The organism is Streptomyces sp. NPDC086777 (assembly GCF_040702065.1).
In the GTDB taxonomy this organism is placed as follows: Bacteria; Actinomycetota; Actinomycetes; order Streptomycetales; family Streptomycetaceae; genus Streptomyces.
The window spans coordinates 206,187-261,445 of the sequence record NZ_JBFBJI010000002.1 but is presented as its reverse complement, the minus strand read 5'-3'; the positions used below and the strand labels follow the sequence as shown (position 1 = coordinate 261,445).

The 55,259-nt window shown below is 72.9% G+C and carries 53 protein-coding genes and 1 pseudogene (2 of these 54 cut by a window edge); 20 read left to right on the top strand and 34 right to left on the bottom strand.

Going from position 1 to position 55,259, the window contains the following annotated elements; genetic code table 11:
• Together AB0472_RS03765 and AB0472_RS03760 are read left to right on the top strand one after the other, a co-directional pair.
• Positions 1-200: the end of a LysR family transcriptional regulator gene (locus tag AB0472_RS03765; RefSeq protein ID WP_366353091.1), read on the top strand. 706 nt of this gene lie to the left of the window's left edge; 200 of the gene's 906 nt are visible here — the last part of the coding sequence; its start codon lies beyond the left edge, outside the window; it ends in the stop codon at positions 198-200.
• Between the two features lie 98 nt (positions 201-298).
• Complete coding sequence (locus AB0472_RS03760) at positions 299-733, top strand: carboxymuconolactone decarboxylase family protein (RefSeq protein ID WP_366353090.1); 435 nt, start codon at positions 299-301, stop codon at positions 731-733.
• Here AB0472_RS03760 and AB0472_RS03755 read toward each other — a convergent pair.
• Positions 723-1,043, bottom strand: a pseudogene (locus AB0472_RS03755) (alpha-L-arabinofuranosidase C-terminal domain-containing protein); the annotation flags it as partial. The gene AB0472_RS03760 and the pseudogene AB0472_RS03755 sit on opposite strands and share 11 nt — an antisense overlap.
• 56 nt (positions 1,044-1,099) lie before the next feature.
• On the opposite strand from AB0472_RS03755, the gene AB0472_RS03750 reads away from it, so the two are divergent.
• Positions 1,100-1,540, top strand: a complete 441-nt coding sequence (locus AB0472_RS03750; protein ID WP_366353088.1) for a DUF6314 family protein — start codon at positions 1,100-1,102, stop codon at positions 1,538-1,540.
• A gap of 258 nt (positions 1,541-1,798) precedes the next feature.
• Here AB0472_RS03750 and AB0472_RS03745 read toward each other — a convergent pair whose 3' ends face one another.
• From AB0472_RS03745 to AB0472_RS03735, 3 genes are all read right to left on the bottom strand, one after another.
• Entirely contained in the window at positions 1,799-2,392 is a 594-nt protein-coding gene (locus AB0472_RS03745; protein WP_366353087.1) for a histidine phosphatase family protein, read from the bottom strand.
• Between the two features lie 116 nt (positions 2,393-2,508).
• Positions 2,509-2,955, bottom strand: coding sequence for a GNAT family N-acetyltransferase (locus AB0472_RS03740; RefSeq protein WP_366353086.1), 447 nt, complete (start codon positions 2,953-2,955; stop codon positions 2,509-2,511).
• A gap of 43 nt (positions 2,956-2,998) precedes the next feature.
• Positions 2,999-4,444 carry a PLP-dependent aminotransferase family protein gene (locus AB0472_RS03735; RefSeq protein ID WP_366353084.1) on the bottom strand — a complete coding sequence of 482 codons (1,446 nt, stop codon included), beginning with the start codon at positions 4,442-4,444 and terminating at the stop codon, positions 2,999-3,001.
• Here AB0472_RS03735 and AB0472_RS03730 point away from each other — a divergent pair.
• Together AB0472_RS03730 and AB0472_RS03725 are read left to right on the top strand one after the other, a co-directional pair.
• Positions 4,443-5,393 carry a DMT family transporter gene (locus AB0472_RS03730; RefSeq protein ID WP_366353082.1) on the top strand — a complete coding sequence of 317 codons (951 nt, stop codon included), beginning with the start codon at positions 4,443-4,445 and terminating at the stop codon, positions 5,391-5,393. The genes AB0472_RS03735 and AB0472_RS03730 overlap by 2 nt on opposite strands.
• Before the next feature lie 13 nt (positions 5,394-5,406).
• Positions 5,407-5,607 carry a DUF1918 domain-containing protein gene (locus tag AB0472_RS03725; RefSeq protein ID WP_366353081.1) on the top strand — a complete coding sequence of 67 codons (201 nt, stop codon included), beginning with the start codon at positions 5,407-5,409 and terminating at the stop codon, positions 5,605-5,607.
• 98 nt (positions 5,608-5,705) lie between these two features.
• On the opposite strand, the gene AB0472_RS03720 is transcribed toward AB0472_RS03725, so the two are convergent.
• Positions 5,706-6,986 (bottom strand): family 10 glycosylhydrolase, encoded by a 1,281-nt coding sequence (locus AB0472_RS03720; RefSeq protein WP_366353079.1) that lies wholly within the window; start codon positions 6,984-6,986, stop codon positions 5,706-5,708.
• A 171-nt stretch (positions 6,987-7,157) separates the two neighbouring features.
• On the opposite strand from AB0472_RS03720, the gene AB0472_RS03715 reads away from it, so the two are divergent.
• Positions 7,158-8,018 carry a 3-hydroxybutyryl-CoA dehydrogenase gene (locus AB0472_RS03715; protein ID WP_366353077.1) on the top strand — a complete coding sequence of 287 codons (861 nt, stop codon included), beginning with the start codon at positions 7,158-7,160 and terminating at the stop codon, positions 8,016-8,018.
• 220 nt (positions 8,019-8,238) lie between these two features.
• Complete coding sequence (locus tag AB0472_RS03710; RefSeq protein WP_366353076.1) at positions 8,239-8,496, top strand: hypothetical protein; 258 nt, start codon at positions 8,239-8,241, stop codon at positions 8,494-8,496.
• An 11-nt stretch (positions 8,497-8,507) separates the two neighbouring features.
• Here the strand turns inward: AB0472_RS03710 and AB0472_RS03705 are convergent, their stop codons facing one another.
• From AB0472_RS03705 to infC, 10 genes are all read right to left on the bottom strand, one after another.
• Positions 8,508-9,044, bottom strand: a complete 537-nt coding sequence (locus AB0472_RS03705; protein WP_366353074.1) for an NUDIX hydrolase — start codon at positions 9,042-9,044, stop codon at positions 8,508-8,510.
• A gap of 56 nt (positions 9,045-9,100) precedes the next feature.
• Positions 9,101-10,450 carry a transcriptional regulator gene (locus tag AB0472_RS03700; RefSeq protein ID WP_366353073.1) on the bottom strand — a complete coding sequence of 450 codons (1,350 nt, stop codon included), beginning with the start codon at positions 10,448-10,450 and terminating at the stop codon, positions 9,101-9,103.
• A gap of 221 nt (positions 10,451-10,671) precedes the next feature.
• Positions 10,672-11,742 carry a PP2C family protein-serine/threonine phosphatase gene (locus tag AB0472_RS03695; protein WP_366353071.1) on the bottom strand — a complete coding sequence of 357 codons (1,071 nt, stop codon included), beginning with the start codon at positions 11,740-11,742 and terminating at the stop codon, positions 10,672-10,674.
• Between the two features lie 294 nt (positions 11,743-12,036).
• On the bottom strand, positions 12,037-14,550 hold the full coding sequence (gene pheT / locus AB0472_RS03690; RefSeq protein ID WP_366353069.1) for a phenylalanine--tRNA ligase subunit beta: 2,514 nt from the start codon (positions 14,548-14,550) through the stop codon (positions 12,037-12,039).
• A complete protein-coding gene (pheS, locus tag AB0472_RS03685) occupies positions 14,550-15,671 on the bottom strand; it encodes a phenylalanine--tRNA ligase subunit alpha (protein WP_366353067.1) in 1,122 nt (373 codons plus the stop codon). The genes pheT and pheS overlap by 1 nt, the downstream gene beginning before the upstream one ends.
• Before the next feature lie 125 nt (positions 15,672-15,796).
• Positions 15,797-16,942 carry an ATP-binding protein gene (locus AB0472_RS03680; RefSeq protein WP_366353065.1) on the bottom strand — a complete coding sequence of 382 codons (1,146 nt, stop codon included), beginning with the start codon at positions 16,940-16,942 and terminating at the stop codon, positions 15,797-15,799.
• Positions 16,943-16,996: 54 nt separating this feature from the next.
• Entirely contained in the window at positions 16,997-17,851 is an 855-nt protein-coding gene (locus AB0472_RS03675) for an RNA methyltransferase (protein WP_366353063.1), read from the bottom strand.
• Positions 17,852-18,272: 421 nt separating this feature from the next.
• Complete coding sequence (rplT, locus tag AB0472_RS03670) at positions 18,273-18,656, bottom strand: 50S ribosomal protein L20 (RefSeq protein ID WP_020938960.1); 384 nt, start codon at positions 18,654-18,656, stop codon at positions 18,273-18,275.
• A 100-nt stretch (positions 18,657-18,756) separates the two neighbouring features.
• Positions 18,757-18,951 carry a 50S ribosomal protein L35 gene (rpmI, locus tag AB0472_RS03665; protein ID WP_046726698.1) on the bottom strand — a complete coding sequence of 65 codons (195 nt, stop codon included), beginning with the start codon at positions 18,949-18,951 and terminating at the stop codon, positions 18,757-18,759.
• 135 nt (positions 18,952-19,086) lie between these two features.
• The gene (gene infC, locus AB0472_RS03660) at positions 19,087-19,752 is read right to left on the bottom strand and encodes a translation initiation factor IF-3 (RefSeq protein ID WP_366353457.1); all 666 of its coding nucleotides are present in this window, start codon (positions 19,750-19,752) and stop codon (positions 19,087-19,089) included.
• Between the two features lie 401 nt (positions 19,753-20,153).
• On the opposite strand from infC, the gene AB0472_RS03655 reads away from it, so the two are divergent.
• Positions 20,154-20,528, top strand: coding sequence for a DUF1844 domain-containing protein (locus AB0472_RS03655; RefSeq protein WP_352366393.1), 375 nt, complete (start codon positions 20,154-20,156; stop codon positions 20,526-20,528).
• Positions 20,529-20,535: 7 nt separating this feature from the next.
• Here the strand turns inward: AB0472_RS03655 and AB0472_RS03650 are convergent, their stop codons facing one another.
• Positions 20,536-21,318, bottom strand: coding sequence for an SseB family protein (locus AB0472_RS03650; RefSeq protein ID WP_366353060.1), 783 nt, complete (start codon positions 21,316-21,318; stop codon positions 20,536-20,538).
• Between the two features lie 150 nt (positions 21,319-21,468).
• Between AB0472_RS03650 and AB0472_RS03645 the strand changes: the two genes are divergently transcribed.
• Positions 21,469-22,485, top strand: a complete 1,017-nt coding sequence (locus AB0472_RS03645; RefSeq protein WP_366353058.1) for a serine hydrolase — start codon at positions 21,469-21,471, stop codon at positions 22,483-22,485.
• 51 nt (positions 22,486-22,536) lie between these two features.
• On the opposite strand, the gene mycP is transcribed toward AB0472_RS03645, so the two are convergent.
• Positions 22,537-23,700, bottom strand: a complete 1,164-nt coding sequence (mycP, locus tag AB0472_RS03640) for a type VII secretion-associated serine protease mycosin (protein WP_366353057.1) — start codon at positions 23,698-23,700, stop codon at positions 22,537-22,539.
• Positions 23,697-24,800 carry a hypothetical protein gene (locus AB0472_RS03635; RefSeq protein ID WP_366353055.1) on the bottom strand — a complete coding sequence of 368 codons (1,104 nt, stop codon included), beginning with the start codon at positions 24,798-24,800 and terminating at the stop codon, positions 23,697-23,699. Before AB0472_RS03635 ends, mycP begins: the two co-directional genes overlap by 4 nt.
• A 1,732-nt stretch (positions 24,801-26,532) precedes the next feature.
• Here AB0472_RS03635 and AB0472_RS03630 point away from each other — a divergent pair.
• Positions 26,533-27,735: an amino acid deaminase/aldolase gene (locus AB0472_RS03630; RefSeq protein WP_366353054.1), complete on the top strand. Its 1,203-nt coding sequence runs from the start codon at positions 26,533-26,535 to the stop codon at positions 27,733-27,735.
• 33 nt (positions 27,736-27,768) lie between these two features.
• Here the strand turns inward: AB0472_RS03630 and AB0472_RS03625 are convergent, their stop codons facing one another.
• The 4 genes from AB0472_RS03625 to AB0472_RS03610 are packed head-to-tail and all read right to left on the bottom strand — an operon-like array spanning position 27,769 to position 32,221.
• Positions 27,769-28,602: a DUF2510 domain-containing protein gene (locus tag AB0472_RS03625; protein ID WP_366353455.1), complete on the bottom strand. Its 834-nt coding sequence runs from the start codon at positions 28,600-28,602 to the stop codon at positions 27,769-27,771.
• A gap of 48 nt (positions 28,603-28,650) precedes the next feature.
• Positions 28,651-29,442, bottom strand: a complete 792-nt coding sequence (locus tag AB0472_RS03620; RefSeq protein ID WP_366353052.1) for a 3-oxoacyl-ACP reductase — start codon at positions 29,440-29,442, stop codon at positions 28,651-28,653.
• Positions 29,439-30,848, bottom strand: coding sequence for an aldehyde dehydrogenase family protein (locus AB0472_RS03615; protein WP_366353050.1), 1,410 nt, complete (start codon positions 30,846-30,848; stop codon positions 29,439-29,441). The genes AB0472_RS03620 and AB0472_RS03615 overlap by 4 nt, the downstream gene beginning before the upstream one ends.
• 8 nt (positions 30,849-30,856) lie before the next feature.
• Positions 30,857-32,221, bottom strand: a complete 1,365-nt coding sequence (locus tag AB0472_RS03610; RefSeq protein ID WP_366353048.1) for a glutamine synthetase family protein — start codon at positions 32,219-32,221, stop codon at positions 30,857-30,859.
• A gap of 94 nt (positions 32,222-32,315) precedes the next feature.
• Between AB0472_RS03610 and AB0472_RS03605 the strand changes: the two genes are divergently transcribed.
• Positions 32,316-33,050 (top strand): FCD domain-containing protein, encoded by a 735-nt coding sequence (locus AB0472_RS03605; RefSeq protein WP_366353046.1) that lies wholly within the window; start codon positions 32,316-32,318, stop codon positions 33,048-33,050.
• Positions 33,051-33,109: 59 nt separating this feature from the next.
• On the top strand, positions 33,110-33,802 hold the full coding sequence (locus AB0472_RS03600; RefSeq protein ID WP_366353044.1) for a gamma-glutamyl-gamma-aminobutyrate hydrolase family protein: 693 nt from the start codon (positions 33,110-33,112) through the stop codon (positions 33,800-33,802).
• Between the two features lie 27 nt (positions 33,803-33,829).
• On the opposite strand, the gene AB0472_RS03595 is transcribed toward AB0472_RS03600, so the two are convergent.
• Complete coding sequence (locus tag AB0472_RS03595; protein ID WP_366353042.1) at positions 33,830-34,750, bottom strand: LysR family transcriptional regulator; 921 nt, start codon at positions 34,748-34,750, stop codon at positions 33,830-33,832.
• A 70-nt stretch (positions 34,751-34,820) separates the two neighbouring features.
• Here AB0472_RS03595 and AB0472_RS03590 point away from each other — a divergent pair, with 70 nt between their 5' ends.
• A complete protein-coding gene (locus AB0472_RS03590) occupies positions 34,821-35,939 on the top strand; it encodes a TDT family transporter (RefSeq protein WP_366353040.1) in 1,119 nt (372 codons plus the stop codon).
• Here the strand turns inward: AB0472_RS03590 and AB0472_RS03585 are convergent.
• Both AB0472_RS03585 and AB0472_RS03580 read right to left on the bottom strand, forming a co-directional pair.
• Positions 35,851-36,621: a helical backbone metal receptor gene (locus AB0472_RS03585; protein WP_366353038.1), complete on the bottom strand. Its 771-nt coding sequence runs from the start codon at positions 36,619-36,621 to the stop codon at positions 35,851-35,853. The two genes, AB0472_RS03590 and AB0472_RS03585, sit on opposite strands and share 89 nt — an antisense overlap.
• 34 nt (positions 36,622-36,655) lie before the next feature.
• Complete coding sequence (locus AB0472_RS03580) at positions 36,656-37,228, bottom strand: XRE family transcriptional regulator (RefSeq protein ID WP_366353037.1); 573 nt, start codon at positions 37,226-37,228, stop codon at positions 36,656-36,658.
• A gap of 673 nt (positions 37,229-37,901) precedes the next feature.
• Between AB0472_RS03580 and AB0472_RS03575 the strand changes: the two genes are divergently transcribed.
• Together AB0472_RS03575 and AB0472_RS03570 are read left to right on the top strand one after the other, a co-directional pair.
• Positions 37,902-38,831, top strand: a complete 930-nt coding sequence (locus AB0472_RS03575; RefSeq protein WP_366353453.1) for a 5'-3' exonuclease — start codon at positions 37,902-37,904, stop codon at positions 38,829-38,831.
• A gap of 137 nt (positions 38,832-38,968) precedes the next feature.
• Complete coding sequence (locus AB0472_RS03570; RefSeq protein ID WP_366353035.1) at positions 38,969-39,814, top strand: siderophore-interacting protein; 846 nt, start codon at positions 38,969-38,971, stop codon at positions 39,812-39,814.
• Positions 39,815-40,007: 193 nt separating this feature from the next.
• On the opposite strand, the gene AB0472_RS03565 is transcribed toward AB0472_RS03570, so the two are convergent.
• The 3 genes from AB0472_RS03565 to AB0472_RS03555 all read right to left on the bottom strand — a co-directional run bounded on the left by AB0472_RS03565 (position 40,008) and on the right by AB0472_RS03555 (position 42,595).
• Positions 40,008-40,784 (bottom strand): ABC transporter permease, encoded by a 777-nt coding sequence (locus AB0472_RS03565; RefSeq protein ID WP_351958891.1) that lies wholly within the window; start codon positions 40,782-40,784, stop codon positions 40,008-40,010.
• A complete protein-coding gene (locus AB0472_RS03560; RefSeq protein WP_366353033.1) occupies positions 40,781-41,794 on the bottom strand; it encodes an ATP-binding cassette domain-containing protein in 1,014 nt (337 codons plus the stop codon). The genes AB0472_RS03565 and AB0472_RS03560 overlap by 4 nt, the downstream gene beginning before the upstream one ends.
• Before the next feature lie 168 nt (positions 41,795-41,962).
• Positions 41,963-42,595: a PadR family transcriptional regulator gene (locus tag AB0472_RS03555; protein WP_366353031.1), complete on the bottom strand. Its 633-nt coding sequence runs from the start codon at positions 42,593-42,595 to the stop codon at positions 41,963-41,965.
• Positions 42,596-42,804: 209 nt separating this feature from the next.
• On the opposite strand from AB0472_RS03555, the gene AB0472_RS03550 reads away from it, so the two are divergent.
• Together AB0472_RS03550 and AB0472_RS03545 are read left to right on the top strand one after the other, a co-directional pair.
• Positions 42,805-44,334 carry an amino acid permease gene (locus AB0472_RS03550; protein ID WP_366353030.1) on the top strand — a complete coding sequence of 510 codons (1,530 nt, stop codon included), beginning with the start codon at positions 42,805-42,807 and terminating at the stop codon, positions 44,332-44,334.
• Positions 44,335-44,440: 106 nt separating this feature from the next.
• On the top strand, positions 44,441-45,397 hold the full coding sequence (locus tag AB0472_RS03545) for an RluA family pseudouridine synthase (RefSeq protein WP_366353028.1): 957 nt from the start codon (positions 44,441-44,443) through the stop codon (positions 45,395-45,397).
• On the opposite strand, the gene AB0472_RS03540 is transcribed toward AB0472_RS03545, so the two are convergent.
• The 6 genes from AB0472_RS03540 to AB0472_RS03515 form a co-directional block, all read right to left on the bottom strand.
• A complete protein-coding gene (locus AB0472_RS03540) occupies positions 45,394-46,881 on the bottom strand; it encodes a cytochrome P450 (protein WP_366353026.1) in 1,488 nt (495 codons plus the stop codon). The two genes, AB0472_RS03545 and AB0472_RS03540, sit on opposite strands and share 4 nt — an antisense overlap.
• Before the next feature lie 61 nt (positions 46,882-46,942).
• Positions 46,943-47,563 (bottom strand): ATP/GTP-binding protein, encoded by a 621-nt coding sequence (locus AB0472_RS03535; RefSeq protein WP_366353024.1) that lies wholly within the window; start codon positions 47,561-47,563, stop codon positions 46,943-46,945.
• Positions 47,544-47,972 carry a DUF742 domain-containing protein gene (locus AB0472_RS03530; protein ID WP_366353023.1) on the bottom strand — a complete coding sequence of 143 codons (429 nt, stop codon included), beginning with the start codon at positions 47,970-47,972 and terminating at the stop codon, positions 47,544-47,546. Before AB0472_RS03530 ends, AB0472_RS03535 begins: the two co-directional genes overlap by 20 nt.
• On the bottom strand, positions 47,969-48,376 hold the full coding sequence (locus tag AB0472_RS03525) for a roadblock/LC7 domain-containing protein (RefSeq protein WP_366353021.1): 408 nt from the start codon (positions 48,374-48,376) through the stop codon (positions 47,969-47,971). The genes AB0472_RS03530 and AB0472_RS03525 overlap by 4 nt, the downstream gene beginning before the upstream one ends.
• Positions 48,373-49,986, bottom strand: coding sequence for an ATP-binding protein (locus tag AB0472_RS03520; RefSeq protein ID WP_366353020.1), 1,614 nt, complete (start codon positions 49,984-49,986; stop codon positions 48,373-48,375). Before AB0472_RS03520 ends, AB0472_RS03525 begins: the two co-directional genes overlap by 4 nt.
• A gap of 334 nt (positions 49,987-50,320) precedes the next feature.
• Positions 50,321-50,947, bottom strand: a complete 627-nt coding sequence (locus AB0472_RS03515; RefSeq protein ID WP_366353018.1) for a TetR/AcrR family transcriptional regulator — start codon at positions 50,945-50,947, stop codon at positions 50,321-50,323.
• Between the two features lie 186 nt (positions 50,948-51,133).
• Between AB0472_RS03515 and AB0472_RS03510 the strand changes: the two genes are divergently transcribed.
• The 3 genes in view from AB0472_RS03510 to AB0472_RS03500 are tightly spaced (each overlapping or abutting the next) and all read left to right on the top strand, a layout consistent with a single transcriptional unit that may run on beyond the window.
• Positions 51,134-51,958, top strand: coding sequence for an urea amidolyase associated protein UAAP1 (locus AB0472_RS03510; protein ID WP_366353016.1), 825 nt, complete (start codon positions 51,134-51,136; stop codon positions 51,956-51,958).
• Entirely contained in the window at positions 51,955-52,560 is a 606-nt protein-coding gene (locus AB0472_RS03505) for an urea amidolyase associated protein UAAP2 (RefSeq protein ID WP_366353015.1), read from the top strand. Before AB0472_RS03510 ends, AB0472_RS03505 begins: the two co-directional genes overlap by 4 nt.
• Positions 52,557-55,259, top strand: partial view of a 5-oxoprolinase/urea amidolyase family protein gene (locus AB0472_RS03500; RefSeq protein WP_366353014.1) — the 5' portion only. 810 nt of this gene lie beyond the right edge of the window; only the first 2,703 of its 3,513 coding nucleotides appear in the window; it begins with the start codon at positions 52,557-52,559; its stop codon lies off the right edge, out of view. The genes AB0472_RS03505 and AB0472_RS03500 overlap by 4 nt, the downstream gene beginning before the upstream one ends.

Here is a 55,259-nt window from a genome sequence, read left to right as displayed (position 1 = left end):
CGGGCGGCGGAGTCGCCCTCATGCCCCGCTGGACCTCCCGCCCGCACCCCGGCATCACCCTCCGCCCCCTCGCGGGCATCGTGGCCCACCGCCACATCGACGTTCTCCACCGCCCCGAGCGCACGGCCCGCAGGGCGGTGCGCACCGTTCTCGGCGAACTCGTCGCGGCCGCGGACATCGTCCGCGGCACGTCGAGGTGACCGTCCCCCGCCTTGACCTGGAGCGCGCTCCAACTCCTAGCGTTCGTGTCCTGACCGTTTCCGACGAGACCGTGTCCGCAGAGAACGGAAGAACCGACATGAGCGAGAGCACCACCCGCGACGAGCGCTTCGCCCACGGCCTCGACGTCATGGGCCGGGTGGACGGCGGCACCGGGCCGCGCGTCCTCGACAGCCTGGCGGACATCAGCCCCGAACTGGGCCACCAGGTGGTCGCCTGGGGCTTCGGGGAGATCTATTCCAGGCCCCAGCTGGTGCCCCGGGACCGGCAGTTGGTGACGCTGGGCATGCTCACCGCACTGGGCGGCTGCGAACCCCAGCTGGAGGTGCACATCAACTTCTCCCTCAACGCGGGGCTCACGCCCGAGGAGATCGTCGAGGCGCTGCTGCACTCCGCCGGGTACTGCGGTTTTCCCAAGGCGCTCAACGCCACCATGGTCGCCAGGAAGGTCTTCGCCGAACGCGGGCTGCTGCCGGTCGGACAGCAGCCCGCGCCGGACGCCACCTCTGCCTGATCCGCACGAAGGTGACCGAGTTCGCCGGGAAGGTGTACGTGAACCGGTCGGCGACCCCGGTGAAGGTGGACGTGACCGGGGCGACCGCGGCGGACGTCTCGGTGTTCACCGCACCGGGCTCGGCCGCGAGCGTGGTCACCCTGGCCTTCCGGGCGACCTGGGCGCCGCCGAGGTCGACGGCGGTACGGGCCGCCGCCGGCCGGGCGTTGACGACCCTGACGATCAGGTCGCCGGTCCTCCGGTCCTCGGTGACGACCTGCCGGAACGGCTCGGCAGCCTTGTCGTCGGTGAAGCCGCCCCACTCCTGACCGGGCCCGTGGCCGGAGGCGGGGGCGCGTAGGGTTGTGGGCCGACGAAGGGATGACCGTGGGCGAGTTCTGGCCGGTGGCGGATGTGCTGGCCCATCTGGCCGGGCCGTGGCGGGTGGACCGGACCGTGCGCGATCTGGCGAGCGGGGCCGAGGGCCGCTTCGAGGGGGCCACGCTCTTCAGCCTCCTGGACGGCGGCGGCCTGCTGCACCGGGAGTCGGGCACGTTCACCTGGCAGGGCGTGGCCCGCCCCGCCGAACGCACCCTGCGCTTCCTGCCCGGCCCGCATCCCGGCGCGGCGGACGTACGCTTCGCCGACGACCGCCCGTTCCACACCCTGGACCTGACGTCGGGCCACCACGTCGCCGACCATCCCTGCTCGGCCGATCTCTACCGCGGCGAGTTCACCGTCCAGGACACCGACCACTGGCGCACGGCATGGCGCGTGGCGGGCCCGGCCAAGGACCTGCTCCTCACAACCGACTACACCCGCCGGTAGCGCCCCCGAAGGGGCGCTCGGGTTACCCCCGGCCGTAGGCCGGGGGTAACCCGGGGCGTGGGGCTCGTGGTCGGGCAGCGGTTCGCGCCGGTGGCGGTACGGCTGCCGGACGGCAAGCGGGTCACCACGACCGCCGCCGGGTACGACTCCGGGTCACCCCCCGGCCGAAGGCCGGAGGAGGAACTGCGCGACTGCGCGACCAGCCACGACGGCGCCGCACCCGGCCGACGACCCGATTCGGCCCACCCGGCGGAGCGCCTACGTACGGGAGGCCTGAGCCGGCGACGGGTCGAACCGCAGGTTCCAGCGGCCGCCCCGGCCCGTCACCGTGACCGTCGAGAGCGGGCGTACGTCGATGTTCCAGTAGGTCGCGGGCGGCGCCTTGAGGACGTAGACGAGCGCGGCCCGGATCACCGAGGGCTCCGCGACGGCGACGATACGGTCGCCGTCGCCCACCGGGCGGGTGTCGAGCCAGCCGCCGACCCGGGTGATGAAGGCCAGCAGCGACTCGCCGCCGTGCGGGGCGCCGATCGGGTCGGAGAGCCAGGCGTCCACCTGGTCCGGCTCCCTGGCCATCGCCTCGCCCAGCGTCAGCCCGCGCCAGCGGCCCATGTCGCAGTCGCGCAGCGCGAGCTGGACCAGCGGGGCATAGCCCAGGACGTCGCCGGTCGCGCGGCTGCGCGGCGTCGGCGAGCAGTAGCGCAGCTCGGCCGCCGCGAGCGGCAGGAGCTCGCCGGCGACGCGCTGCACCTCGTCCCAGCCCGCCTGGTCCAGCGGGCGGTCGTCCTGGAAGCGCTCCGCGAGCAGCGGTGAGCTGCGCGCGGCCGCGACGAACGTGACCCGAAGTGGCATGCGGCGATGGTGTGACGCGCATGTGCGCAGGTCAAGGGCGATCGGGCGGTGAGTTGGCGGACGTGGAGGAAACGTTACCCAAAGGTCAGGAGGAGTCCGACAAGTCAGCCGGAATGTCATCCGGGCGACGGGTAGTAGAGCGCCATCCACTGGTCCGGGTGTTCGAGCGGGGCGAATCCGAGCTTCCTGTAGACCCCGTGGGCGTCGTGGGTCGCCAGCAGCACGCGCCGCACGCCGGACGGCCGCAGGTGCTCACGGACCGCGCCGACCAGCGCGGTGCCGACACCCTTGCCGCGCACCGAAGGGTCGACGTAGACGTCGCAGAGCCAGGCGAACAGCGCCTGGTCGGTCACCACGCGCGCGTACGCCACCTGCTCCCCGGTGACGGTGTCGTAGACCCCGAAGTTGAGCGAGCCCGCCATCGCGCGCCGGTGCTGGTCCAGCGGGCGGCCGGTCGCCCAGTAGGCGTCGGTGGACAGCCAGCGGTGGACCCGCTCGACGTCCACGCGGTCGGTGTCGGCGGAGAACTCGTAGCCCTCGGGGAGGCCGGGTGCGTCGCTCATGCGGGGATCCTCGCCGGTCGGGCCGGCCGGCGTCGATCGGATTTCAGGGTCCGGGACGCAGCACCTCGTCGCAGGCGGCCCGCAGCCGTCGTACCCCCTCCAGGATCTCCCCGGTCCCCGCGACCGCGGCGAAGCTCAGACGGACGTGGGCGGCCGGGGCCTCGGCGCTGAAGTACGGACGGCCGGGGGTGATGGCGACCCCGGCGCGCAGCGCGGCGGCGGTCAGGGTGGTGTCGTCGGTGCCGTCGGGGAGGCGCGGCCAGAGGTGGTAGCCGCCGGAGGGGATGTACGGGAGGGCGAGTTCGGGGATGTGCTGGGCGAGGGCGCCGGTGAGGGTGTCGCGGCGGGTCTTCAGCTCGGCGGCGAGGTTGCGCAGGTGGCGGGGCCAGGCCGGGGAGCCCACGAGTTCCAGGGCGGCCTCCTGGAGCGGGCGGGGGACGAAGAAGGTGTCGACGATCTGGATGGCGCGCAGCCGTTCCAGGACCGGGCCGCGGGCGGCCAGGGCGGCCACCCGGAAGCTCGGCGAGGTGGCCTTGGTGAGCGAGCCGACGTGGACGACGACCCCGTCGGGGTCGTCGGCGGCCAGCGGGCGGGGCAGCGGGCCCGCGTCCGCGTGCACCAGCCGTCGTACGTAGTCGTCCTCGACCACGAACGCGCCGGCCCGGCGGGCGATGGTCAGCACCTCGGCGCGGCGGTCCGGGGCGAGGACGGCGCCGGTCGGGTTCTGGAAGAGGGGCTGGCAGACGAAGACCCGGGCGCCGGTGGCCTTGAAGGCGTCGGCGAGGAGGGCGGGTTTCACGCCGTCGGGGTCGACCGGGACCGGGACCGGGCGGAGGCCGGCGGCACGGGCGATCGCGAGCATCCCCGGGTAGGTGGGCGACTCGACCAGGACCGGGGCGCCGGGCGGGGCGAGTGCGCGCAGGGCGGTCGCCAGGGCGGACTGGCCGCCGGACGCGACCAGCACCTCGGCGGCCGTGAGGGCGCCGCCGATGTCCCGGGCGAACCACTCACGCAGCTCGGGGAGGCCTTCGAGCGGCGGCCGCCCCCAGGCGCCGGGGCGGCGGCCGGCCCGCGCCAGCGCCGCCGCCATCGCGCGCTCGGGTTCCAGGGAGGCGTGCAGGTAGCCGCCGCTGAGCTCCAGCACGCCCGGCGGCGGGGCGGCGAGGCACACCGTGACCCCGGAGGCGTCGACGGTGCGCGGGACCACGTCGAGGGCGCCGTCCGCACTGAGCGCCACCTCCTGCCAGGAGGTGTCCCCGGCGGGCTCGGCCGCGGTGCGCGGCGGGGCCTTGAAGGCGCCGGCGCCGGGCCGGGTGACGACCAGCCCCTCCGCGACCAGCTGGGCGAGCGCCCGGGAGACGGTCACCGGAGAGACCCGGAACCGTTCGACGAGGGCCCGGCTCGACGGGAGCTTTCCACCTGTCGAGTAGCGGTCGAGGTCCCGCCGCAGCTGTTCCGCCAGTTCCACCACGCTGCTACGCTCTTGCATGAGAGCACAGAGTAGCGCTACCGGTCCGACTTCGATAGCGGTCGGCACGCCGGCGGCCGACACCCCGGCCCCTGCCCCGGCCGCCGACTCCTCCCCTCGCCTCGGCACCCTCCAGGCCGCGCTCGGTGTCGTCGCCTTCTCCCTCACCTTCCCGGCCACGGCCTGGGGTCTGGAGGGCTTCGGGCCGTGGGCGCTGGTGGCGGTGCGGAGTGTGCTCGCGGCGGCCATGGCGGGCGGCTGCCTGCTGTTCCTGCGGGTACGGCCGCCCGAGCGCCGGCACCGGGCGGGGCTGGCGGTCGTCGCGGCCGGGGTCGTGGTCGGCTTCCCGCTGCTGACCACGCTCGCCCTGGAGACCTCGACCACCTCGCACGCGGCCGTGGTGGTCGGCCTGCTCCCGCTGACCACCGCCCTCTTCTCGGCCCTGCGCATGGGAATCCGCCCGTCCCGCACCTTCTGGGCGGCGGCCCTGGCCGGTGCGGTGGCCGTGCTGGCGTTCACGGTCACCCAGAGCGGCGGGGAGCTCACGGCCGCCGACGGCTACCTGTTCGCGGCCCTCGTGGTGTGCGCGGCCGGATACACCGAGGGCGGCCGGCTGGCCCGGATCATGCCGGGCTGGCAGGTCATCGGCTGGGCGCTGGTGGGCTGCCTGCCGCTGACCGTGCCGGCCGCCGTGCTCGCGCTGTCGTACGAGCCGGTCGTCTGGAACGCGCACGGGGTGGCCGGGGTGCTGTGGGTGGCGGCGGGCTCGCAGTTCCTGGGCCTGGTGGTCTGGTACCGGGGGATGGCGGCCGTCGGCATTCCGAGGGCCAGCCAGTTGCAGTTGGCCCAGCCGCTGCTCACACTGGTGTGGTCGGTGCTGCTGCTGGGCGAGCACCTCACCGCGGCCGCTCCACTCACGGCCGCCGCCGTGCTCGTGTGCATCGCCGTCACCCAACGATCGCGATCGTGAGGAGGCCCTGGAGATGCGTGCATCCGAGGGCGACCAGCTTGTCCAGCACGGCAGGGTGGTCGGACAGCACGACCAGGTCTCGGAAGTCGTCCAGGTACTCGGCCCCGAGGGCAACCCGCCCTACCGGGTCCGCTTCGAGGACGGCCACGAGGCCATCATGTCCCCCGGTCCCGACTGCCAGGTCAGGCACCGGGAGATCCACGAACAACGCTGAGCGCTCCGCTGGAACGGCCGCGATGTGCGTCTGCCGTCGGTGGGCTGCGGCGCCGTCGTGGCTGCTCGCGCGGTTCATGCCCCAGCCTTCGGCCGGGGTTACCCCCAGCGCCCCTTGCGGGGCGCTGCGGGACCGTGGCGGACGTGTCGGCTCGGTGCGGTCGCCGGCTGCTGGTAGTGGTCGGTGACCACCCGGGAGAGGGCGCCGATGCGGTCGGCGGCGACGTCCTTGGCCGCGAAGTACACGTGGCCGCCGACCTGCGGGTACCTGTCGGCCAGGGTGAGGTGGCGGGACAGTTCGGCCGGGTCCTGCCAGGCCGCGGCGGCGCCGGCGGCCCCCGCCTGGTAGAGCGCCTCGCCGATGTACAGCCGGGTTCCTGACCCCTTGGCCACGCCCGCCCACCAGTCGACCACCTTGGCGTAGTCGGCGGCGGCGTTGCCGATCTGCCAGTACACCTGCGGGACGATGTAGTCGATCCAGTTCTTCTGCACCCATGTCCGGGTGTCGGCGTACAGGTCGTCGTACGTCTCGACGCCCGCCCTGGTGTCGGAGCCGCGCGGGTCGGTGGCGGCGTTGCGCCACACCGCGAACGGGCTGATCCCGAACCGGGTGCCGGGTCGCAGCTTCTTCACCCCGGCGGCGATCTCGGTGACCAGCTTGTCGATGTTGTCCCGCCGCCAGGCCGCCCGGGACGAGAAGTCGCCGCCGTGGGTGTCGTACGAGTCGTCGTCGTCGAAGGTCTGGCCGGCCACCGGGTACGGGTAGAAGTAGTCGTCGAAGTGGACCGCGTCCACCGGGTACCTGGCGACCGCGTCGAGGATCGCCTGCTCCACGAAGGCACGGACGGCCGGGATGCCCGGGTTGTAGTAGAGCCTGCCGCCGTACCGCACCACCCAGTCCGGGTGTTTGCGGGCCGGGTGGGAGGCCACCAGCCTGCCCGGGTCGGTGTCGTTGGCGATCCGGTACGGGTTGAACCAGGCGTGCAGCTGCAGCCCCCGGGCGTGGGCCTCCTCGACGGCGGTGCCCAGCGGGTCCCAGCCGGGGTCCTGGCCCTGGGTGCCGGTGAGGTACTGCGACCAGGGCTCGTAGGGCGAGGGCCAGAACGCGTCGGCGGTGGGCCGTACCTGGAACATCACGGCGTTGAGCCGGTGGTCGACGGCCTTGTCGAGGAGGGCGGTCAGCTCCTTGCGCTGGGCGGACGCCGACAGTCCGGTGCGGGAGGGCCAGTCGCGGTTGGAGACGGTGGCGAGCCACATGCCGCGCATCTCGGTGACCGCCCGGCGGGGCGGCCGTCCGGCCGGCGCGGCCACGCCGGGTGCTGCCGACGCCAGCACGGCCAGGGCCGCCGACGCGAACGCCCTGCGAGACACTCGTGCCATCGTAAGACCCTCTCACTCTCCGGATCCGCTTGGTCACGGATCGCCTCCGCGGCACAGGATGCCCGCACCCGGACGATCGATCATCGATACTTACGGGTAACGTGCTCGAACGGAGCAGGCGCCGGATCCGGAGGTCCTGCCGGCCGCTCGTAGACCAGCGAAGGGGACGATGTGACCGACATCGAGAAGGTCGGAGTCGTGGGCTGCGGCCAGATGGGAGCGGGCATCGCCGAGGTCGCCGCCCGCGCCGGTCTGGACGTGCGCGTCGCCGAGACCACCGGCGAAGCCCTGGAGATCGGCCGCACCCGGCTGCACAACTCCCTGACCAAGGCCGCCGAACGCGGCAAGATCAGCGAGGCGGAGCGGGACGCCACGCTCGCCCGGCTCAGCTTCACCACGGACCTCGGCGAGTTCGCCGACCGTGACCTGGTGATCGAGGCCGTCGTCGAGAACGAGCAGGTGAAGACGGAGATCTTCCAGGTGCTCGACCAGGTGGTGACCCGCCCGGACGCGATCCTGGCCTCCAACACCTCCTCGATCCCGCTGGTGAAGCTGGCCGTCGCCACCTCCCGTCCCGACCACGTCATCGGCGTCCACTTCTTCAACCCGGCCCCGGTGCAGAAGCTGGTCGAGCTGATCCCGGCGCTCACCACGTCCGAGGGCACCCTCAGCCGCGCCCAGATGTTCGCCGAGAAGGTGCTCGGCAAGCACGCGATCCGCGCCCAGGACCGCTCGGGCTTCGTGGTCAACGCGCTGCTGGTGCCGTACCTGCTCTCGTCCATCCGGATGTTCGAGTCCGGCATCGCGAGCCGCGAGGACATCGACAACGGCATGGAGATGGGCTGCGCCCACCCGATGGGCCCGCTGCGGCTGTCCGACCTGATCGGCCTGGACACCATCGTCTCCATCGCGAACAGCATGTACGCCGAGTACAAGGAGCCGCTGTACGCCGCTCCCCCGCTGCTCCAGCGCATGGTCGAGGCCGGCCGGCTGGGCCGGAAGACCGGGTCGGGGTTCTACACGTACGGCTGATCACGCGCGGTCGGCGCACCCCGACGACTACGGGGAGCGACGCGCCACGGGCCCGGCACCGCTGCGGTGCCGGGCCCGCGTGTTTCACACTCCGTGTGCGCGCTGGGCACGCATATGCCCTTCGCACACTCTCCCCACGCGCTCACCAGGCGAGTTCACTCTTCATGCGCATGCAAAGGGATGCGGAACCACACCCTCGATCACGCAAAGGAGCGGACCCGTGACCACCGAACCGGAGCATCCCGTGGTCCAAGGAGAACTCGCAGAGTTACGTCGTCGCCTCGATGTGGCTTACGCCCAGGTCGAGGGAGGACTGAACCTGCTCAGCCACCGCACCAAGGAGACCGCCAAGGAACTGGACGAGCTCAACATCCGCCTGGCGTCGCTGGAACACGCCCGCTGGCCCCTGCCGTCCCTCGCCGCGCTCACCGCACTGGGCGCTCTCGTCGTCACGGTCTGGCAGGCACTGGCCCACTGACCGGGTCCGTCCTAGTCGTCGGTGAGCCTCATGTGGTGCAGCAGCAGTAACGCGGCCGCCATGTTGGCGGCCGGGACCTCCCCGCGGGCGATCATGTCCGGGACGAGCTTGAGAGGGACCCACTCCCGGCGGTCCGACTCGAAGTCGTCCACGGGGTGTCCGACGTACTCGCCCTCGTCGGACCAGTAGATGTGGTGCCGGGCGTCGGTGAGGCCGTTGGACGGCTCCACGGTCATGAGATGGTGCAGGGTTCCCGGCCGCCAGCCGGTCTCCTCCTCCAGTTCCCTGGCGGCCGCGACGGCGATGTCCTCGCCGTCCTCGACGACTCCCGCCGCGAGTTCCCAGCCCCAGCTGTCGGTGATGAAACGGTGGCGCCACAGGAGGAGGACCTCGTCCGCCCCGTTGACCACCGTCGCCACGGCCACGGGCCGCAGCCTTATCACGAAGTGGTCGAGGTGCCGGCCGTCCGGCAGCTCGACATCAGCGAGATTCACGCTGAACCAGCGGTTTTCATACACAGTTTGTTCGTTCTGTTTCGCCCACTGCACGGTTCTGCCACCTTCCGCCGAGTAAGTGGCAATATCGCAGCAGCGGCTTCGAAGGCCTACCGCGCCTGGAGCGGTACGCGCAGTGCGCCGTCGATCAGCTCGGCGGCCTCGGCGGTTCCGGCACCGCCGCTGCGCACCAGGTGCTCGCGTACCGCGCGGAGTCTGTCGCGCAGGCGCTGCGACTCCATCCCGCGGGCCTGCTCGGCCATCTGCACGGCCGTGGCCACCGCGTTCTCGGCGTTCCCCTGGCGCAGTTCGATGGTGCTCAGCATGGCGAGCCGGTGTACCCGCCCGCGGTCGTGGGCGGGGTTGTCCACGGCGGCCGCGGCATGCTCCCGGGCGGCGGCGAGCTCGCCGAGGCTGAGCAGCGCCTCGGCCACCTGTACGTTGACCAGGCCGGGCTGGACATAGCCGGTCTCGTCGGGCTCGTGGCCCCGCCGGATGCGTTCGGCGGCGGACTCGGCCCGCCGGATGCAGGACAACGCGCTCGTGCCGTCGCCGAGGTGGGCGTACGCCTTCGCCTGCATCGCGTAGAGGTCGGAGGCGAGGGCGGGGGTGATGTGCTTGCCCGCGGTGCGCAGCGCGGCCTCCGCGAAGGCGACGGCCTGCCGGAACTCCCGCATGTACAGCGCCTGGTTGACGAGGAGCGCGATGACGTAGGCGCCGAGTCCGCGGTCGCCGCTGGCCTTCGACAGGCGCAGCGCCTGGTGGAAGTAGCGCTGGGCGAGGCCGTGGGCGTCGGAGTCGTAGGCGCAGATGCCGGCGATCGCCACCAGTCCGCCGGTGGCGCGGTGCAGTTGACGGCCCGTGGCATCGGTGTAGCTGCCGCGCAGCAGTGGCGCCGCCTCGGCGTTGAGGAAGCCGACGATCCTGGTGCGGGTGGCCATGCCGCCGGCCTTGCGGTACATCTGCTCGTAGTGTGCCCGGGCGGCGCGCAGCATCTCCAGGTCGGCCGGGGTGACCCGGTGCCGCCCGCCCCGCGAGACGTCGACGTCCTCCGGAGGGTTCTCCCACTCCCACACCGGCATCACGGCGGGCGTGCCGGTGACGGCGGGGGCGCCGAGTATGTGCGGGCGCTGCTGTTCGTCGGAGCGCCACAGCGCGGTGGCCCGTTCGACGAAGCCGGAGAGCGAGGTGGCGTGCGGGACGCTGGGCTCGCCGGGTACCCCGAGGCCGATGTCGTCGAGGGTGACCGGCCGGTGCAACCGGGCCGCGAGCACCTCGCAGATCAGGTCGGGCACCTGGCCGCGCGGCCGCTGGCCCTTCAGCCACCGGGCGACGGCGGTGTGTTCGTAACGCAGCGAGAGTCCACGGGCGCGGCCCGCCTGGTTGACGTGGGCGGCGAGACCCGCGTGCGAGATCCCCGCCTCGTCCAGGATCGCGTCGAGCAGAGAGTTGGGCTGCATGGATGCCCCCCGAGTGGCCTGGTGCCGTCAGCGTAGTGCGAGTGCGTTCACACGGGGTGTGAACGAAGTGCCTGGATCCGTAGCGTGCGCGCGCTGTCGCGGAGCGTGTCGGGCCGGTTGACTGAACTGCCTCGCAAGAGGCCGGCCGGGCCGCCGGCTCCCCCCTCGTACAGTGCGGTGGCCTGGCCGTCGGCTCGGCCGACGAGCGGAAAGGGGGACCGTCAGAGGTAGTTCGTCGACTGCGGGTGCGTCGTGGCTGGTCGCGCAGTTCCCCGCGCCCCCGAGCAGGCGTGTTGGTGCGTGCGTTCGTTACGGAGCACCAGGAGGGCGATGTCGTCGGTGGGGCGGCCCGCCGTGTGGTTGAGCAGAGCGGTGAAGACCGTGCGGAGGATGGTCTGCGGGGAGAACGGGCGGCTTCGTACCGCTTCCGCGAGGGCCTTCGGCAGGGAGAAGAAGCGGCCTCGGGCATCCCTGGCGTCCTCGGCACCGTCCGTGTACAGGACCAGGGACTCGTCGGCCAGCAGCCGACCGCAGGGCGTGGCAGCCAGGTCAGAGGGCAGGGGGAACGGCCCGAGCGGCGGCAGCGGCTCTGCCCGCGACAGCAGCTCGACCCCGGACCCGCTGATCAGGTACGGCCATGGATGGCCGCAGTTGAGGGCGCTGAGCTCGCCGTCTCCGGCGATCTCCAGGAGCAGCAGCGTGACGAACTCCTCGGCCACCGGGCCGTCCGGGTCCTGGCCGCTGGACGGGTGTTCGGCTCTGGCTCGTTCTCGTAGGTGTCGGGCGAGGGCGCGGTCCAGGCGGCCCAGTACCCGGTCCAGTCCGGGTTCGTCGTGGGCGGCCTCGCGGAAGCTGCCGAGGACGGCGGCGACCGTACCGATCGCCGACAGCCCGTGCCCGCGCACGTCGCCCATCACGACCCGTACGCCGTGCTCGGTGGCGACGGCCTCGTAGAGATCGCCGCCGATGCTCGCACCCCGGTCGGCGGAGAGCTGGGCGGCCGCCAGGTTCAGCCCGGCGAGCCGGGGCGGCAACGGGCGCAGCAGGACGCTCTGCGCGGCGCCGGCGACCATGCGGGCCTGCCGCAACTCCCTGAGCAGGGTGTGACGGACGTGGAGTACGAGCCCGGTGCCGACCGCGAAGAACACGGCGCTGGTGACGATGCGCGCGCCGAGCCCGTGCTGTTCGGCCAGCGGGCATCCGAGTTTGTAGCCGACCGCGACGGCACCCCACACCGTGGGCAATCCCAGGACGAGGGCGCGGCGTCTGGGCCGTGAGTTCGTGCGGATCATGCCGATGGCCCCCATGTAGGCGCCTGACAGAACAGACGGACCGACCCCGAAAGGCCGGTCCGATTCTGTCGACGGCATGCCCCTACTGGGCCATGTCCCGGATGGATCTCACCCGAATGAGTGACCACCACCAGGACACCCGCATTTATGCAGGTGGCAGTACATGTTTCACGCCGCGGGAGACAGCGCCCCGTCAGGGGCGCTGGGGGTACCGCCGGCCGAAGGCCGGGGGAGGAACTGCGCGACCAGCCACACACAACCCGCAGCCGGCCGACAGCAGTCCCCCTACGGCGCCTAGCCCCGCAGCACCGCTCCCGTACGCTCCCCCGCAAGGGCGACAGCCGCATCGCGAGCAGCCGACGCCTCTTCGACGGTCAACGTCCGGTCACCGGCCCGGAACCGCAACGCATACGCCAGCGACTTCTTCTCCTCGCCGAGCTGCGCAGCGTTCTCGTAGACGTCGAACAGCCGGATCGCCTCGAGGAGTTCACCGGCACCCTCACGCAGCGCCGCCTCGACCTCCGCCGCCGGCACCGGCTTGTCCACCACGAGGGCGACATCCTGCGTGGCCACCGGGAAGGTGGAGATGCTCGGCGCCTGCGGCGTACCGTCGCCCACCTGTTCCAGCGCGTCCAGGTCCAGCTCCATCGCGCAGGTGCGCGCGGGCAGCCCCAGCGCCTTGACGACGCGCGGGTGCAGCTCACCGGCGTGGCCCACGACCCGCTCCGCGCCGTCGGCGACGACGACCAGCTCGGCGCACCGGCCGGGGTGCCACGGCCCGTACTGCCCGGACCGCACGATCAGCTCGGCCCCGGCCTCACGCGCGACCGCGCGCCCCGCCTCGACCGCGTCGGCCCAGTCGGCCGGACGGCCCTTGCCCCACCAGCCGGCCTGCTCGCGGGCGCCCGCGAGGACGACGGCGACGTGGCGCGGCTGCTCGGGCAGCACGGCGTCGAGCGAGGCGAGTTCCGCGTCGGTCGGGCGGCGGTCGACCGGCAGGTGACCGGCGATGCCCTGCTCCGGGCGCGGCAGGAAGACCAGGCCGGTCTCGAACAGCGCCAGGTCGTGCGCACCGCGCCCGTCGTTGCGCCGGAGCGCACCGAGCAGGCCCGGCAGCAGCGAGGTGCGGAGCGCGGGCTCCTCGTCGTTGAGCGGGTTGGTCAGCCGGACGACGCGGCGGGCCGGGTCGTCGGCGGCCAGGCCCAGCTGGTCGAAGACCTGCTCGCTGACGAACGGGTAGTTCGGCGCCTCGACGTAGCCGGCCCCGGCGAGCGCGCGGCCCACCCGGCGGTGCAGCCGCTGCCGGTGGGTCAGGCCCCGGCCGGACGGCGGCTTGGGCAGCGTGGAGGGCAGGTTCTCGTAGCCCTCCAGGCGGATGACCTCTTCGGCCAGGTCGTTCTGCTCCAGCAGGTCGGGCCGCCAGGACGGCACGGTGACGAGCAGCTCGTCCTGCCCGTAGACGTCGCAGCCCACCTCCTGGAGGCGGCGCACGACGGTCTCCCGGCCGTACTCGACGCCCGCGACCCGGTCCGGGTGGTTCGCCGCGAGGGCGATGGTGTGCGGCCCGGACGGCGCGATGACCTCGGTGACGCCGGCCTCGGCGGCGCCGCCCGCGAGCAGCACCAGCAGGTCGACCGTGCGCTGTGCGGCGGCGGCCGCTGCCTGCGGGTCGACCCCGCGCTCGAAGCGGCGGGAGGCCTCCGAGGACAGCTTGTGGCGGCGGGCGGTGCGCGCGATGGCGACGGCGTCGAAGTGGGCCGCCTCGATGACCACGTCGGTGGTGGCGTTCTCCTCGTCCGCGTGGTCGGCGATCTCGGTGTTGGCGCCGCCCATGACGCCCGCGAGGCCGATCGGGCCGCGGTCGTCGGTGATCACCAGGTCCTCGGCGTGCAGCTTCCGCTCGGTGCCGTCGAGGGTGACGATCTTCTCGCCCTCGGCCGCACGGCGGACGCCGATGGTGCCCTGGACCAGCTTGCGGTCGTAGGCGTGCAGCGGCTGGCCGAGCTCCATCATCACGTAGTTGGTGACGTCGACGGCCAGGGAGATCGGGCGCATGCCGACCTTCTGCAGGCGGCGCTGCAGCCAGATCGGGGAGCGGGCCTCGGGGCTCAGGCCGGTGACGGTGCGCGCGGTGAAGCGGTCGCAGCCGAGCGGGTCCAGGACCTGGACCGGGTAGCCGAAGGCGTTCGGCCCGGGCACGTCGAGAAGGGCCGGGTCGCGCAGCGGCAGGCCGTAGGCGATGGCGGCCTCACGGGCCACGCCGCGGATGGACAGGCAGTCGCCGCGGTTGGCGGTGACGGCGATGTCCAGGACCTCGTCGACCAGCTCCAGGAGCTCGATGGCGTCCTTGCCGACCTCGGTCTCCGGCGGCAGCACGATGATGCCGTGGGTGCCGTCGTCGCCCATGCCCAGCTCGCCGCTGGAGCAGATCATGCCGTGCGAGGTCCTGCCGTACGTCTTGCGCGCGGCGATGGCGAAGTCGCCGGGGAGCACCGCGCCCGGGAGCACGACCACGACCTTGTCGCCGACGGCGAAGTTGCGGGCGCCGCAGACGATCTCCTGGGGCTCGCCGGTGCCGTTGGCGGTGCCGACGTCGACGGTGCAGAAGCGGATCGGCTTCTTGAAGCCCTCCAGCTCCTCGATGGTCAGCACCCGGCCGACCACCAGGGGGCCCTTGAGGCCGTCGCCGAGCTGCTCGACGGTCTCGACCTCCAGACCGCCCGAAATCAGCTTGGCCTGCACGTCGCGGCCGGTCTCGGTGGCCGGCAGGTCGACGTACTCCCGCAGCCAGGAAAGCGGGACCCGCATCAGATCTCCATCCCGAACGGCCGGGTGAACCGGACGTCACCCTCGACCATGTCTCGCATGTCCTCGACGTTGTGGCGGAACATCAGCATCCGCTCGATGCCGAACCCGAAGGCGAAGCCGCTGTACTTCTCCGGGTCGACGCCGCAGGCGGTGAGCACCCGCGGGTTGACCATGCCGCAGCCGCCCAGCTCGATCCAGCCCTCCGAGGAGCAGGTACGGCAGGGGCGGTCGGGGTTGCCGACGGACTCGCCCTTGCAGACGTAGCACAGCATGTCCATCTCGGCGCTGGGCTCGGTGAAGGGGAAGAAGTTCGGCCGCAGCCGGGTCTTCATGCCGGGGCCGAAGAGCGACTGGACCATGTGGTCCAGGGTGCCCTTGAGGTCCGCCATGGTCAGGCCCTCGTCCACGGCGAGCAGCTCGACCTGGTGGAAGACCGGGGTGTGCGTGGCGTCCAGCTCGTCGGTGCGGTACACCCGGCCGGGGCAGATCACGTACACCGGCAGCTCGCGGTCGAGCAGCGAGCGGATCTGGACCGGGGAGGTGTGGGTGCGCAGCACGACACCGGACTCGGTGCCGCCCTCGGGTCCCTGCACGAAGAAGGTGTCCGCCTCACCGCGGGCCGGGTGGTCCGGGCCGATGTTGAGGGCGTCGAAGTTGAACCACTCGGCCTCGACCTGCGGGCCCTCGGCGACCTCGTAGCCCATGGCCACGAAGATGTCCTCGATGCGGTCGGACAGGGTGGTCAGCGGGTGGCGGGCGCCGGCCGGGACCCGGTCGTGGGGCAGTGTGACGTCCACCGCCTCCTCGACCAGCACCCGGGCGTCACGCTCGGCCTCCAGCTCCTCCTGGCGGCCCGCGAGGGCCTTGTTCACGGCGCCGCGGGCCTGGCCGACCAGCTTTCCGGCGGCCGCCTTGGCGTGCGGGGGCAGGGCGCCGATCTCGCGGTTGGCGAGGGCCAGCGGGGAGGTGCCGCCGGTGTGGGCGACCTTCGCCTCCTGGAGCGCGTCGAGGGAACTCGCTGCGGCGAAGGCGGCGAGCGCCTCGTCCCGCATGCGGTCGATCTCGTCCGGTTTCAACGCCTCGACCTCGACAGGGTCGTACGACTTATTGGGTGCCGACATCTCTTCCCGTGCTTCCGATTCGCTGGCGGATGGTCCCCGAGACCGTTGATGGGCCGTGAGAAGGACACAAAGGTGCCAAAGGCCGAGTCTAACGGGGTGGAGGTATACGAAGAGCCCGTGGGCCGTCAGGCGAGATACGCCGGCGCGCTCACGGGCAACGTAAATCGGAACTCGGCCCCGCCGCCGGGGGCGCGTCCGACGGTGATGGTGCCGCCGTGGGCCTCGACGATGCCCTTGACGATGTACAGCCCGAGGCCGGTGCCGCCGCGCTTGCTGCCCCGCCAGAAGCGGGTGAAGACGCGGTTCATGGACTCCTCCGGGATGCCGGGCCCCTCGTCGCTCACCGTGACCGATGTGGCTGCGTTCAGATGGCCTTCGCCTTCGCGCGGGGAGGCCGTGGCCGTGATGTCGATGGTGACAGTTCCCTCGCCGTGGCGCACGGCATTTTCGATGAGGTTGCTGAGGACCTGGTCCACCTTGTCGGGGTCGGCCCACAGCGCGGGCAGCGGCTGCTCGACGCGGAGCAGGAAGCGGTCGGCGGGCAGCCCGGCGGCGACGTAGGCCTGGATGTGCCGCCCGACGGCCGCGCCGATGTCCACGGGCTGCCTGCGGACCTCCAGCCGTCCGCTGTCGATCCGCGAGATGTCCAGCAGCTCGGCGATGAGCCGGGTGACCCGGTCGGCGTCGGCGTCGACGGTCTCCAGCATCAGCCGTTTCTGGTCGTCGGTGAACCGTTCCCACTTCGCGAGCAGGGTGGCCGTGAACCCCTTGACGGAGGTCAGCGGCGACCGCAGCTCGTGCGCGACGGTGGCGATCAGCTCGGCGTGGCTGCGTTCGGTACGGCGCCGGGCCTCGGTGTCCCGCAGCGACACGACGACCCGGCGGACCGGCCCGGTCGGCTCGGCCCGCACGTACCTGGCCGAGACCAGCACTTCCCGGCCGCCGGGCAGCAGCAGGTTGCGCTCGGGCTGGCCGACCCGGATGGCGAGGCCGCCGTAGGGGTCGGTGAGCTGCCACCAGCGCCGGCCTTCCAGGTCCTCCAGGGGGAGGGCCTTCTCCAGGCGCTGTCCGAGGGCGTCGGCGGCCGCGGTCGCGGTGATCCGGGCGGCGGCGGCGTTGAAACGGACGACGAGACCGTGTTCGTCGGCGACCACCAGGCCGTCGGGCAGCTCGTCGGGGTCGATGGCGAGCCCGGTGAGGTCGCCGTGCCGGGGTGCCGGTACGCGTCCGGTGCCGCGGCCCCCCGGCGCGTTGCTGGTGCCGACACTCATACCCCGTACTCCACCTCTCAGACGGCGCAGCAGGCCCCCGAGCTGGTCACCCTACTAGCTCAGGGTGACGGAGCGGCACCCTCCGGAGGCGCGCTGTGCACGGGCCGATGCGTAGAGACATACGGCGGCGGCGGTGGCGAGGTTCAGGCTCTCGGCCTTCCCGTGGATGGGGACGCGCACGACGGCGTCCGCCAGCGCGCGGGTCTCCTCCGGGAGCCCCCAGGCCTCGTTCCCGAACACCCAGGCCGTGGGGCCGCCCATGGTGCCCTTGTCCAGCTCGTCGTCGAGGTCGTCGGTGCCGGCTCCGTCGGCGGCCAGGACCCGCACGCCGGCGCCCTTCAGCCCGGCGACGGCCTGCTCGACGGGGACACCGACGGCGACGGGCAGGTGGAAGTGCGAGCCGACGGAGGCCCGCACCGCCTTCGGGTTGTACAGGTCCACGGACGCGTCGGTCAGTACGACGGCCTCCGCACCCGCGGCGTCGGCGCACCGCAGCACGGTGCCGGCGTTGCCCGGGTCGCGGACGTTGGCGAGCACGGCGACGAGCCTGGGGCGGGCGGCGAGGATGTCCTCGAACGGCGTGTCCAGGAACCGGCAGACCCCGACGAGCCCCTGGGGCGTCACGGTGGTCGAGATGTCGGCGATGACCTCCTCGGCGGCGAGGTGGATGCGGGCGCCGGCGGTCCGCGCGTCTCCGATGATGTCGGCGTAGCGCTCCGCGGCCTCGACGGTCGCGAACAGCTCGACGAGCGTCGCCGTGGCACCGACCCGATGCCCGGCCGCCTCCCGCACGGCCTGCGGCCCCTCGGCGAGGAACAGCCGCTCCTTGCCCCGGAAGTTCCGCCGCTCGAGCCGCCGGGCAGCGGCGACACGCGCGGAGCGGGGGGAGATCAGCTCGGGGGTGGGCATGGTGTCGTTCACCTTCGGAGAGATCAGTAGCTTTCTTACCCGCCGCTGCGGCCGGTTCTTCGGCCGCGGGCCGGTGGGGGCTGGTCGCGCAGTCCCTCCCCCGGCCTTCGGCCGGCGTACCCCCAGCGCCTCTTACGGGGAGCTTCCCGGCCGTGGCTCACACAGCTGCGGGCAGTCGTGCCGCCGGGGCGGCACGGGTGGGCGCTGGGGGTACCCCCGGCCGAAGGCTGGGGGAGGCACCCCGCCAACGCGGGCGAGTGAGACCGTTGCGCCAACCCCGGGCTCGACACCGCCGAAATCCGCCGTACCGGCTGAGCGCCGTCGCGGCGCAGAAGAACGAAGTGAGCGGGCGGCAACAGCAGGACCCGCAAGCCATTCAGCCTGCGGGTCCTTCAGTCGCGTCGGCCGGAGCCGCGCAGCGTCACGCCGCCTTGGGGGCGTTCACGTCCGACGGCAGCGCCTTCTGGGCCACCTCGACCAGCGCGGCGAACGCGTTGGCGTCGTTGACGGCGAGCTCCGCCAGGATCTTGCGGTCGACCTCGACGTTCGCGGCCTTCAGACCCTGGATGAAGCGGTTGTAGGTGATGCCGTTGGCGCGGGCAGCGGCGTTGATGCGCTGGATCCACAGCTGACGGAAGTCGCCCTTGCGCTTCTTGCGGTCGTTGTAGTTGTAGACCAGCGAGTGGGTGACCTGCTCCTTGGCCTTGCGGTACAGGCGCGAGCGCTGACCGCGGTAGCCGGAGGCCGCCTCGAGGATCGCCCGGCGCTTCTTGTGGGCGTTGACTGCCCGCTTGACGCGTGCCACTTGTTAACTCCTTGTAGCGGGGCCACGGTTGGACTCACGCGGCCCGGAAACGACTGGGTCCCGGTTGCTCTGACTCAGGGCGCGGCGAGGCGCCCGCGTGTCACTTGCCGAGAAGCTTCTTGATCTTCGCGGTGTCACCCGGGGCCATCTCGGCGTTGCCGGTGAGGCGACGCGTCACACGGGACGACTTGTGCTCGAGCAGGTGGCGCTTGCCGGCGCGCTCACGCAGGACCTTGCCGGAGCCGGTGACCTTGAAGCGCTTGCTGGCACCGCTGTGCGTCTTGTTCTTCGGCATAGCGCCGTTATCTCCTCGTCGGTGGCGTTCCGGTGCCCGGTCGCGAAAACCGGGCACGGTGGAACGTCGCTCTTGATATCGGTTACGACCTGGGGCTCGCGCCCCTGGTGCTGACCTGGGGCGTTACCCCCGGGATCACGCCTCGACGTGCTCCTCAGCAGGCACCTCGACCTCGGCGGACTCAGCCTCGGCCTCGTGCTCGGCAGGGTTCTGCGAGCGGCCGGGATTGGCCTTCGCATCGGCCTTGCGGGCCTCCTGCGCCTGACGAGCCTCGGCCATGGCCTCGGTCTTCTTCTTGTGCGGACCGAGAACCATGATCATGTTCCGGCCGTCCTGCTTCGGGTTCGACTCCACGAAACCGAGGTCCTGGACGTCCTCCGCGAGACGCTGCAGCAGTCGGTAGCCCAGCTCGGGCCGGGACTGCTCGCGACCACGGAACATGATCGTGATCTTGACCTTGTCGCCCTGCTTGAGGAACCGGACGACGTGACCCTTCTTGGTGTCATAGTCGTGCGGGTCGATCTTCGGCCGGAGCTTCATCTCCTTGATGACCGTGTGCGCCTGGTTCTTGCGCGCCTCACGGGCCTTCATGGCCGACTCGTACTTGAACTTCCCGTAGTCCATGAGCTTGCACACGGGCGGACGGGCGTTCGCCGCGACCTCGACCAGGTCCAGGTCGTACTCCTGCGCAAGCTCCAGGGCCTTAGCGAGCGGGACGATGCCCACCTGCTCGCCACTGGGACCGACAAGTCGCACCTCGGGAACGCGAATCCGGTCGTTGATGCGGGGCTCGGCGCTGATGGATCCTCCTCGGTAGCACCACGCGACGGCCTGGCGGGCAGCCGCGTAACGTCTGTTTTCGTAAGACCTAACCGCGCCGAAGCACAAAAAATGCCCCGGACGATCACAGGCGGGGCTCCTCGAACTACCGGAACACCGCCGCGAGGGCCGCGGGGCGCAGAATCGGACGGAACGCCGTCGCCGTGAAACGGCGAAGCGACCGTCTGACCGGTGACCCGCCGCCCAGGGGGCGGTCAGGTGGGAGTTCGAAGCCTCCACTTGTGGGCCGGTTCAGCTAGCGGTGAGGCATATCTGTCCGGCCGGTCGTCACACCAGGCTAGCAGCAAAGCCCGGACGGGGCTAATTGAGACGACCCGGGGCTAGGTGAGAGGCTCCGCACCCCTGCGCCTATCGTGTGGAGCATGAGTGAGACGCCCCTTCCCGGCCCCGGTGACGCCGGACAGCCCGACTTCGACGAGATGACCCGCGACATCGCCGAGGTCCCCGCGGTCGAGGTGATCGTGACGGTCGCCGTCAACCTGATGAGCGCCGCGGCCGTGAAGCTCGGTCTGACCGAGGAGGGGGACAAGTACAAGGACCTGGACGAGGCCCGCAAGCTGGTCGCCGCCCTCGCCGGGCTGCTCGACGCGTCCGCGACCGAGATCAGCTCGTTCCACGCGGCCCCGCTGCGGGACGGCCTGAAGTCCCTCCAGCTGGCCTTCCGCGAGGCCTCGATCGTCCCCGACGAACCCGGCCAGGGCCCCGGCGAGAAGTACACCGGCCCGGTCTACGGCTAGCGGCCGGTCAGTCTCTTACGTACAAGGGCTCGCCCGGAGGCGTGGTCCCGGCCGGCAGCAGTGCCAGGTCGAGGCCGCGCACCAGGCGGGCCCGCAGTGTCTCGTCGGCGGCGAGCCGCTCGGCGACGGCCCGGGCGGCCTCCGCGGGCGGCGCCGCGGCCGGGTCGAGGACCAGTGCCAGCGTCCCGTCGGCCGCGCCGGGCCCGAGGTGGGCACGGAGCACGGCGGGCTCGGCGGCCACCGCGGCCCGGACAGCCCCGACCACGGCCGGGTCGGCGAGCGGGTCGGCGGTCGTACGCCCCTCGGCGAGGGCGAGCAGCGCGGCACCGGTCAGCTCGAACGGCACCGGCCCCGCCAGGTCCAGCACCACCGTGTCGGCCTTCTCGTGCGCGGCGGCCTGCAGCGCCTGGTGCAGGGGCACGGCGACGGGCCGGGCCGCCGGGTCCCAGCGGGCCAGCGACTCGGTGGAGGTGAAGGCCGGCAGTGCGGTGCGGCGGCCCGCCTTCAGGGTGGGGACGGCCATGTCACTGGTCTTCTCGCGGCGCAGCCCGCCCTCCCGTCGCCCGCCACCACCCTTCCAAGGAGCTTCGCGCCCCTCCCCACCGTCCTCCTCGACCTCGCCGAGCACGGCGACCACCGGCACCAGGAGCCGGGCGCCCTGCAGCGCCTCCAGGACCGGAGCCACCGCGCCGCGGTCCTCGGCCCAGGCGGCCAGCGCGGCGGCCAGCCGGGGGTCGGCGGAGCCGTCGTCGTCGGAGTAGCCGGAGTCGGGAATGTTCTTGTTCGCCACGGTCCCCGACCCTATCGGGGGGATGCTGCTGCGGTTGTGCGGCCCCCGAAACCGGCCCGACACGGCTTTCACGGGAATCTCAGATTTCCCTGACCTGGTTCTAACGTCCGGCAAACGGCTCGCACAGTCCCCGGCCCGAGCATCGCGGGCATGGAGTCCCCCAGAGCCACCCCAGGATCCCGTCGGGCCCGGCGCCGCGGCCGGCCCCGGCACCGGGTCCTTCTCTACGTCTGTCTCGCCACGGTCGCCGTCGTCGGGGCCACCGCGGCGGGGACCGTGTACGTGAAGGCGCACGCCCGCGACAACGACGTATCCTCGGCGGCGGCGCCGGCGCCGTCCTCCTCGGTCTCGGCCTCGGCGAGTGGGGAGGCATCGGTGGAACCCGTGACGGAGCCGGCCGTGGACCGGGACGCGCTGCTGGGTTCGGCGCTGGGGAGGGTGACCGTGCCGTCCGGGGCGAAGGTCTCGGCGGCCGTCCTCGACCTGGACTCCGGCGACAGCGCGGCCTACGGGGACTCGGCCTTCGACACCGCGAGCATCGTCAAGGTCGACATCCTGGCGGCGCTGCTGTTGCAGGCGCAGGACGCCGGCCGGCATCTGACGGTGGCGGAGAAGGCGTACGCCACGAAGATGATCGAGAACAGCGACAACGCGTCGGCGTCCCGGCTGTGGGAGGTCATCGGCGAGGCGGCGGGGCTGGACGCCGCGAACAAGCGGTTCGGGCTGACGTCGACCGAGGGCGGCGACGGGGCGCTGTGGGGGCTGACGCAGACCACCGCCGCCGACCAGCTCACCCTGCTCCAGCAGGTGTTCGGGGACGACTCGAAGCTGAGCGAGGCCTCGCGGGCATACATCCAGGGGCTGATGAAGACCGTCGAGTCGGACCAGCGGTGGGGGGTCTCGGCCGCCGCCGACGGTGCGCAGTACGCGCTGAAGAACGGGTGGCTGGCGCGGAGCACGACCGGGCTGTGGGACGTCAACAGCATCGGGCGGGTGACGGCGGGCGGGAGGGACTGTCTGGTGGCCGTGCTGTCGAAGGGGACCGTGAGCCAGGCGAAGGGGATCTCGTTGGTGGAGGCGGCGGCGAAGGCGGCGGTGGGGTCGTTCACGGAGTCCTCGCAGGCCTCGCAGGCCTCGGAGTCTGCGTCCGCTTCGGCTTCGCAGTAGGGGGAGGGTTCGCGGGCGGGTGCGGGTCCGCTGGGGGCGGGCGCGTTGCCCTCAGGGGGTTCTTCTGCGGCCTCGCCACAGCGCCACCGCCGCCACCAGCAGCACCCCGCCCGAGCCGCCGGCCAGTGGTGCCGCCCAGTCCGTCGCGCTGGTCGTCCTCGGCTCCGGGTCCGGGCCGGAGCCGAAGTACTTCTTACTGTAGGAAGCCGATGTCAGGTTCCGGGTCTTCAGCCCGGCCGCGGCCTTGATGGCGGCCGCCGGGTCGATCATGCCGAAGCCGCGGGAGTCGTCGCGACCGCCGGCCGGGGCGTCGCGGGCGGTGTCCTCCAGGAGTTTCTTGATCTGGGCCGGGGTGAGCCCGGGATGCGCGGCCTTGATCAGGGCGACGGCACCGGAGACGAAGGCGGACGCGGCACTGGTCCCCCAGCCCTCGTAGTACTTGTGGTCCGGGTCGGCGATGACGATGTCGACGCCGGGCGCGCTGACCGTGGCGTACCAGCGGCGGGTGGAGAACCCGGCGCGGGTGCCGAACTTGTCCACCGCGGTGGCGGCGATGACGCCCGGGTAGGCGGCCGGGTAGGAGATGTGGTCGCCCTTGTCGCCGCCGTTGCCGGCCGAGGCCACGACCACGACGTCCTTCTTCAGGGCGTACTGGATGGCCTCGTCCTCACTGGGCTCCGGGTGCGCCGAGTCGGAGTCGTCGCCGAGGGAGAGGTTGATGACGTCGGCACCGTGGTCGGCGGCCCAGCGGATGCCCTCGGCGAGGGCGTCGCCCCGGGTGGAGCGGGCCCTGGCGCGGGCGCTGTCGCCGTCTTCGAGGATGACCCGGACGGGGAGGATCCGCGCCTCGGGCGCGACCCCCATCACGCCGTCGCCGTTGCCGACGCCGTGGCCGTGACCGGCGATGATGCCGGCCATGGCGGTGCCGTGCCGGGCCCAGTCGCGGTCGCCAGGCCCGGCACCGAAGCCGATCATGTCCTTGGCGGCCAGGACGTTGCCGGCGAGGTCCGGGTGGTCGGCCTCGACGCCGGTGTCCAGGACGGCGACGGTGACGCCCTTGCCCTTGGTGGTGCGCCAGGCCTCGTCGAGGTGCAGGGCGGACAGGCCCCACTGCTGGGCGCGGATGCTGTCCGCGTACGCGGTCGTGGACGGCAGCAGGGCGAGCGAGCCGGCCAGCAGCAGGCTCACCGCGGCCCCGGTCGCGCGGCGCTTCATGAGGGCTTCTCCGTTGCCGTACCGACGATGTTCTGGCGCAGTCGCCGTTCGATGCGGTCGGCCAGGCCCTCCGCCTCGTTGCCGAGGCCGGCCTGGGCCGCGGCCGTGGTGGCACCGGACGCCTCGGCGTCGGCGGCGGGCTGCGGGGTGTCGACGGTACGGCCGTCGGCCCAGCCGGAGACGGCATAGGCGACGACCGGGGCGTCGGTGAGCACGGAGATCGTCCAGGAGGCGCGCTGGTGCGGGCCGAACCGCTCGGCCGCGGTGTTCTTCGCGGCGTACGGGAGGGGCAGCAGGTCGCTACGGCGGTCCAGGCGCTCGCTCGTGAACCGCTTGGCGAGGGCGGTCATGCCCGCCGGGTCGGCCTTGGTGAACAGCAGGCCGACGGTCGTCACATAGCTCTGGGTGGCGTCGGTGTAGGTGGCGCGGACCAGGCGCGAGCAGCCGACGGGTGCGAGGGCCTTGCGCAGCAGCGGGTCGAAGGCGCCGGAGCAGCCGCCGGCCGGGGCGACGGCGATCCGGGTCCAGGTGCGGTCGGCTCCGCCGGGGCCGGCGCCGGTGCCCTCCACGGTGCGCGGGAACAGCTCGTCGACGGGCACGTTGTGCCAGAGACCGGAGGCCGAGCTGTAGCTGGTCGCGGCGCTCGCGTCACCGCCGTCGTCGACGATCCAGCCGCCGGTCACCGCGCCGCCGATGAGGCCGAGGCCGAGGACCACGCAGGCGGCGGCCGCGACGGTACGGGGCGCCACGCGACCGGCCAACGACAGCCCCCGCCCACGCTCGTCGTACCCCTCGGGCTCACCGAAGGTGACAACGGGCCGCTCGCGGCCGGAAGTTCCCGCCGAGGCGGTCCAGGACATCGTGGGGTCCGGGGCGGGGGCGAAGGGGTGGGTCGGCGCGGCGGTGTCGCGGTAGGAGGGCGGGGCGGGAGCGGGAGACGGTACGGGGGCGGCGGCCGGACGAGCCGGGGCCGGAGCGGCCGGGGGCCGTGGCGGTACCCCGGCCGCCGGGCGGGCGGGCGCGTCGGCGGCCGGGACCGTCGCACCGGTCGCCGACGCGACGGCGGCACGCGGCTGGGCCCCGTCGTCCGTAAGTCCCACCGGACGCGGCGGACGGGAGGCGGCCGGGCCACCCGTCCGGGGCGGCACCTCGCCACCCGGGACACCGGCTGCCGGAGCCGTCGTCGGACGCGGCGGGGTTCCGGACGCCGGAGCGCCCCCCGGACGCGAGGGCCCGCCGGCAGCCGCGGGCCCGGCCGGGCGCGGAGGCGTACCCGATCCCGGAACGGTCGTCGGGCGCGAGGGCTCGCCGGGTGCGGCAGGCCCCGCGGGACGCGTGGGAACGCCGGTCGCCGCCGGAGCGGGTGCGGCGCCCGTCGCCGGCGGATTCGCGGGGCGCGCGGGCGCACGGCCCGGCGGCGGGCCGGCCGGGCGCGGTGGGGTGCCCACCGTCGGGGCGGCCGCGGGGCGCGGTGGAGTGCCGGCGGACGACGGCTGGGCCGGCCGTGGTGCCGGTGGGGCGGCCTTCGGGGGTCTCGTGGGGCGGGGCGGGGCGGTCGGGACGGGGAACGTCCGCATGTGCGGGCTCCACGCGCTGCCCGAGGCCGGCATGCCGACGGCGGTGGCCGGGTAGTCGCCGCGCGGCGGGTCGAGCCGCCCGGGTCCGGACGTACCCGACGTGCCCGACGTACGGGGCGTGCCCGACATACCTGCGGTGGTGTCGCCCGACGGCGCGGGCGGGTTGCCCGGGCTCGCGGGCGGCGTGCCCGGGCTCGCGGCCGACGGCCCCGCGGCGGCTCGGCGCTCGTCCGGCTCCGGTGCCGGCTTCGGCTCCCCCGCCGCGCGAAGGGGGCGCGGCGGCGCGGTCGGCGCCGACCCGGAATCCGTACGCCGGGGCGCCGGAGCGGAGCCGTACGAGAGCCGGAACGGCGCGGTCCGCCCGGTTTCCCGCCCGGTGGACGCGGGCGGTACGGCGCGGCCGGGGTCCCGGTCCGAGGACACCGGCGGTCCCCCTCGGCCGGTCTCGGCACCGGTGCCGCCACCGAAGAACGCGGAGGGCGCCGGCGGTGTGTCCGGGAAGCGGGCCGAGGCCGGTGGCGGGGGCGGGGGCGTCGCGGAGGCGTTGCGGGGCGGCTGGTCCTGTGGGGGCCGGAGACCGGGGTGGCGGGGCCGAACGATGCGCTCGGCGGACGTCGAACGGGCCACCGCCCGGTCCCCCGCACCCTGTTCGGCCTGCCCCACCGCACCGCCCCGACTCGTCCGGTCATCATGACTCTGCTGCCCGCCGGGCCGGCCCGGCAGCTGGTCCTGCCCGGTGGTCCCGGCCCCGCCGGTGGATACGTCCGGCCGCGGCGACCGGTTCATCCGGGCCGGCCGGTCGAAGAACCCGGGGCGCTCCACCGGGTGGGACGTGTCGGTGTCGGCCGTGGTCGGGGTGGAGCCACGGCTCGTCCCCCCGTTTCCCGGCCGCGCCGGGTCGGGTGTCGGCGCGGGCTCCCCGGTGGGCTCCGTCGGGGTGCGGTCGGGCGAGGGCCGTCCTGGGGTCGGGGCGTGCCGCGCTTCGCCGCTCATGCGCCCCCCGTTTCCTCGTGCCCGGGCCAACTTCTCGTGCGGGCCGTCGTGCTCCCCGGCGCGAAGGCGTCCGCCCCGGGCACGCATACCCGCACGCACGGATCCGCATCCCGGCGCGGGTCAGGCGGCCGGCTCGTACCGCCGTACGTGCGCGTCACTCTACGGGTTGTGCGAGCGCGAACGGCAACCAGTCCGGGGGCCCGCGGCATCTGCCCGGATCGTCCCCCTACCCTGCGGTAATCCTGTCTGGCAGGCTTCGTTCATGACTGCGCGCGCCGCCGACCGGGCCCGTTACGACCGGGCCACCGCCCACCTGGACGCCCCCCTCGCGATCGTGGACCTGGAGGCCTTCGACGCCAACGCGGACGACCTCCTGCGCCGGGCCGGCGGCAAGCCGATCCGGGTCGCCAGCAAGTCCGTGCGCTGCCGCCATCTGCTGGAGCGGGTGCTGGCGAAGGAGGGCTTCGCGGGGATCATGTCGTTCACGCTCGCGGAGTCGCTGTGGCTCGCGAGGTCGGGGTTCGACGACGTCCTGCTGGCGTACCCGTCCGCCGACCGGAGCGCGTTCGCCGAGCTGGCCGCCGATCCGAAGCTGGCCGCCGCCGTGACGGTGATGATCGACGACCCGGCGCACCTCGACCTGATCGACGCCGCCCGGGACGGCGGGGGCGAAGTGGTCCGGGTCTGCCTGGAGTTGGACACCTCGCTGAAGTTGTTCGGGGGCCGGGTGCGGGTCGGGGCCCGGCGCTCGCCGCTGCACTCCCCCGCCCAACTCGCCGACCTGGCCCGGACCGTGGCCCGACGGCCGGGCTTCAGGCTGGTCGGGATCATGGGGTACGAGGGGCACATCGCCGGGGTCGGGGACGACGTCGCCGGCCGGCCGCTGCGCTCGCGCGCGGTGCGGCTGATGCAGGCCACCGCCCGCCGTGAGCTGGCCGAGCGGCGCGGCGCGGTGGTGCGGGCGGTCCGGGCGGTGGCCCCGGACCTGGAGTTCGTCAACGGCGGCGGCACGGGCAGTGTGCAGACCACGGCGGCGGAGGACGCGGTCACCGAGATAGCGGCCGGGTCGGGTCTGTACGTGCCGCGTCTCTTCGACAACTACACGTCGTTCACCGGCCGTCCGGCCGCGCTCTTCGCCATGCCGGTGGTACGGCGCCCCGGTGTGGGGGTCGTGACCGTCCTCGGCGGCGGCTACCCGGCGTCGGGCGTCGCGGGCCCGGACCGGCTCCCGGTGCCGTACCTGCCCGAAGGGCTGTCGTACGACGCCCAGGAGGGCCCCGGCGAGGTGCAGACCCCGCTGCTCGGCTCGGCGGCGGACGACCTGCTGATCGGCGACAAGGTGTGGTTCCGGCACGCCAAGGCGGGCGAGCTGTGCGAACGGTTCGCGGAGCTGCAGCTGGTCGAGGGCGACCGGGTGACGGCGACGGTGCCCACCTACCGGGGCGAGGGTCACACCTTCCTGTGACCGGCTGACCGCTAACCGGCTGACCGCTGACCGCTAACCGGCCGACCGCTGACCGCCCGGCCGCCGGCCGACCGGGCGGATCCCGCTGGTGATCTTGTCCATGTCGGCCAGCGGCGGCCCGTCCGGGCCCGCGTCGAAGACGAACCGGACGACGACCGGGGCCGGCACGCCGGTGTCGGAGGGGAAGGCCAGGGACTGGACGTAGCCGCCGGGTCCGTCGGCCGTCCGGACCCGCCAGCGCACCAGGTAGCCGTCGCGGCCCGCGACCGCGACCCGGCCGGCTTCGACCACCTGGTGGGACCGTATGCCGCCGTAGGGCCGCCCGCCGCCGGGATCGCGGCCGTAGGCCGCCTCGGCCGCGTCGGGTACGTCCCGTTCGGCGACCGCGCGCGGGGAGGCGCCGTCTCCGCTGCCCGCCGTGCGGCTGATGACCTGGCCGTGGCGGCACCGGCCGGTGTGGGCCGGGCAGGCGTAGGTGCCGTCGGTGGTCATCACGACGTCGTCCTGGGCGAGGTAGGAGGAGCCGGTCCAGCCGGCCGGGACCGGCAGGGTGATGCCGTTGAGCTGGTCGACGACGAGGGCCGGGGGCGCCGCCGCACTGGGGGCGGCGCGGACCGTGGTCTCGGCCGCGCCGCTTGCCGCGTCGGTGCGCAGCACGGTCGCGCCGCAGACTATCGCCGTCGCCAGCACGGTCGCGGCGGACGTCAGCGCGACCGCCCTGGCCCGTCGGGACGCCCGCGCCGCCGGGGTGGCCGGCGCGGGCAGGCCGGACGGGCCGCGCCGGTGCTCGGTCCAGCCCCGTCCGTCCCACCAGCACTCCAGATGCGGGGCCTCGGGGTCGGCGTACCAGCCGGGCGGCGGCGTCATGCTCACTCCCGCACTGTAGGGCGGGGGTGGGGGTCCGTACACGGACTCCTAGAGGGGTGTGACGTACGCACCGGAGATCCCGCCGTCCACCAGGAAATCACTGGCGTTGACGAAGGACGAGTCGTCGCTGGCCAGGAAGGCGACGGCGGCGGCGATCTCCTCGGCCTCGGCGAACCGGCCGAGCGGGATGTGCACCAGGCGGCGGGCGGCCCGCTCGGGGTCCTTCGCGAACAGCTCCTGGAGGAGCGGGGTGTTGACCGGTCCCGGGCAGAGGGCGTTGACGCGGATGCCCTCCCGGGCGAACTGCACGCCCAGTTCACGGGACATGGCCAGGACTCCGCCCTTGGAGGCGGTGTAGGAGATCTGCGAGGTCGCCGCGCCCATCCTCGCCACGAACGACGCCGTGTTGATGATGGAGCCCCTGCCCTGCTGCCGCATGTAGGGGATGGCGGCCTTGCAGCACAGGTAGACGGAGGTGAGGTTGACCTCCTGGACGCGCTTCCAGGCCTCCAGTCCCGTCTCCAGGATGGAGTCGTCGTCGGGCGGCGAGATACCGGCGTTGTTGAAGGCGATGTCGACGCTGCCGTAGGTGTCGAAGGCGGTCTTGAACAAAGCGTCGACCTGTTCGGCGTCGGTGACGTCGACCTTCACGAAGAGCCCGCCGACCTCCTCGGCGGCGGCCTTGCCGCGGGTCTCGTCGACGTCGCCGCAGACGACGTTGGCGCCCTCGGAGGCCAGCCGCCGCGCGGTGGCGAGGCCGATGCCGCTGCCGGCTCCGGTGATGACGGCGGTACGGCCGACGAGCCGGCGGCAGACGATGTCAGGGGTCTCAGCGGTCACTGTGCGGGGCCCTCCGTGCTGATGAAGACGTTCTTGGTTTCGGTGAAGGCGGTGAGGGCGTCCGGGCCGAGCTCGCGGCCGATCCCCGACTGCTTGAAGCCGCCGAAGGGGGTCCAGTAGCGGACGCTGGAGTGGGAGTTGACGGACAGGTTGCCTGCCTTGACGGCCTGGGAGACGCGCAGGGCGCGGCCGACGTCACGGGTCCAGACGGAGCCGGAGAGGCCGTACTCGGTGGCGTTCGCGAGGCGGACGGCGTCGGCCTCGTCGTCGAAGGGAAGGACCACGGCGACGGGTCCGAAGACCTCCTCGGCGGCCACCCGTGCGTGCGGGTCGACGCCGGTGAGGACGGTCGGCGGGAACCAGAAGCCGGGGCCCTCGGGGGCCTTGCCGCGGATGCCGGGCGCGTCGGCGTCGACGTACGAACGGACCCGCTCCAGCTGGGCCCTGGAGATCAGCGGGCCCATGTCCGTCCGCTCGTCCGCCGGGTCGCCCACGGTGACGGACTCGACGGCGGGGGCCAGGAGTTCCAGGAAGCGGTCGTGGACGCTTCGTTGGACGAGGATGCGGGTGCGGGCGCAGCAGTCCTGGCCGGAGTTGTCCAGGAAGGACATGGGGGCCGCCGCCGCGGCGGCCTCGATGTCGGCGTCGGCGAAGACGAGGTTGGGGCTCTTGCCGCCCAGTTCGAGGGTGACGCGCTTCACCTGGTCCGCGCAGAGCGCCATGATGCGCTTGCCGACGCGGGTGGAACCGGTGAACACGATCTTGGCGACGCCGGGGTGGCGGACCAGGGCCTCGCCCGCGATGTCGCCGCGGCCCGGCAGTACCTGGAACAGGTGCTCGGGCAGGCCTGCCGTCAGGGCGAGTTCGGCGAGGCGCAGGGCGGTGAGCGGGGTCGTCTCGGCGGGCTTGAGGACGACCGCGTTGCCGGCCGCGAGGGCGGGCGCGGTGCCCCAGGCCGCGATGGGCATGGGGAAGTTCCAGGGGGCGATGACGCCGACCACCCCGAGGGGTTCGAGCAGGGTGACGTCGAGGCCGCCGGGGACCGGGATCTGGCGGCCGGCCAGCCGCTCGACTCCCCCGGCCGCGTAGTCGAGCAGGTCCCGGACGTTGCCCGCCTCCCAACGGGCGTTGCCGACGGTGTGCCCGGCCTCCCGGACCTCCAGCTGGGCGAGTTCCTCGCGGTGTTCGTCGACGGCGACGGCGAACCGGCGCAGCAGCCGCGCCCGTTCACCGGGCGCGAGCGCGGCCCACCGCTCCTGCGCCGGCGCGGCCCGGCGGACGGCGGCGTCGACGTCCGCCGCCACGGCCCCGGGGACGGTCGCGATCACCTCCTCGGTGGCCGGGTCGAGGACGTCGAGTCCGTACTCCTGCTGTTGCTGTTGCTGTTGCTGTTGCTGTTGCGACAAGGGGTGCCTCACATGCGTTCGAAGGAGCGGCGCAGCTCCCAGTCGGTCACCGCGGCGTCGAAGGCCTCCAGCTCGACGCGGGCCATGTTGCGGTAGTGCGCGACGACCTCGTCCCCGAAGGCGGCCTTGGCGACGGGGCTGTTCTCCCAGAGCTCGGCGGCCTCGCGGAGGGTCGTGGGGACGTGCGCGAAGTCGGCGGTGTAGGCGTTGCCGGGGCAGGCCTCGGGCAGTTCCAGCTGCTGCTCGATGCCGTACAGCCCGGCGGCCACCAGGCCCGCGACGGCGAGGTGCGGGTTGACGTCGCCGCCGGGCAGCCGGTTCTCGAAGCGCAGCGAGCGGCCGTGGCCGACGACGCGCAGCGCACAGGTGCGGTTGTCCTGGCCCCAGGCGACGGCGGTCGGGGCGAACGAGCCCGGCTGGAACCGCTTGTAGCTGTTGATGTTGGGGGCGTAGAGGAGCGAGAAGTCGCGGAGGGCGGCGAGCTGCCCGGCGAGGAAGTGCCGCATCACGTCGGACATGCCGTGCCCGTCGGGGGCGGCGAACACGTTGCGGCCGTCCGCGTCCGTCAGCGACAGGTGGATGTGGCAGGAGTTGCCCTCCCGCTCGTTGTACTTGGCCATGAAGGTGAGCGAGACGCCCTCCTGGGCGGCGATCTCCTTGGCGCCGGTCTTGTAGATCGCGTGCTGGTCGCAGGTGACCAGGGCCTCGTCGTAGCGGAAGGCGATCTCGTGCTGGCCGGGGTTGCACTCGCCCTTGGCGGACTCGACGGTCAGCCCGGCGCCCGCCATCTCGTTGCGGATCCGGCGCAGCAGGGGCTCGATCCGGCCGGTCCCCAGCACCGAGTAGTCGATGTTGTACTGGTTGACCGGGGTCAGCCCCCGGTAGTTGGCGTCCCAGGCCGCCTCGTAGGTGTCCTTGAACACGATGAACTCCAGCTCCGTACCGACCTGTGCGGTGTAGCCGAGTTCGGCGAGGCGCTCCAGCTGGCGGCGGAGGATCTGCCGGGGCGCGGCGACGACCGGGGAGCCGTCGTTCCAGGCGAGGTCGGCGATGAGCATCGCCGTGCCCGCGTTCCACGGCACGCGGCGGAGGGTGGAGAGGTCGGGGTGCATGGCGAAGTCGCCGTAGCCGCGGTCCCAGGAGGACATGGCGTAGCCGTCGACGGTGTTCATCTCCGTGTCGACGGCGAGGAGGTAGTTGCAGCCCTCGGTGCCGTGGCGCAGGACCTCGTCGAGGAAGAAGCGGGCGGCGAACCGCTTGCCCTGCAGCCGCCCTTGCATGTCGGGGAAGGCCAGGACGACAGTGTCGATCTCACCGCTCGCGACGAGGGTGTGCAGCTCCTCGACGCTCAACGGGGGTGTGCGGTCTGCCACGGGAGCTCCTTCGGCTGGCGATGTGCTGCTGCGGCCGGGCGGGGAGCTCTAAGGTATTGAAGAGAACCATTGCTTGGGAAGGGGGTACGGCCACATGTCGCTGGACGCGGACGGCGCCCTCGACGACCCGTTGACTCCGGTGCTGCGACCGGTACGGGCGGGCAACGGCTTCGAGGAGGCGCTGGAGCAGATCCTGCAGGTGGTCCGGCTGGGCCTGGTCCCGGGCGGCGGGCGGCTGCCCGCCGAGCGGGTGCTGGCGGAGCGGCTCGGGATCAGCCGGGTGACGCTCCGCGAGGTCCTGAAGGTGCTCCAGGACCAGGGTCTTGTGGAGTCCCGGCGCGGGCGGTACGGCGGGACGTTCGTGCTGCCGCGCACGGACGCCGGCGGCGAGGACGAGCTGCGGCGCCGGATCGCCGAGGTCGACATCGAGGACGTGCTGCGCTTCCGGGAGGTCCTGGAGGTGGGCGCGGCGGGTCTGTGCGCGGCGCACGGGCTGAGCGGCGAGCAGGCGCTCCGCCTCCGCGAGGCGCTGGCCCGCACCCACGAGGCGCCACTGGCGGACTACCGCCGCCTCGACACGCTGCTCCACCTGACGCTCGCCGAGCTGTGTGGCTCCCCCTCCCTGACCGCCCAGTACGCGGCGGTACGGGCCACGGTCAACGACCTCCTGGACTGCATCCCGCTGCTGGTCCGCAACCTGGAGCATTCGCAGCGCCAGCACATCGCGCTGGTGGAGGCGGTGCTGGACGGGGACGCGGACGGCGCGCGGGAGATGATGCGGGAGCACTGCGCGGGGACGGCTGCGCTGCTGCGGGGCTTTCTGGCGTAGCGGCCCCCGCGCGTGTCATAAAGGTACTCACGCACACCTTTGTGACTCGGGAGGGGTCCATGACCGGACGGCCACTGATCGGCGTGAGCACGTACCTGGAGGCCGGCACGCGCTGGGGCGTCTGGGAGCTGGAGGCGGCCCTGCTGCCGGCCGGCTACCCGCGCCTGGTGCAGCGGGCGGGCGGCCTCGCGGCGATGCTGCCGCCGGACGCCCCGGAACACGCGGCGGCGGCGGTGGCCCGGCTGGACGGCCTGGTGATCGCGGGCGGCCCGGACGTGGAGCCGGTCCGTTACGGCGCCGAGCCCGATCCGCGCACCGGGCGCCCGGCCAGGGCCCGGGACGCGTGGGAGCTGGCCCTCATCGACGCGGCGCTGGCCGCGGGGGTACCGCTGCTCGGGATCTGCCGGGGCATGCAGCTGCTGAACGTCGCGCTCGGCGGCACCCTGGTGCAGCACATCGACGGGCATGCGGAGGTACCCGGGGTCTTCGGCCGCCACCCGGTCAAGCCGGTCCCCGGCACGCTGTACGCCGGGGCGGTTCCCGAGGAGACTTCGGTACCGACCTTCCACCATCAGGCGGTGGACCGCCTCGGGGAGGGGCTGCTGGTGTCGGCGCACGCGGCCGACGGCACGGTCGAGGCGGTGGAACTGCCCGCCGAGCGCGGGTGGGTCCTCGGGGTGCAGTGGCATCCGGAGATGGGCGAGGACCTGCGCGTGATGCAGGCACTGATCGCCGCCACGTCGGAGTCCTGAGCGGGGTCTCCGCCCCCGCCGCCCCTGTCAGCCGCGGGTCAGGGTCAGCAGGTCGCGGGCCGGGCCGGTCGGGCGGTGGCCGGTGGGCCAGACGGCCCGCAGGTCGCGGTGCAGGGCGATGCCCTCCAGGGGGATGCCGACCAGCCGCCGCATCGACAGTTCCTCGCGCACCGCCAGCTCGCTGAGGACCGCGGGTCCCGCACCGCTGACCGCCGACGCCTTCACGGCCGTGGTCGAGGACAGTTCGATCAGCGGGCGGGCCAGGCCGCCCAACGCGGCGTCGAGGACCTGGCGGGTGCCGGAGCCGCGTTCGCGCAGGATCAGCGGGGTCGCCGCCAGTTCCGCCGCAGCTAGCGGGCGTCGGCGGCGGGCCCAGGGGTGGGCGGGGGCGACCACGACGATCAGCCGGTCGTGGGCTATCACCGCCGAGTCCAGGCCGTGCGGGACCGTCAGGCCCTCCACGAAGCCCAGGTCCGCCTCGTCCGCGAGCAGCCGTTCCGCCACCGCCGCCGAGTTGCCCGCGAGCAGGGACACGGCCGTGTCGGGGCGCTGGGCGCGCAGCGCGAGCAGCCACCCGGGGAGCAGGTACTCCGCGATGGTCATGCTCGCCGCGACCCGCAGCCGCGAGTCCCGCCGGTCCCGGAGCGCCTGGGTCCCCGCGTCGAAGGCCTCGGCCGCCTCCACCACCCGCCGCGCCCAGTCCGTCACCAGAGCCCCCGCGTCCGTGAGCCGGGAGCCGCGCGGTGAGCGGTCGACCAGGGCCACGCCCAGCTGCCGCTCCATGGACCGGATGCGGCTGCTGGCGGCGGGCTGGGTGATGCCGACCTCCCGCGCCGCCGCCCCGAGGCTGCCCAGCCGCGCCACCGCCAGCAGCAGCTCCAGCGCGCCGAGGTCCGGCACCCGGTGCGCCAGCGTGCCGCCGCCCGCCCGCTCCTCCGTCTCACTCATAAGACCAGCTTATGCCCCCATAGAAGCGGACTCCCTGGCCGCGGGCGTGCAGCGGCGGGACCGTGGAGCCATGGTCACCGCAGTCCGGCATCTCGGCCCCAACTGGTACGCGTCCGTCATGGGCACCGCGGCCCTCGCCCTCGGCGGCGCCGCGCTCGGCGCCGACGGCCCGCGCGAGCTGTTCACCGGCGTCTGGGCGCTGTCCCTGCTGCAGCTCCTGGTCCTGCTGGCCGCCCGTGCCCTGCACTGGGCCCACCACCGCGACCAGGCCCTCGCCCACCTCCGCGACCCCGCGGTCGCCCCCTTCTACGGCTGCCTGTCCATGGCGCTGCTCGCCGTCGGCGCCGGTGCCCTCGCCCTCGGGCGGGACTGGATCGGCGAACCGGCCGCCGTCGCGCTCGACTCCGTGCTGTTCGCCGCCGGCACCGCCGTGGGGCTCGTGGCCGCCGTCGCCGTGCCGTACCTGCTGGCCGTACGGCACCGGGTGGAGCCCGGTCAGGCCGCTCCGGCGTGGCTGCTGCCGCTGGTCGCGCCCATGGTGTCGGCCGCGGTGGGCCCGCAGCTGATCCCTCATCTGCCGTCCGGGCAGCCCCGCGAGGCCCTGCTCTACGGCTGCTTCGCGCTCTTCGGGCTGAGCCTGCTGGCCACGCTGCTGATGCTGACGCTCGTCTTCGCCCGGCTGGTCACCGCCGGCCCGCTGCCGCTCGCCCTGACGCCGACGATCTTCCTGGTGCTGGGTCCGCTCGGGCAGTCGACGACCGCGGTGGGCGCCTTCGCGGACCTCGCCCCCGGGGTCGTCCCGGCACCGTACGCGGCCGGCTTCGGCATCCTCGCCGTGCTGTACGGCGTCCCGGTCATGGGGTTCGCGCTGCTGTGGCTGGCGCTGGCGGCCGCGCACGTGGTGCGGGCCCGGCGGCACGGGATGCGGTTCGCCCTGACGTGGTGGGCCTTCACCTTTCCCGTGGGCACGTGCGTCACGGGCGCCGCCGCGCTGGGGCGGCACACCGGGTTCGCCGGCTACCACTGGCTGGCGGTGGGCCTGTACGGCCTGCTCGTCGCCGGCTGGCTCGCGGCGGCCTCCGGCACCGTGCGCGGGCTGCTCAGCGGTGAGCTGCTCGCAGCGCCTCGCCCAGCACCCGCGGCGCCTCGGCCAGTGACGGTCCGTACCACGTCAGGTGCCGTCCGCTGAGCAGTGCGCACGGCAGTCCGGGGAACGCCTCCGGGCCGTCGGCGGCGGTGAATCGGTAGGGCTCGTCCGGGAGGACGACCAGGCCGGGGGCCGCGTCGAGGAGTTCGTCGAGCGGGATGCGGGGGTAGCGCTCGGGGTGGTCACCGAAGAGGTTGCGTACGCCGAGCCGGGCCAGCACGTCACCCGCGAACGTGTTCCTGCCCAGGACCATCCACGGCCGCCGCCAGATCGGTACGACCGCCGCGGCAGAGGGCTCGGGCAGCGGCGCCGACCACGCCTGCTCCGCCTCGTCCAGCCAGCGGGGGCGGCCTTTCGCCCCGCAGGCGGCCAGGACCCGGGCCAGCTCCCGGAAGGCCTGCGGCACGTCCCGCACCTCCGTGACCAGTACCTCCACGCCGGCGGTGCGCAGGGCGTCCAGGTCGGGGGCGCGGTTCTCCTCCTCGTTGGCGATCACCAGCTCGGGGGCGAGGGCGAGGATGCGGTCGAGGGCGGGGTTCTTGGTGCCGCCGACGCGGGTGAGGTCGAGGCCGGCAGGGTGGGTGCACCAGTCCGTGGCGCCGACAAGGACGTCGGGGAGCGTCTCCGCGATCGCCTCGGTGAGGGAGGGGACCAGGGAGATTACGCGCCGTGGTCCTGTGCGGGGACGTTGTGGCTGGTCGCGCCCACGCGGCGCGGGCCGCATATCGAATTCGGCCCCGCGCTCCGTTCGCGACGCTTCACCGCTGGCGATCGTGGACTGCCTCGATGTGCTCCGCCACGGCGACCACGACGACCCGGGTGTCCGGGACCGTCGCGCGCCAGCGGTGGCGGACCCCGCCGGTGAGGTAGAGGGTGTCGCCGCGGCCGAGGCGGTAGGCGCGACCCTCGGCCTCGACCTCCACGGCGCCGTCGACGACGTACATCAACTCGTCGTTGCGGTGCCGGAATTCGCGGCCGGCGTCGTGGTCGCCGGTGAACTCCGAGGCGTGCAGCTGGTGGTGACCGCGGACCAGGGAACGCACCCGGGGCGCGAAGTCCGGCTCGGTGGCGTCGTCGGCGCGCACGACGTCGACGCTGCACGCCGGGTCGGCGGCGGCGAGGAGTTCGACGGCCGTGGTGCGCAGGGCGTCGGCGAGCTTCTCCAGGGAGGTGCGGCTGGGGCGGGCCCTGTCGTTCTCGACCTGGCTCAGGAAGGGCACCGACAGGCCGGTGCGTTCGGCGACGACGGCGAGGGTGAGTTCCAGCGCGCGGCGGCGCCGCCGGACTGCCGCGCCCACCCGCACGGGCTGCTGGTCTTTGTGGTCGCCCATGGCTCCGGCCCCCTCCTTCGCTCGTCGTTCCGTCCTTCGGGTGCCCGGTTCGGGCCGGGCCCCTCCTGATGGGTTCTCTGCACCCTACGCATGTTCGGCAAACCGTTTCAGGCGGCCGTCACATCCCCGTCACGTCCGGTGAGCGCGACCCTCACGGTTCGCGCCAGTGCACGGGCTCGCCGGACCCACCGGGCGCGGGCTCCTCCCCCGCGACGAACACGCCGCCCGGGAGGGCCGGGCGGCCGTCGGAGTCGGTCAGCAGTGCGGCCGGCGGATCCGCGGCGGCGCGGCCGCCCGCGGGGTACGCGCTCCGTCAGAACGCGGGGGCGCCTGTGGACTTCAGTGCCCGGACGGTCGCCGATGTTCCCGGCGGTGCCCCGGACGAGGAGTGCCTGGTCGGGGCCGTGCTCCGGGCGGGACCTGCGGACGGGGAAGTCCCGGGGGGCGGCGCGGAGTTGCGGCCCGCTCCTCGGTGTCTCAGCGGATCACGGCGCGGCCGGGGTGGCCTCGGCGCACGTGGACGGGGCGGAGAACGCGTCGAACACATGGTCGGACGTTCCGGCCGCAGGACGGAACGTCCTGGGCAGTGCCGTAGCGCTATGTGGTTGGCCGGATCCTTTTCGTAGGTGCGGGCCGCCACACCGGCCGGGCGCTGTCGGTGCCGTACGGCATGATGCCTGGCGTGACCGCACGACTGATGCTTCTCGACACCGCCTCGCTGTACTTCCGCGCCTACTTCGGCGTCCCGGACTCCGTGCGGGCGCCGGACGGTACGCCGGTGAACGCCGTGCGCGGGCTGCTGGACTTCATCGACCGGCTGGTCAAGGACCACCGGCCGGACCTGCTGGTGGCCTGCATGGACGCGGACTGGCGGCCGCAGTGGCGGGTCGACCTCATCCCCTCCTACAAGGCGCACCGGGTCGCCGAGGAGCGCGCGTCGGGGCCGGACGAGGAGGAGGTGCCGGACACCCTCTCCCCGCAGGTGCCGGTCATCGAGGAGGTGCTGGACGCGCTCGGCATCGCCCGGGTCGGGGTCGCCGGATACGAGGCCGACGACGTGATCGGCACCTTCACCGCGCGCGCCGCGGGTCCGGTGGACATCGTCACCGGCGACCGCGACCTCTACCAGCTGGTGGACGACGCGCGCGGGGTGCGGGTGCTGTACCCGCTCAAGGGCGTCGGCACGCTGCAGATGACGGACGAGGCGTGGCTGCGCGAGAAGTATGGCGTGGACGGAGGCGGGTACGCGGACCTGGCGCTGCTGCGCGGCGACCCGAGCGACGGACTGCCGGGGGTGCCGGGCATCGGCGAGAAGACGGCCGCGAAGCTCCTCGCCGAGTTCGGCGACCTGGCCGGGATCATGGCCGCGGTCGACGACCCGAAGGCGAGGCTCACGCCGTCGCAGCGCAAGCGGCTGGACGAGGCCCGGCCGTACGTCGCCGTGGCGCCGAAGGTGGTCCGGGTCGCCGGTGACGTACCGCTGCCGGAGGTCGAAACGGCTCTGCCGAAGGCCCCGCGGGACCCCGCCGGGCTGGACGCCCTCGCCGCCCGCTGGGGCCTGGGCGGCTCGCTGAGCCGCCTGCTGACGACGCTGGCAGTCTGACCGCCGCCGGCCCGGAGGGAATCCCCGAGGGAATTGTTCCGGCAAAACCCGCTCAGCAAGTGTTCATGGAAGAGGTGTTCACTGCGAAAGAGGTGCTAACTTAGGTAAACCTAACCAGTTGAGCAGGGAGGCCGGTCATGGCGGAGCGCCCGGAACGTAAACCGCGTAAGCCCCATTCCGCTCAGGTGGTGCGCACCGAACGGCTGAGCCCGCACATGCAGCGCGTGGTTCTCGGCGGTGAGGGGCTGGCCGGTTTCGCCGCGGACACCTGTACCGATCATTACGTGAAACTCCTCTTCGGGCCGGCGGGCGTCACCTATCCGGAGCCCTTCGACGTGGAGCGGATCCGGGCCGAGTTCCCGCGCGAGCACTGGCCGGTGACCCGGACCTACACCGTGCGCTCCTGGAATCCCGAACTCCGGGAGCTGTCCCTGGACTTCGTGGTGCACGGCGACGAGGGCCTGGCCGGGCCGTGGGCCTGCCGAGTCCAGCCCGGCGAGACCGTGCACTTCATGGGCCCCGGCGGTGCCTACGCCCCCGACAGGGAGGCCGACTGGCATCTGCTCGCCGGTGACGAGAGCGCGCTGCCCGCGATCGCCCGGTCCCTGGAGTCGCTGCCGGCCGGGGCGAAGTCGTTCGCCTTCGTCGAGATCTCCGGCCCCGAGGAGGAGCAGAAGATCGACTCCGACGTGGAGGTCGTCTGGCTGCACCGGGGCGAACGGCCGGTCGGTGAGGCCCTGGTCGCGGCCGTACGGGCGCTGGACTTCCCGGAGGGCCGGGTGCACGCCTTCGTGCACGGCGAGGCGAGCTTCGTGAAGGAGCTGCGGGCGCTGCTGCGCGTGGAGCGCCAGATCCCGCGCGAGGACCTGTCGATCTCCGGCTACTGGCGGCTCGGGCACAACGAGGACGGCTGGCAGGCCTCCAAGCGTGAGTGGAACGCCCGGATCGAGGCGGAGCAGGAGGGCGGCGCCGCCGCGGCCTGACCGGACCGGCCACCCCCGGACCGGCCGCACGAGTACCGGCCACCCGCGGAGCGGCGGCACAAGGACCGGCCGCACGCGGACCCGCGGCACCCGGACCGGCGGCACCTCACGAGGGGTGCCGCCGTCCGTCGTCGGTCACGTCGACCGCCGGTACCACGCGCCGGTCACACGGCCCGCGAGCACCGCATGCCGGTCACACCGACCGCTGGTACGACCTGAAGGTCCTGATCGACAGCCACACGGCCGCCACCGCGAGCGCCAGCAGCGCCCCGCCGCGGCCGAGCACCGCACCCCAGTCGGGGTCCGCCGACAGCGCCGAACGGCTCGCCACCATCGCCCAGTTGAGCGGGTTGAAGTCGGCGATGTGCCGCATCCAGCCGGGCATCTGGGACGGTGCCATGAAGGCGCTGGACAGGAAGGTCAGCGGGAGCAGCAGGAAGGTGTTGATCCCGATGATCGACTCCCGCTCGCGCACCAGCATGCCGAGCGCGTTGGACAGCGCACCGAAGATCGTGCCGAGCAGTACCGCGGAGACCAGCAGGACGGCCACGCCGCCGATCCCGCCCGGGTAGTCGGCGCCGCCCAGCAGGCCGAGCAGCACGATGATCAGCGACTGGCCGGCGGTGACCAGGCCGTTGTTCACCACGTTGCCGTTCATCAGGGCGGCCCTGCTGACCGGCGTGGTCAGGAAGCGGTTGAGGGTGCCGCGCTGGATCTCCTCCAGGGTGCCCATGCCGGCCCACATGTTGGAGCTGAGGGCACTCATCACGACCACGCCCGGCACCAGGTAGTCGAGGTAGGAGGTGGTGCCGAAGCCGCCCAGCTCGACCACCTTCCTGAAGAGGTTGCCGAACAGGAACAGCCAGATCACCGGCTGGATCAGGGTGATGACGGCGAACGCGGGCTGCCGGGCGAACACCACCAGCTGACGCTGGGTCATGTACCAGGTCTGGGAGACGGCGTTGCTCATCGGGCACCTCCGGCCAGGGCGAGGGAGCCGGAGTCGGTGGCGTCGGCCTCCGCGTAGCGGCGTCCGGCGTAGCGCAGGTAGACGTCGTCGAGGGAGGGCCGGGCGACGGTCGCGGCGACCACGGTCACCCCGGCCCGCTCCAGGGCGGCCAGCAGCGCCGGCATCGCGGTGGCCCCGTCGTCGGCGCGGGCGCTGATCCGGCGCCCGTCGAACTGTGCCTCGTGCACGCCCGGCAGTCCGGTCAGCGCGCCCGTGAGCAGGGTGCGGCCGGCTTCCCCGGGCGCCTCGCGCAGTTCCACGTGGACGGCGTCGCCGCGCAGTTCGCCCTTGAGGGAGTCCGGGGTGCCCTCGACCACGACCCGGCCGCGGTCGACGATCGCGATCCGCTCGGCGAGCCGGTCGGCCTCCTCCAGGTAGTGCGTGGTGAGCAGGATGGTCAGGCCCTCCTGGCCGGCCAGCCGGTCGATCTCGTCCCACATCGCGGTGCGGGCCTCGGGGTCGAGCCCGGTGGTGGGCTCGTCGAGGAAGAGCACCTCGGGACGGTGGACCAGGCCGAGAGCCACGTCGAGCCGGCGCCGCATGCCGCCGGAGTAGCCCTTGACCTGGCGGCCTGCGGCCTCGCTGAGGGTGAAGCGGTCCAGCAGCTCGTCGACCCGGCGGTTCAGCCCGGCCCCGCGCAGGCCGTAGAGCCGCCCCTGGAGCTGGAGGTTCTCCCGTCCGGTGGCGACGGGGTCGGCCCCGGAGTTCTGGGCGACCACGCCGATCGCGCGGCGCACCCGATCGGGGTGGCGCAGCACGTCGTGCCCGGCCACGGTCGCGGTGCCCGAGTCGGGGCGGGCCAGGGTGGTGAGGATCTTGACGGTGGTGGACTTGCCGGCGCCGTTGGGCCCGAGGAGCCCGAAGACGGTGCCGGGTTCCACCGTGACGTCCATGCCGTTCAACGCGGTGACGTCGCCGGGATAGGTCTTGACCAGCTGACGCGCCTGCACTGCGGGCGCACGGGTGTTCATGACAGGGCTCTCCTGAATGAGCGGATGACAGCTGATCCGCCTGAGGAGCACCGGGCTATCCTGGGTGTGCCGCACCTCGATCGCCCGGATCTGCCTCACGGCGGGTTCAGCTCGGGGTTCGAGACCCTGGCGGGGCTGCTGCAACAGCTCCGCCGGGGTCTGTTTCTGTTACGGGTCCGCCTCCGTGAACTCCGGCGGGAACTCGCCGGTCTCGTGGTACCGGCGCCAGCCCTCGACGCCCGGCAGCGAACCGTCCTGCATCTCCCGCACGAAACCGCGGACCCATCGGGCCTGCGCCTCCAGCATGTGCAGGTGGTATTCGACCTCGACGACGAAGAGTCGGGGCAGTGTCTCGTGCAGCTTCTCCAGCACGGCCCGGCCGCCGGTGACCTCGACCTCCAGGGTGCTGAGCCGCTCCTCCAGCAGGCGCTCGACCTCGTCCGGCGGCAGGGCGCCCATCAGCGAGAGCGCCGTCTCGAAGATCGGGTACTCCTTCACCGGGACGGCCATGAGGTCGGACAGCCAGTGGACCGTCTCGTCACGCCCGGCGTCGGTGATGCCGTAGACCGTGCGCTCCGGGCGGTTGCCCTGCCGCTCCACGTCGGCCACCTCGACGAAGCCGTGCTTCTCCAGGTTCTGCATGACCGTGTAGAGCGAGCCGTAGTTGATCCGGGTGCTGGTGTCCTTGCCCTGACGGCGCATGGTCTGGGCGATCTCGTACGGGTGCATCGGCCCCTGCAGGAGGGTCGTCAGCACGACGAGCGCCAGAGGATTGCTGAGCTTGCGCCGCTTCACCGCCATGCCGACCACCTCGCTTCCGAATATCCGTGGACGAACATATCGCGTCTGCATGTCGGCGTCAATGCACACGATGTATCGCGTCTGAGGCGATCACGCAAGGGCGTGAGGACTTGGGCCCGCCCCGGACACGCCCGCGTGACGCGTCCGAAACAGCGCGTCCCTAATTTCTGTCGCCCGACAGGAAATCCGCCTGACAGGCAGGTACCGCCGTGACGACCATCGACGACCGCTCCCTGAAGGAGTCCGACGACCGCTCCCTGGAGGAGTTCGGCTACCGCCAGGAGCTGCATCGCAGCCTCGGCCGGTACGCCTCGTTCGCCGCCGGGTTCTCCTTCATCTCCGTACTGACGACCGTCTTCCAGTTCTTCGCCTTCGGGTACGCGTTCGGCGGCCCGGTCTTCTTCTGGGCCTGGCCGGCCGTCCTGGCCGGCCAGGTGCTGGTGGCCGCCTGCTTCGCCGAACTGGCCGCCCGCTACCCGATCTCCGGCGCCATCTACCAGTGGTCCTCACGCCTGTCGAACCCGTCCTTCGGCTGGTTCGCCGGCTGGATCATGGTGATCGGGCAGGTCGTGGTGGTCGCGGCGGCCGCGCTCGCCCTCCAGATGGTGCTGCCCGCGCTGTGGTCCGGCTTCCAGCTGATCGGCACGGACACCGCGGTGACCTCGGCCGACGGGGCCGCCAACGCCGCCGTGCTGGGCGTCGTCCTGCTGGTGCTGACCACCCTCGTGAACGTCATGGACAACCGGGTGATGTCCGTGATCAACCGGGTCGGGGTGACCGCCGAGATCATCGGCGCGGTACTGATCGTCGTGCTGCTGCTCACCCACTCCAAGCGCTCCCCCGGCATCACGTTCCACACCGGTACGGCCGCCGAGGGCGGTCTGCTGGGCGCTCTCCTGGTCGGCTCGTTCACGGCCGCGTACGTCATGATCGGCTTCGACAGCGCGGGCGAGATGAGCGAGGAGACCCACCGTCCGCGCCGTACGGCGCCGCGCACGATCCTCACGGCGCTGACCGCCGCGGGCCTGCTCGGCGGCCTCGTCATCCTGGGCGGCCTGCTGGCCGCGCCCAGCCTGACCGACGGGCACCTCGGGGTCGACGGGCTCAGCTACGTCCTCACCAGCAGTCTCGGCGACGGGGTGGGCCGGGTGCTGCTGGCCGACGTGGTGGTGGCCATCGCGGTGGCGACGCTGGCGATCCAGACCGCGGCCTCGCGGATGCTGTTCTCCATGGCGCGGGACGGGCAGCTGCCGTTCGCCGACCGGCTGGCGCGGGTGAATCCGCGCACCGGGATGCCGGGGGCACCGGCCGTGGTGGTGGGGGTGCTGGCCGCCGTCCTGCTGCTGCTCAACTTCGCGTCCCCGGACGCGTTCCTGGCGATCGGGACCACGTGCATCGTGATGCTGTACCTCGCGTACGCGATGGTGACCGGGCCGCTGCTGGTGCGGCGGCTGCGCGGGGAGTTCCGGGTCGGGGGGACGGACGAGACCGGGGCGCCGCTGTTCTCGCTGGGGCGGTGGGGGGTGCCGGTGAACGCGGTCGCGCTGCTGTACGGGCTGGCGATGACCGTGAATCTGGCGTGGCCCCGGGAGGCGGTGTACGACCCCAGTGGGGGCCACTGGTACTTCCGGTGGTTCACCGTGCTGTTCTTGACGGTGACGGTCGTGGTGGGTGCGGTCTGGCGGCTCACCCGGGCGGAGTCCCGGAGCGCGGTCGCCGTGCCGGAGGCTGTGGCTTAGTGCGTCGGGTGCGGGTGCCCGGGGGCCGGTCGCGCACGCGGCGGAGCCGCTTGTCGATACAGCCCCGCGCCCTGAAGCAGCGGCGTCGCGCTTACCCTTGGCTGCGATGAGACGTAAGACCAGCATTCCGCCCTCGCCCCTCCCCCAGCGCCAGGGGGTGGACCCTGTTCGGGTCCGGTTGCCCTTCGCCGGGGAGTGGGCCACGGTCGGCGAATACCTGGTCGCACGGCTCTCCGGAGCGGCCCCCGGTGTCGTCGAGGAGATGCTGGACTCGGGGCTCGTCGTGGACGCCGACGGACATGCCGTCGCCGCCCACGCGCCCTGCTCCCCCGGCCGCTACCTCTGGTTCCACCGCGACCTGCCTCCCGAGGTCCCCGTCCCCTTCCCGCTCGAGGTCGTCCACCGCGACGACCACCTCGTCGTCGTCGACAAGCCGCACTTCCTCGCCACCACCCCCCGCGGCAGCCACGTCACCGAGACCGCTCTGGCCCGGCTGCGGCGGGAGCTGGGGATTCCCGCCCTGGGAGCCGCGCACCGGCTCGACCGGCTCACGGCCGGACTCGTGCTGTTCACCGTGCGGCCCGAGGAGCGGGGCGCGTACCAGACGCTGTTCAGCGAACGACGGGTGCGCAAGGAGTACGAGGCGATCGCGCCGTACGACCCCGCGCTCGCCGTTTCCCGGACCGTGCGCAGCAGGATCCTCAAGGAGCGCGGGGTACCGGCGGCGCGGGAGATCGCGGGCGAGCCCAACGCGGAGACGGTCGTCGAGCTGGTCGAACGCAGCGGTGACCTGGGGCGCTACCGGCTCACCCCGCGCACCGGGCAGACCCATCAACTGCGCGTCCACATGAGCGCGTTGGGTGTGCCGATTCTCGGCGATCCGCTGTATCCGGTCGTGACCGGCCCCGTGCCGGACGGTGACTTCCGGCGGCCGCTGCAACTGCTGGCGCGTCGGCTGGAGTTCACCGATCCGGTCACGGGGGTGGAGCACCGGCTGTGCAGCGCACGGACGCTGCGGGCGTGGGAGTCGTACCAGGCCTGGGCCGGTGAGGGGATCCGTTAGCGGCCCAGCCACCAGCGGCGCAGCCTGGGCCAGACGCCGCGGGGCCTGGCCGGTTCGGAGGCGGCGACGGCCACCGGCGACGGCTGGGGCTCGGGTACCGGCACGGGTTCCGGTGCGGGATCCGGTGCGGCCGGGCGGGGGATGCCGACCTGCCAGTCGGTGCGCTGCGGGGGGACGAGGGCCGGGCTCGGCATGAGGGTGACGTCCTGCTTCGGCTTGGGGTCGAAGCGCACCGGCAGTTCCACCAGGTGCCGGGAGGCGATGGAGGCGCGCCAGCGCAGCTCCTCCTCGTCGCAGTCGAGCTGGATGTCGGAGAGCCGGGTCAGCAGCTGGTCGACGCCGACGTCGGCGATGGCACGGCCGATGTCCTGGCCGGGACATTCGTGCGGGCCGCCGCCGAAGGCGAGGTGCGAGCGGTTGCCCTGCATGTTCGCGTTCAGGTCGGGGCGGACGCGCGGGTCGACGTTGCCCGGCGCGGGCGCGTAGAGCAGTCCGTCGCCCTTGCGGATGCGCTGGCCGCCGAGTTCCGTGTCCTGCTTGGCGAAGTAGGCGAAGACGGTGCTGAAAGGCGGCTCGTCCCACAGGGACTGCTCGATCGCCTCCGGCACGGTCATCTGGCCGCCGTTGAGCTGGGCCCGGAAGCCGGGCTCGGTGAGGACCATGCGCAGCGCGTTGGCGAGGAGGTTGGCGGTGGTCTCGTAGGCGGCGTAGAGGACGACCCGCAGGTGCTGGGCGACCTCGTCGTCGTTGAGTCCGGCCGGGTGGCTGACGAGATAACTGGTGAAGTCGTCCTCGGGGCGGGCCCGGCGGCGGGCGGTGAGCCGGGTCAGGCAGCCCATGACGTACTCGTTGCTGGCGATCGCGGTCCCGGTGCCCTTGAGCGCGTCCCGGGTGGCCTCCACGATCCGGTCGTTGTACTCCTCGGGCATGCCGAGGAGCTCGCACATGACCGCCATCGGCAGGTGCTCGGAGTACTGGGAGACCAGCTCGGCGCGGCCCTTCTCACAGAACTCGTTGACCAGCAGCTGGGTGTAGCGGCCGATGAGACGGCGGATGCTGCGGTGGTCGATCGTGGTCATGGCGCCCTGGACCGCGGCCCGCAGCCGCAGGTGTTCGTCGCCCTCGGCGTGCGAGCAGATCGGCTGCCAGGCGATGTGCGGCATGAGCGGGTGGTCGGGCTTGACCATGCCCTCACGCAGCGGGGTCCAGATGCGGCTGTCCCGGGTGAAGACGGCGGGGGTGCGGACCATCTGGAGGTTCTCGGTGAGCCCGAGGACCACCCAGATCGGCACGTCGTCGTGGAGCAGGACGGGCGCCACGGAGCCGTGTTCCTCGCGCAGCCTCTCGTACAGCTCGCCCAGGTGGTCCGCGTCGGCGCCGTAGAGGCGCTGCAGTCCGCCGGGGCCGCGGTCGTGCGCCGGACAGCCGGGCGGCGGGACCGGGTCCGTGCTGGCGCCGGCCTGGAAGGGGGATTCAGGCGTCACAGTGATCGCTCCGAGGAGATCCGGAAGAACGCGGAAGAGTCCGACATTCGGGAGGGGGGTGTCAGGTGAGCGCGCCGGACATGGCGAGCGAGTGCAGGAAGCGCATCAGGGTCATCAGGACGTCGCGGCTGGAGGCCCGGCGGCGGGCGTCGCACTCGATGATGGGGACGTCGGGGGGCAGGTCCAGCGCGGTGCGCAGCTCGTCGATGGGGTAACGGGGCCCGTCCGGGAAGGAGTTGACGGCGACGACGAACGGCACGCCACGCTCCTCCAGGCGTCCCATCACGTCGAAGCTGACCTCCAGGCGCCGGGTGTCGATGAGGACGACCGCGCCGAGGGCGCCTTCGAACAGGCCGTTCCACAGGAACCAGAAGCGCTCCTGGCCGGGGGTGCCGAAGAGGTAGAGGACCAGCTGGTCGGTGATGCTGATGCGGCCGAAGTCCATGGCCACGGTGGTGGCGGTCTTGGAGTCGGAGCCGTAGTTGTCGTCGACCCCGATGCCGGCCTGGGTCATGGTCTCCTCGGTGGTCAGCGGTCTGATCTCGCTGACGGAACCGACCATGGTGGTCTTGCCGACCCCGAAGCCGCCCACGATCACGATCTTCACCGCGGCCTGGGCGGTGTGCGGGAGGTGGTCCTCGGTGCGGGGGCCGGGGATCGTGTCAGAGCCGTTGAAGTCCATGCATCACCGCTTCGAGAAGTGAACGGTCGGGGAGCGCCTGGCGGACGATGGGGGCGCGCGCCTGCACCAGTTCGGCCGTGATCAGCTCGGTGATCAGTGCCGTCATCGCGCTGAACGGCAGGTTGAGGTAGGCCGAGAGCTCTGCCACGGAGAGCGGGGCGAGACAGAGCCGGAGCAGCGCCGCCTGCTCCGGGGTGAGGGAGGGCGGTGCGGCGCCGCGCGCCACGATCAAGGTGACCAGGTCGAGTTCGGCCCGGGCGCCGTCGGCGCCGCTGATGACGTAGAGCCGTTCGGGGTTCTTGTTGTCCTCGTCCTCGCCGCCGTTCTCGGGGGCCGGCGGCGCGGACGGGACCGGGGGCGGAGCGGGGTCCGGCCTGGGCCGGCGCCGTTTGCGTTGCGGAGGAGTCATACGGTCTGCCCGTTCCGCCGGGGCGGACTGGTGAGGTGGGCGCCGATGCGGACGACGAGGTCGCGCATCATCTCGCTCATCCGGCCCGGTTCGCAGGTGACGTCGGCGAGCACGGCGAGGTAGGCGTTGGGGCCGGCCGACATCAGGTAGAAGTAACCTCTGTCGATCTCGATCAGGACGAGGTTCATGTCGCCGTTGCTGATGGGGAGTTCCTGGGCGACGGCGCCGGCCAGGCTCTGCACGCCCGCGCAGGCCGCGGCGAGCCGGTCGGCGGCGTCCGGGTCGCCGCCGTGCCGGGCGATGCGCAGTCCGTCCGCGGAGAGCACGACGATCATCTCGACGCCGGGTACGCCGTCGGCGAGCTGCTTGAGCATCCAGTCGAAGTTGCCTCGCTGCTGAATCACTTGAGGTCCCCCTCGTCGTCGGCCTCGGTGCCGGCCGGATCGTTGATCAGATGCAGGTACTTGGTGGGGTTCCGGGTGAAGTCGGTGGGGTGGACACCCGGGTTGTTCTTCTTGAGCCCCTCCCAGAAGGCCTCGACCCAGAGGCCGGGCTCGCGGCGCTCCGGCTCGGGTTCGGGCTCCTTGTGCTGCGACCAGATGGTCGGGTTGCCCTCGCGTTCGGCGCGCTCGATGGCGGCCTGCTCGGCGATGCGCCGGCTGAGCGGCGTCTTCATCCGGCTGCGCCGCTGCGGCAGCCCGCCCGCCGTCCACTCGGTGACCTCGGGGACGTCGTCCTCCATGGAGATCCCGGCGGGGATGCGTGGGCTGGTGGGCCGGCGCCGCTTGGGCGGGCGCTTGGGGCCTTCGAGAGCGCCCAGCTCGGGCTTGGGGATGCCGGTGGCGCCGATGCCGTGGGCGATGCCGGGGGCGGGGTCGGTGGTCATCATGTCGCTGGGCACGATGAGGACGGCCCGGACGCCGCCGTACGCGGAGGCGCGCAGCGAGACGTCCATGTTGTAGGTCTTGCACAGGCGGCCGACGACCGAGAGGCCGAGCCGCGGGTTCTCGCCGAGGACCTGGATGTCCTTGCCCTGCTTGGCCTTCTCCAGCAGGCCCTCCAGGCGGTCGCGGGCCTCCTCGTTGAGGGTGACGCCGGCGTCCTCGATCTCGATGCACACGCCGGACTGCACCTCGACGGCGGTGACGTGCACCTTGGTGGAGGGCGGCGAGTAGCGGGTGGCGTTGTCGAGGAGTTCGGCGGCCGCGTGGATGACCGGCTCGACGGAGGTGCCCTTGATGTTGACCTGGCAGATGGAGTGCAGCTCGATGCGCCGGTACTCCAGGATCCGGGACATGGCGCCGCGCAGCACGCTGTAGAGGGCGACGGGGTTGGGCCACTGGCGGCCCGGCCGGCCGCCGCCGAGCACGGAGACCGAGTCGGCAAGGCGCCCGATCAGCGCGGTGCCGTGGTCGATGCGCAGCAGGTCGTCGAAGACCTCGGGGTTGCGGCCGTGGTCCTCCTCCATCTCCCGCAGTTCGTGGGCCTGCTGGTGGACGATGGCCTGCACGCGCCGGGCGACGCTGACGAAGGAGCGCTCCAGGGAGTCGCGCTGCAGGTCCTCCTCGTCGACGATGTCGAGCATGATGCGGATCAGCCGGCGCTGCGACTCGGGGGCGTGGCGCATCCGCGGGTCGACGTCGAAGAGCTGGCGCACCACCTCTTTGGGTGACTCACCGGCCTTCAGCCGGTAGAGCGCGGTCGGGAAGACCTCCCGGCCGAGGTGTTCGATCTCTTCCTCGCTCGCGGTGAGGCGCCGTTCCAGATACGCGCTGTGACGGTCGTGCTCGGCCCGGGCGTCCTGGAGCCTGCGGCCGCGGCGCACCGCTTCCGCCGCCGTCGCGAGCACCAGCAGCATGCCGACGGCCCCGCACACGCCGACGGCGATCCGGGCGGGCCCCGCCACCAGGACGACGGCGGCGACGGTCGCCGCGGCCATCAGTATGGCGGGCAGCAACAGCACGCGCGCCAGGGAAAGTTCACGGCCATCGGGAGGCGATTGCACACTCACCATGTATGCCTTCTGAGACGAATCGGCTGGGTGTCGGGGGAGCTCGTGGGGGGAAGGTTCATGGAGCAGTCTGGATCTTCCGTATGTTTGGGAACAGGCGCACGAATTCACCTCAACTCGGTGCGCCGCGGGCGAGCCTAGTCCGACCGGATCAACGCCGTGTCATATTCGGCAAGCACCTGAAAATGCCCGAACCACTGGAGTAACCTCGGTCGTTTTACACAGAGGGCATTCGTTCGAACACACCCCGTCACGGCGTACGGGCGTACGGGGGTCACTCACCGTGCCGGGTGAAAGGAGCCTTGGGAGCGAAACCTCCGCGCCTCCGCGCCCCTCCTCAGACCCCCACGATCCGGAGCGCGGCCTCGGCCGTGGCCCGGGCGAACTCGCGGGCGGGGCGCTCCGGTTCGGAACGGTGGACGAGGATGACGCCCTCGATCAGACCGAAGACCAGATCGGTCCGCAGCTCCAGCTCCCCCTTGGCCAGCGCCCCGCCGGCCGCCGTGCCGGCGATCAGCTGCCGGTAGGCATCCTTGAGCTCGGCGCGTACGGCGTGGAAGCCGGCGAACCGCTCGGCGCGCACCTCGGGCAGCAGATAGAGCGCGCCGAGGTTGTGCGGACCGGCGCACAGCAGCTCCACGTCGGCCCGGCACAGCAGCCGCAGCCGCTCCTCGGCCGGGGTCGCGTCGTCCGCCAGCAGCTCCCGCGCGCAGGCGAGGGAGGGCGTGACGGTGGACTCCAGGAGCTCGGCGAGCAGATCCTCCTTGCCGGAGACGTAGTGGTACATCGACGCCTGCCGCATGCCCGCCCGCTCGGCGACCGCCCGGGTGGTGGTGGCCGCGTACCCGTGGGTGGTGAACAAGTCGGCCGCCGCCGCGAGCAGTTCGGCCCGCGGTTCGAGACCGCTGTCCGGTCGCTGCGCGGCCCGCGGCCGGCCGACCCGGCGGCCACTGCTCGTCCCCATGCGTTCGATCCTCGCACACGACCCCGTACGGCGATCACGCCGACGCCGGCCCCCGGCCGGCCGCCGCACCCGGTGAGCCCTCGGCAACCGGGCCGTTACGCCACGGCAATGCCGCCGAGCCGGCCCGCCCCTAATTTCTGTCGAGCGACAGAAATTACCCCCAGTCCGAGGAGCCGGAGGTCAGCGATGGCGACAGCGACAACGCACGGAGCCCGCGCCCACGCCCGCGCCCAGGAGGGCACCCGCGCCGAGGCCATGCCCGTGGTACCGGCCGCCGACTGGCCGGACCCGCCCTGCGAGGCGGGCCACCTGGTGTGGGCCGAGACCGTGGCGGGCGGCAACTACACGCACCGCGTCCTCGCCCGCGGCACCGAACTGCGCCTGACCGACCCGGCCGGTGACGCCTGCGCCCACCTGCTCCTCTACGCCGACGGCCGCCCCTGGGAGCGGCTCAACGTCGCCGACACCGTCAAGGTCCAGTGGAACGCCTACCTCGGCGAGGGCGTCCTGCTCCTCTCCGACCAGGGCCGGGTCCTCGCCTCCGTCGTCGCCGACACCTCCGGCCGACACGACGCGCTGTGCGGCACCTCCACTCTGGTCCGCAACACCGAGCGCTACGGCGACGGCACCCCGCAGTCGGCCTCCCCCGCCGGCCGCGAACTGTTCAAGCTGGCGGCGGCCAAGAACGGCCTGGAACCGCGCGACCTGCCGCCCTCCCTGTCGTTCTTCCAGGGCGTGGAGGTACGCGAGGACGGCTCGCTGGAGTTCACCGGCCCGTCCGGCCCCGGCGGCAGCGTCACGCTCCGCACCGAGCAGGACGTGACCGTGCTGATCGTCAACGTCCCGCACCCGGCCGACCCGCGCCCCGACTACGTCAGCACCCCCCTGGAGGTGCTGGCCTGGCGCGCCGCGCCCACCCCACCCGGCTCCCCGCTCTGGGACGCCACCCCCGAAGGCCGCCGCGCCTTCCTCAACACCGCCGAACTCCTCGCCGCGAGGGGGGTCGCATGAGCACGCGGACCGTCGTCCCGGCCCGCGCCGCCTGGTCCGCGGTGATCCCCGGGGGCGACACCCTGACCATCACCGACCTGCACGGCAACCAGGCCGTCGACTTCCTCGTCTACGACGCCCACGACACGTCGGTGCGGTACAGCGCGCCCGACACCGTGCACGCCCAGGGCAGCATCTTCCTCACCACCGGCAGCGTGCTGCTCTCCAACGAGCACACCCCGCTGATGACGGTGACCGCCGACGAGGTCGGCCGGCACGACACGGTCGGCGGCGCCTGCTCCAAGGAGTCCAACACCCTGCGCTACGGCCACCACACCTGGTCCCAGCACGCGTGCGTGGACAACTTCCTCGCGGAGGGCGCACGGCACGGCCTCGGCAAGCGCGACCTGGTCTCCAACATCAACTGGTACATGAACGTGCCCGTCGAGAAGGACGGCACCCTCGGCATCGTCGACGGCCTCTCCGCCCCCGGCCGGAAGCTGTCCCTGCGCGCCGAACGCGACGTCCTCGTCCTGGTCTCCAACTGCCCGCAGATCAACAACCCCTGCAACGGCTTCGACCCGACAGCCGTCGCGATGACGATCACCGGGGCCGCGCGATGACCTCCTTCGACAAGCTCCTGGTCGCCAACCGCGGCGAGATAGCCGTCCGCATCATCCGCACCGCCCGCGAACTGGGCCTGCGCACGGTCGCCGTCTACTCCGACCCCGACCGCTCGGCCCCGCACGTGCGCCTCGCCGACGAGGCGGTCCGGCTCGGCCCGGCGCCCGCGAAGGAGTCGTACCTCGACGCCGACCTGGTCCTCGGCGCGGCCAAGGACACCGGCGCGGGCGCGGTCCACCCCGGCTACGGCTTCCTGTCCGAGGACGCCGACTTCGCCCGGCGCTGCGCGGAGGCCGGGATCGTCTTCGTCGGCCCGACCCCCGAACAGCTCGAACTCTTCGGCGCCAAGCACACCGCGCGGGCGGCGGCCCGGGCCGCCGGTGTCCCCCTGGCGCCCGGCACCGGTCTGCTGCACGACCTCCCCGAGGCCCTGCGCGAGGCGTCTGCGATCGGCTACCCGGTCATGCTCAAGGCCACCGGCGGTGGCGGCGGTATCGGTATGTCGGCCTGCCGATCGGCCGACGAACTGACCGACGCCTGGGACCGCGTCCAGCGGGTCGCCGCCGCCTCCTTCTCCTCCGCCGGGGTCTTCCTGGAACGCCTGGTCGAGCACGCCCGGCATGTCGAGGTCCAGGTCTTCGGCGACGGCGACGGCCGGGTCGTCACCCTCGGCGACCGGGACTGCTCCCTCCAGCGCCGCAACCAGAAGGTCGTCGAGGAGGCCCCGGCCCCCTGCCTGCCCGACCCCGTACGCGCCCGGCTCGCCGACGCCGCCCGCGATCTGTGCGCCTCGGTCGGCTACCGCTCGGCCGGCACGGTCGAGTTCGTGTACGACGCGGCCCGCGAGGAGGCCTACTTCCTCGAGGTCAACACCCGCCTCCAGGTGGAACATCCGGTCACCGAGGAGATCTACGGCGTCGACCTGGTCGCCTGGATGCTGCGCCTGGCCCGCGGCGAGACCGACGTGGTACGCGACCCGGGCGCCCCGCGCGGCCACGCCGTCGAGGCCCGCGTCTACGCCGAGGACCCCTCCCGCGAACACCGGCCCAGCGCGGGCCTGCTGACCCGGGTCGAGTTCCCGGAGGGCGTCCGCGTCGACGGCTGGGTGGAGACCGGCACCGAGGTGACGACGTCGTACGACCCGATGCTCGCCAAGGTGATCGCCTACGGCACCGACCGCGCCGAGGCGCTGCGGCGGCTCGACGAGGCGCTGGCCCGCACCCGCGTCGACGGCATCGAGACCAACCTCGGCCTGGTCCGCGCCGCCCTCGCCGACCACCGCTTCCGCTCCGCCGCCCACTCCACGGCCACCCTCGCCACGGTCACCGACCCCACCCCGCGGATCGAGGTCGTCGCCGCCGGCACGCTCACCACGGTCCAGGACTGGCCGGGCCGCACCGGCTACTGGCAGGTCGGCGTCCCCCCGAGCGGCCCGATGGACGACCGCTCCTTCCGCCTCGGCAACCGCGCCCTCGGCAATCCGCAGGGCGCGCCCGGCCTCGAATGCACCCTCCAGGGCCCCTCCCTGCGCTTCACCCACCCCACCACCGTCTGCGTGACCGGCGCCCCGGCCCCGGTGACGGTCGACGGCGTCCCGGCCGCCCAGTGGGAGCCGGTGACCGTCCCGGCGGGCGGCCTGCTGGAGATCGGCGCCCCCGCCGAACACGGCCTGCGCACCTACGTCCTGTTCGCCGGCGGCGGCCTGGACGTCCCCGCCTTCCTCGGCAGCGCGGCCACCTTCACCCTCGGCCGGTTCGGCGGCCACGGCGGCCGGGCGCTGCGCACGGGCGACGTCCTGCACGGCGGCGCCGTGACGGACGGCGAGCCGGTCGCCGAACGCCCGCGCCTCACCACCGCCTGGCAGCTCGCGGCCGTCGAAGGACCCCATGCGGCCCCGGAGTTCTTCACCGAGGACGACATCCGCGACTTCTACGCGGCCGAGTGGAAGGTGCACTTCAACTCGGCGCGCACGGGGGTCCGCCTGGTCGGCCCCAAACCGCGCTGGGCCCGCACCGACGGCAGCGAGGCGGGCCTGCACCCGTCCAACATCCACGACACCCCGTACTCGGTCGGTGCCGTCGACTACACCGGCGACATGCCGGTGCTGCTCGGCCCCGACGGCCCCTCGCTGGGCGGCTTCGTCTGCCCGGCGACCGTCCTGAGCGGCGAACGCTGGAAGCTCGGCCAGCTCCGCCCCGGCGACACCGTCCGCTTCACCCCCGTCGACGTGACGGGTGCCCCCCGCCCCGAGATCGTCGACGGCGGAGTCCTGGCCCGCGACGGCGACGTGACCTACCGGCGCAGCGGCGACGACAACCTGCTGGTCGAGTTCGGCCCCATGCAGCTCGACCTCGCCCTGCGGATGCGTGTCCACGCGCTGATGGAGGCGGTGACCGCCGCGGACCTGGACGGGGTCACGGACCTCACCCCCGGCATCCGCTCCCTCCAGATCCGGACCGATCCCCTCGTCCTGTCCCAGGCCGAACTCCTCGGCGCGGTACGGGAGATCGTGGCGGGACTGCCGCCCACCGACGAACTGGTTGTGCCCTCCCGCACGGTCCACCTCCCCCTGTCCTGGGACGACCCGGCGACCCGCGAGGCGATCGCCCGCTACATGGCGGGCGTCCGCGACGACGCCCCCTGGTGTCCGTGGAACATCGAGTTCATCCGCCGGATCAACGGCCTGGACTCGGTCGAC

Excerpts from the sequence above, each read along its gene's own strand:
- AB0472_RS03560 (WP_366353033.1), bottom strand. The coding sequence starts at position 41,794 with ATGAACACCCGTGCGCCCGCAGTGCAGGCGCGTCAGCTGGTCAAGACC.
- AB0472_RS03515 (WP_366353018.1), bottom strand. The coding sequence starts at position 50,947 with ATGGGGACGAGCAGTGGCCGCCGGGTCGGCCGGCCGCGGGCCGCGCAG.
- AB0472_RS03545 (WP_366353028.1), top strand. The coding sequence starts at position 44,441 with ATGAGACGTAAGACCAGCATTCCGCCCTCGCCCCTCCCCCAGCGCCAG.
- AB0472_RS03725 (WP_366353081.1), top strand. The coding sequence starts at position 5,407 with ATGCGTGCATCCGAGGGCGACCAGCTTGTCCAGCACGGCAGGGTGGTC.
- AB0472_RS03695 (WP_366353071.1), bottom strand. The coding sequence starts at position 11,742 with ATGATCCGCACGAACTCACGGCCCAGACGCCGCGCCCTCGTCCTGGGA.
- AB0472_RS03605 (WP_366353046.1), top strand. The coding sequence starts at position 32,316 with ATGTCGCTGGACGCGGACGGCGCCCTCGACGACCCGTTGACTCCGGTG.
- AB0472_RS03535 (WP_366353024.1), bottom strand. The coding sequence starts at position 47,563 with ATGGACTTCAACGGCTCTGACACGATCCCCGGCCCCCGCACCGAGGAC.
- AB0472_RS03730 (WP_366353082.1), top strand. The coding sequence starts at position 4,443 with ATGAGAGCACAGAGTAGCGCTACCGGTCCGACTTCGATAGCGGTCGGC.
- AB0472_RS03505 (WP_366353015.1), top strand. The coding sequence starts at position 51,955 with ATGAGCACGCGGACCGTCGTCCCGGCCCGCGCCGCCTGGTCCGCGGTG.
- AB0472_RS03760 (WP_366353090.1), top strand. The coding sequence starts at position 299 with ATGAGCGAGAGCACCACCCGCGACGAGCGCTTCGCCCACGGCCTCGAC.
- AB0472_RS03630 (WP_366353054.1), top strand. The coding sequence starts at position 26,533 with ATGACTGCGCGCGCCGCCGACCGGGCCCGTTACGACCGGGCCACCGCC.
- AB0472_RS03575 (WP_366353453.1), top strand. The coding sequence starts at position 37,902 with ATGCCTGGCGTGACCGCACGACTGATGCTTCTCGACACCGCCTCGCTG.
- AB0472_RS03585 (WP_366353038.1), bottom strand. The coding sequence starts at position 36,621 with ATGCGGCCCGCGCCGCGTGGGCGCGACCAGCCACAACGTCCCCGCACA.
- pheT (WP_366353069.1), bottom strand. The coding sequence starts at position 14,550 with ATGCGGGTCCCGCTTTCCTGGCTGCGGGAGTACGTCGACCTGCCGGCC.
- AB0472_RS03595 (WP_366353042.1), bottom strand. The coding sequence starts at position 34,750 with ATGAGTGAGACGGAGGAGCGGGCGGGCGGCGGCACGCTGGCGCACCGG.
- pheS (WP_366353067.1), bottom strand. The coding sequence starts at position 15,671 with ATGTCGGCACCCAATAAGTCGTACGACCCTGTCGAGGTCGAGGCGTTG.
- AB0472_RS03735 (WP_366353084.1), bottom strand. The coding sequence starts at position 4,444 with ATGCAAGAGCGTAGCAGCGTGGTGGAACTGGCGGAACAGCTGCGGCGG.
- AB0472_RS03570 (WP_366353035.1), top strand. The coding sequence starts at position 38,969 with ATGGCGGAGCGCCCGGAACGTAAACCGCGTAAGCCCCATTCCGCTCAG.
- AB0472_RS03675 (WP_366353063.1), bottom strand. The coding sequence starts at position 17,851 with ATGCCCACCCCCGAGCTGATCTCCCCCCGCTCCGCGCGTGTCGCCGCT.
- AB0472_RS03510 (WP_366353016.1), top strand. The coding sequence starts at position 51,134 with ATGGCGACAGCGACAACGCACGGAGCCCGCGCCCACGCCCGCGCCCAG.
- AB0472_RS03745 (WP_366353087.1), bottom strand. The coding sequence starts at position 2,392 with ATGCCACTTCGGGTCACGTTCGTCGCGGCCGCGCGCAGCTCACCGCTG.
- AB0472_RS03625 (WP_366353455.1), bottom strand. The coding sequence starts at position 28,602 with ATGACGCCGCCGCCCGGCTGGTACGCCGACCCCGAGGCCCCGCATCTG.
- AB0472_RS03645 (WP_366353058.1), top strand. The coding sequence starts at position 21,469 with ATGGAGTCCCCCAGAGCCACCCCAGGATCCCGTCGGGCCCGGCGCCGC.
- AB0472_RS03720 (WP_366353079.1), bottom strand. The coding sequence starts at position 6,986 with ATGGCACGAGTGTCTCGCAGGGCGTTCGCGTCGGCGGCCCTGGCCGTG.
- AB0472_RS03590 (WP_366353040.1), top strand. The coding sequence starts at position 34,821 with ATGGTCACCGCAGTCCGGCATCTCGGCCCCAACTGGTACGCGTCCGTC.
- mycP (WP_366353057.1), bottom strand. The coding sequence starts at position 23,700 with ATGAAGCGCCGCGCGACCGGGGCCGCGGTGAGCCTGCTGCTGGCCGGC.
- AB0472_RS03680 (WP_366353065.1), bottom strand. The coding sequence starts at position 16,942 with ATGAGTGTCGGCACCAGCAACGCGCCGGGGGGCCGCGGCACCGGACGC.
- AB0472_RS03700 (WP_366353073.1), bottom strand. The coding sequence starts at position 10,450 with ATGCAGCCCAACTCTCTGCTCGACGCGATCCTGGACGAGGCGGGGATC.
- AB0472_RS03520 (WP_366353020.1), bottom strand. The coding sequence starts at position 49,986 with ATGGTGAGTGTGCAATCGCCTCCCGATGGCCGTGAACTTTCCCTGGCG.
- AB0472_RS03580 (WP_366353037.1), bottom strand. The coding sequence starts at position 37,228 with ATGGGCGACCACAAAGACCAGCAGCCCGTGCGGGTGGGCGCGGCAGTC.
- AB0472_RS03555 (WP_366353031.1), bottom strand. The coding sequence starts at position 42,595 with ATGGCGGTGAAGCGGCGCAAGCTCAGCAATCCTCTGGCGCTCGTCGTG.
- AB0472_RS03600 (WP_366353044.1), top strand. The coding sequence starts at position 33,110 with ATGACCGGACGGCCACTGATCGGCGTGAGCACGTACCTGGAGGCCGGC.
- AB0472_RS03740 (WP_366353086.1), bottom strand. The coding sequence starts at position 2,955 with ATGAGCGACGCACCCGGCCTCCCCGAGGGCTACGAGTTCTCCGCCGAC.
- AB0472_RS03565 (WP_351958891.1), bottom strand. The coding sequence starts at position 40,784 with ATGAGCAACGCCGTCTCCCAGACCTGGTACATGACCCAGCGTCAGCTG.
- AB0472_RS03655 (WP_352366393.1), top strand. The coding sequence starts at position 20,154 with ATGAGTGAGACGCCCCTTCCCGGCCCCGGTGACGCCGGACAGCCCGAC.
- rpmI (WP_046726698.1), bottom strand. The coding sequence starts at position 18,951 with ATGCCGAAGAACAAGACGCACAGCGGTGCCAGCAAGCGCTTCAAGGTC.
- AB0472_RS03530 (WP_366353023.1), bottom strand. The coding sequence starts at position 47,972 with ATGACTCCTCCGCAACGCAAACGGCGCCGGCCCAGGCCGGACCCCGCT.